The organism is Novosphingobium sediminis, assembly GCF_007991615.1.
Taxonomy (GTDB): Bacteria; Pseudomonadota; Alphaproteobacteria; order Sphingomonadales; family Sphingomonadaceae; genus Novosphingobium; species Novosphingobium sediminis.
On sequence record NZ_BJYR01000020.1, the window covers coordinates 1 to 55,176 of the forward strand.

The 55,176-nt window shown below is 64.0% G+C and carries 57 protein-coding genes and 1 pseudogene (1 of these 58 only partly in view); 36 read left to right on the plus strand and 22 right to left on the minus strand.

The window, feature by feature from the left end; translation table 11 throughout:
* Window positions 1-333 precede the first annotated feature (333 nt).
* A complete protein-coding gene (locus NSE01_RS15170) occupies window positions 334-2,976 on the minus strand; it encodes a helix-turn-helix transcriptional regulator (RefSeq protein WP_147160497.1) in 2,643 nt (880 codons plus the stop codon).
* 526 nt (window positions 2,977-3,502) lie between these two features.
* On the opposite strand from NSE01_RS15170, the gene NSE01_RS15175 reads away from it, so the two are divergent.
* The 13 genes from NSE01_RS15175 to NSE01_RS15235 all read left to right on the plus strand — a co-directional run bounded on the left by NSE01_RS15175 (window position 3,503) and on the right by NSE01_RS15235 (window position 18,708).
* Window positions 3,503-3,784, plus strand: a complete 282-nt coding sequence (locus NSE01_RS15175; protein ID WP_147160617.1) for a TrbC/VirB2 family protein — start codon at window positions 3,503-3,505, stop codon at window positions 3,782-3,784.
* Window positions 3,785-3,793: 9 nt separating this feature from the next.
* A complete protein-coding gene (locus NSE01_RS15180; protein ID WP_147160498.1) occupies window positions 3,794-4,078 on the plus strand; it encodes a VirB3 family type IV secretion system protein in 285 nt (94 codons plus the stop codon).
* Entirely contained in the window at window positions 4,057-6,444 is a 2,388-nt protein-coding gene (locus NSE01_RS15185; protein ID WP_147160499.1) for a VirB4 family type IV secretion/conjugal transfer ATPase, read from the plus strand. Before NSE01_RS15180 ends, NSE01_RS15185 begins: the two co-directional genes overlap by 22 nt.
* Window positions 6,441-7,676: a TrbL/VirB6 family protein gene (locus tag NSE01_RS15190; protein ID WP_147160500.1), complete on the plus strand. Its 1,236-nt coding sequence runs from the start codon at window positions 6,441-6,443 to the stop codon at window positions 7,674-7,676. The genes NSE01_RS15185 and NSE01_RS15190 overlap by 4 nt, the downstream gene beginning before the upstream one ends.
* On the plus strand, window positions 7,676-8,473 hold the full coding sequence (locus tag NSE01_RS15195) for a VirB8 family type IV secretion system protein (RefSeq protein WP_147160501.1): 798 nt from the start codon (window positions 7,676-7,678) through the stop codon (window positions 8,471-8,473). Before NSE01_RS15190 ends, NSE01_RS15195 begins: the two co-directional genes overlap by 1 nt.
* Window positions 8,470-9,198, plus strand: a complete 729-nt coding sequence (locus NSE01_RS15200) for a TrbG/VirB9 family P-type conjugative transfer protein (protein WP_147160502.1) — start codon at window positions 8,470-8,472, stop codon at window positions 9,196-9,198. The genes NSE01_RS15195 and NSE01_RS15200 overlap by 4 nt, the downstream gene beginning before the upstream one ends.
* Window positions 9,195-10,310 carry a TraB/TrbI/VirB10 family type IV secretion system protein gene (locus NSE01_RS21770; protein ID WP_246135235.1) on the plus strand — a complete coding sequence of 372 codons (1,116 nt, stop codon included), beginning with the start codon at window positions 9,195-9,197 and terminating at the stop codon, window positions 10,308-10,310. The genes NSE01_RS15200 and NSE01_RS21770 overlap by 4 nt, the downstream gene beginning before the upstream one ends.
* On the plus strand, window positions 10,310-11,305 hold the full coding sequence (gene virB11, locus NSE01_RS15210; RefSeq protein WP_147160503.1) for a P-type DNA transfer ATPase VirB11: 996 nt from the start codon (window positions 10,310-10,312) through the stop codon (window positions 11,303-11,305). The genes NSE01_RS21770 and virB11 overlap by 1 nt, the downstream gene beginning before the upstream one ends.
* A 492-nt stretch (window positions 11,306-11,797) precedes the next feature.
* Window positions 11,798-13,570 carry a multicopper oxidase family protein gene (locus tag NSE01_RS15215; RefSeq protein WP_147160504.1) on the plus strand — a complete coding sequence of 591 codons (1,773 nt, stop codon included), beginning with the start codon at window positions 11,798-11,800 and terminating at the stop codon, window positions 13,568-13,570.
* Between the two features lie 147 nt (window positions 13,571-13,717).
* Window positions 13,718-14,305: an SCO family protein gene (locus tag NSE01_RS15220; protein WP_170233857.1), complete on the plus strand. Its 588-nt coding sequence runs from the start codon at window positions 13,718-13,720 to the stop codon at window positions 14,303-14,305.
* A gap of 74 nt (window positions 14,306-14,379) precedes the next feature.
* On the plus strand, window positions 14,380-16,260 hold the full coding sequence (locus NSE01_RS15225; protein WP_147160506.1) for a hypothetical protein: 1,881 nt from the start codon (window positions 14,380-14,382) through the stop codon (window positions 16,258-16,260).
* 58 nt (window positions 16,261-16,318) lie between these two features.
* Entirely contained in the window at window positions 16,319-16,984 is a 666-nt protein-coding gene (locus NSE01_RS15230) for an SCO family protein (protein ID WP_147160507.1), read from the plus strand.
* On the plus strand, window positions 16,981-18,708 hold the full coding sequence (locus NSE01_RS15235) for a c-type cytochrome (RefSeq protein WP_147160508.1): 1,728 nt from the start codon (window positions 16,981-16,983) through the stop codon (window positions 18,706-18,708). The genes NSE01_RS15230 and NSE01_RS15235 overlap by 4 nt, the downstream gene beginning before the upstream one ends.
* Before the next feature lie 7 nt (window positions 18,709-18,715).
* On the opposite strand, the gene NSE01_RS15240 is transcribed toward NSE01_RS15235, so the two are convergent.
* The 9 genes from NSE01_RS15240 to NSE01_RS15280 all read right to left on the minus strand — a co-directional run bounded on the left by NSE01_RS15240 (window position 18,716) and on the right by NSE01_RS15280 (window position 24,313).
* On the minus strand, window positions 18,716-19,021 hold the full coding sequence (locus tag NSE01_RS15240) for a twin-arginine translocase TatA/TatE family subunit (RefSeq protein WP_170233858.1): 306 nt from the start codon (window positions 19,019-19,021) through the stop codon (window positions 18,716-18,718).
* Window positions 19,022-19,259: 238 nt separating this feature from the next.
* Window positions 19,260-19,451 (minus strand): anti-sigma factor family protein, encoded by a 192-nt coding sequence (locus NSE01_RS15245; RefSeq protein ID WP_246135236.1) that lies wholly within the window; start codon window positions 19,449-19,451, stop codon window positions 19,260-19,262.
* 2 nt (window positions 19,452-19,453) lie between these two features.
* The gene (locus tag NSE01_RS15250; RefSeq protein ID WP_147160510.1) at window positions 19,454-20,056 is read right to left on the minus strand and encodes a sigma-70 family RNA polymerase sigma factor; all 603 of its coding nucleotides are present in this window, start codon (window positions 20,054-20,056) and stop codon (window positions 19,454-19,456) included.
* A 114-nt stretch (window positions 20,057-20,170) separates the two neighbouring features.
* On the minus strand, window positions 20,171-20,839 hold the full coding sequence (locus NSE01_RS15255) for an NrsF family protein (RefSeq protein ID WP_147160511.1): 669 nt from the start codon (window positions 20,837-20,839) through the stop codon (window positions 20,171-20,173).
* Between the two features lie 3 nt (window positions 20,840-20,842).
* Window positions 20,843-21,367, minus strand: a complete 525-nt coding sequence (locus NSE01_RS15260) for a sigma-70 family RNA polymerase sigma factor (RefSeq protein WP_147160512.1) — start codon at window positions 21,365-21,367, stop codon at window positions 20,843-20,845.
* A 120-nt stretch (window positions 21,368-21,487) separates the two neighbouring features.
* Window positions 21,488-21,670, minus strand: coding sequence for a hypothetical protein (locus tag NSE01_RS15265; RefSeq protein WP_147160513.1), 183 nt, complete (start codon window positions 21,668-21,670; stop codon window positions 21,488-21,490).
* Window positions 21,671-21,912: 242 nt separating this feature from the next.
* Window positions 21,913-22,176: a hypothetical protein gene (locus NSE01_RS15270; RefSeq protein WP_147160514.1), complete on the minus strand. Its 264-nt coding sequence runs from the start codon at window positions 22,174-22,176 to the stop codon at window positions 21,913-21,915.
* Between the two features lie 350 nt (window positions 22,177-22,526).
* Window positions 22,527-22,817 (minus strand): hypothetical protein, encoded by a 291-nt coding sequence (locus NSE01_RS15275; protein WP_147160515.1) that lies wholly within the window; start codon window positions 22,815-22,817, stop codon window positions 22,527-22,529.
* Between the two features lie 185 nt (window positions 22,818-23,002).
* On the minus strand, window positions 23,003-24,313 hold the full coding sequence (locus NSE01_RS15280) for a tyrosine-type recombinase/integrase (RefSeq protein WP_147160516.1): 1,311 nt from the start codon (window positions 24,311-24,313) through the stop codon (window positions 23,003-23,005).
* A gap of 292 nt (window positions 24,314-24,605) precedes the next feature.
* On the opposite strand from NSE01_RS15280, the gene NSE01_RS21975 reads away from it, so the two are divergent.
* The gene (locus tag NSE01_RS21975; protein ID WP_371863224.1) at window positions 24,606-25,040 is read left to right on the plus strand and encodes an Arm DNA-binding domain-containing protein; all 435 of its coding nucleotides are present in this window, start codon (window positions 24,606-24,608) and stop codon (window positions 25,038-25,040) included.
* Here the strand turns inward: NSE01_RS21975 and NSE01_RS21775 are convergent.
* Window positions 24,934-25,731: pseudogene (locus NSE01_RS21775) on the minus strand (LysR family transcriptional regulator); the annotation flags it as partial. The gene NSE01_RS21975 and the pseudogene NSE01_RS21775 overlap by 107 nt on opposite strands.
* Here NSE01_RS21775 and NSE01_RS15290 point away from each other — a divergent pair.
* The 6 genes from NSE01_RS15290 (at window position 25,618) to NSE01_RS15315 (ending at window position 36,024) form a co-directional block, all read left to right on the plus strand.
* Window positions 25,618-26,679: a superoxide dismutase gene (locus NSE01_RS15290; protein WP_147160518.1), complete on the plus strand. Its 1,062-nt coding sequence runs from the start codon at window positions 25,618-25,620 to the stop codon at window positions 26,677-26,679. The pseudogene NSE01_RS21775 and the gene NSE01_RS15290 overlap by 114 nt on opposite strands.
* A gap of 101 nt (window positions 26,680-26,780) precedes the next feature.
* Entirely contained in the window at window positions 26,781-28,517 is a 1,737-nt protein-coding gene (locus tag NSE01_RS15295; RefSeq protein WP_170233860.1) for an SLC13 family permease, read from the plus strand.
* 5 nt (window positions 28,518-28,522) lie between these two features.
* The gene (locus tag NSE01_RS15300; protein WP_147160520.1) at window positions 28,523-29,806 is read left to right on the plus strand and encodes a cation:proton antiporter; all 1,284 of its coding nucleotides are present in this window, start codon (window positions 28,523-28,525) and stop codon (window positions 29,804-29,806) included.
* Window positions 29,803-31,425, plus strand: coding sequence for a DUF389 domain-containing protein (locus NSE01_RS15305; protein WP_147160521.1), 1,623 nt, complete (start codon window positions 29,803-29,805; stop codon window positions 31,423-31,425). Before NSE01_RS15300 ends, NSE01_RS15305 begins: the two co-directional genes overlap by 4 nt.
* The gene (locus tag NSE01_RS15310) at window positions 31,422-32,633 is read left to right on the plus strand and encodes an Aq_097 family APC-type transporter (RefSeq protein WP_147160522.1); all 1,212 of its coding nucleotides are present in this window, start codon (window positions 31,422-31,424) and stop codon (window positions 32,631-32,633) included. Before NSE01_RS15305 ends, NSE01_RS15310 begins: the two co-directional genes overlap by 4 nt.
* A gap of 298 nt (window positions 32,634-32,931) precedes the next feature.
* Window positions 32,932-36,024, plus strand: a complete 3,093-nt coding sequence (locus NSE01_RS15315; protein WP_147160523.1) for a CHAT domain-containing protein — start codon at window positions 32,932-32,934, stop codon at window positions 36,022-36,024.
* A 4-nt stretch (window positions 36,025-36,028) separates the two neighbouring features.
* Here the strand turns inward: NSE01_RS15315 and NSE01_RS15320 are convergent, their stop codons facing one another.
* Both NSE01_RS15320 and NSE01_RS15325 read right to left on the minus strand, forming a co-directional pair.
* Window positions 36,029-36,544 carry a hypothetical protein gene (locus tag NSE01_RS15320; protein WP_147160524.1) on the minus strand — a complete coding sequence of 172 codons (516 nt, stop codon included), beginning with the start codon at window positions 36,542-36,544 and terminating at the stop codon, window positions 36,029-36,031.
* The gene (locus NSE01_RS15325) at window positions 36,541-37,044 is read right to left on the minus strand and encodes an OmpA family protein (RefSeq protein WP_147160525.1); all 504 of its coding nucleotides are present in this window, start codon (window positions 37,042-37,044) and stop codon (window positions 36,541-36,543) included. Before NSE01_RS15325 ends, NSE01_RS15320 begins: the two co-directional genes overlap by 4 nt.
* A gap of 49 nt (window positions 37,045-37,093) precedes the next feature.
* Here NSE01_RS15325 and NSE01_RS15330 point away from each other — a divergent pair, with 49 nt between their 5' ends.
* The gene (locus NSE01_RS15330) at window positions 37,094-38,011 is read left to right on the plus strand and encodes a hypothetical protein (RefSeq protein WP_147160526.1); all 918 of its coding nucleotides are present in this window, start codon (window positions 37,094-37,096) and stop codon (window positions 38,009-38,011) included.
* A gap of 125 nt (window positions 38,012-38,136) precedes the next feature.
* Here the strand turns inward: NSE01_RS15330 and NSE01_RS15335 are convergent, their stop codons facing one another.
* Window positions 38,137-39,045, minus strand: a complete 909-nt coding sequence (locus NSE01_RS15335) for an OmpA family protein (RefSeq protein ID WP_218033283.1) — start codon at window positions 39,043-39,045, stop codon at window positions 38,137-38,139.
* A gap of 100 nt (window positions 39,046-39,145) precedes the next feature.
* Window positions 39,146-40,354, minus strand: coding sequence for a S8 family serine peptidase (locus NSE01_RS15340; protein ID WP_147160528.1), 1,209 nt, complete (start codon window positions 40,352-40,354; stop codon window positions 39,146-39,148).
* 83 nt (window positions 40,355-40,437) lie between these two features.
* Between NSE01_RS15340 and NSE01_RS15345 the strand changes: the two genes are divergently transcribed.
* The 5 genes from NSE01_RS15345 (at window position 40,438) to NSE01_RS15365 (ending at window position 43,477) form a co-directional block, all read left to right on the plus strand.
* Window positions 40,438-40,935: an RNA polymerase sigma factor gene (locus NSE01_RS15345; protein ID WP_147160620.1), complete on the plus strand. Its 498-nt coding sequence runs from the start codon at window positions 40,438-40,440 to the stop codon at window positions 40,933-40,935.
* Window positions 40,932-41,684 (plus strand): anti-sigma factor family protein, encoded by a 753-nt coding sequence (locus NSE01_RS15350; protein ID WP_147160529.1) that lies wholly within the window; start codon window positions 40,932-40,934, stop codon window positions 41,682-41,684. The genes NSE01_RS15345 and NSE01_RS15350 overlap by 4 nt, the downstream gene beginning before the upstream one ends.
* 297 nt (window positions 41,685-41,981) lie before the next feature.
* Window positions 41,982-42,449: a carboxymuconolactone decarboxylase family protein gene (locus NSE01_RS15355; RefSeq protein WP_147160530.1), complete on the plus strand. Its 468-nt coding sequence runs from the start codon at window positions 41,982-41,984 to the stop codon at window positions 42,447-42,449.
* A gap of 156 nt (window positions 42,450-42,605) precedes the next feature.
* Complete coding sequence (locus NSE01_RS15360; protein WP_147160531.1) at window positions 42,606-43,028, plus strand: organic hydroperoxide resistance protein; 423 nt, start codon at window positions 42,606-42,608, stop codon at window positions 43,026-43,028.
* Between the two features lie 26 nt (window positions 43,029-43,054).
* Window positions 43,055-43,477: a hypothetical protein gene (locus NSE01_RS15365; RefSeq protein ID WP_147160532.1), complete on the plus strand. Its 423-nt coding sequence runs from the start codon at window positions 43,055-43,057 to the stop codon at window positions 43,475-43,477.
* A 4-nt stretch (window positions 43,478-43,481) separates the two neighbouring features.
* Here NSE01_RS15365 and NSE01_RS15370 read toward each other — a convergent pair whose 3' ends face one another.
* Window positions 43,482-44,405, minus strand: a complete 924-nt coding sequence (locus NSE01_RS15370) for a LysR family transcriptional regulator (protein WP_147160533.1) — start codon at window positions 44,403-44,405, stop codon at window positions 43,482-43,484.
* Window positions 44,406-44,491: 86 nt separating this feature from the next.
* Between NSE01_RS15370 and NSE01_RS15375 the strand changes: the two genes are divergently transcribed.
* The 4 genes from NSE01_RS15375 to NSE01_RS15390 all read left to right on the plus strand — a co-directional run bounded on the left by NSE01_RS15375 (window position 44,492) and on the right by NSE01_RS15390 (window position 46,726).
* Entirely contained in the window at window positions 44,492-45,160 is a 669-nt protein-coding gene (locus NSE01_RS15375) for an FMN-dependent NADH-azoreductase (RefSeq protein WP_246135237.1), read from the plus strand.
* A gap of 23 nt (window positions 45,161-45,183) precedes the next feature.
* A complete protein-coding gene (locus tag NSE01_RS15380; protein WP_147160534.1) occupies window positions 45,184-45,411 on the plus strand; it encodes a hexameric tyrosine-coordinated heme protein in 228 nt (75 codons plus the stop codon).
* Window positions 45,412-45,567: 156 nt separating this feature from the next.
* Entirely contained in the window at window positions 45,568-45,807 is a 240-nt protein-coding gene (locus NSE01_RS15385; RefSeq protein WP_147160535.1) for a hypothetical protein, read from the plus strand.
* Between the two features lie 91 nt (window positions 45,808-45,898).
* The gene (locus NSE01_RS15390) at window positions 45,899-46,726 is read left to right on the plus strand and encodes a transporter (protein ID WP_170233861.1); all 828 of its coding nucleotides are present in this window, start codon (window positions 45,899-45,901) and stop codon (window positions 46,724-46,726) included.
* A gap of 3 nt (window positions 46,727-46,729) precedes the next feature.
* On the opposite strand, the gene NSE01_RS15395 is transcribed toward NSE01_RS15390, so the two are convergent.
* The gene (locus NSE01_RS15395; RefSeq protein ID WP_147160537.1) at window positions 46,730-47,158 is read right to left on the minus strand and encodes a hypothetical protein; all 429 of its coding nucleotides are present in this window, start codon (window positions 47,156-47,158) and stop codon (window positions 46,730-46,732) included.
* Between NSE01_RS15395 and NSE01_RS15400 the strand changes: the two genes are divergently transcribed.
* The 3 genes from NSE01_RS15400 (at window position 47,139) to NSE01_RS15405 (ending at window position 48,622) form a co-directional block, all read left to right on the plus strand.
* Window positions 47,139-47,615, plus strand: a complete 477-nt coding sequence (locus NSE01_RS15400; protein ID WP_147160538.1) for a hypothetical protein — start codon at window positions 47,139-47,141, stop codon at window positions 47,613-47,615. The two genes, NSE01_RS15395 and NSE01_RS15400, sit on opposite strands and share 20 nt — an antisense overlap.
* The gene (locus tag NSE01_RS21880; protein ID WP_281289518.1) at window positions 47,616-47,741 is read left to right on the plus strand and encodes a hypothetical protein; all 126 of its coding nucleotides are present in this window, start codon (window positions 47,616-47,618) and stop codon (window positions 47,739-47,741) included.
* 206 nt (window positions 47,742-47,947) lie between these two features.
* A complete protein-coding gene (locus tag NSE01_RS15405) occupies window positions 47,948-48,622 on the plus strand; it encodes a response regulator (RefSeq protein ID WP_147160539.1) in 675 nt (224 codons plus the stop codon).
* Here the strand turns inward: NSE01_RS15405 and NSE01_RS21885 are convergent.
* From NSE01_RS21885 to NSE01_RS21345, 4 genes are read right to left on the minus strand one after another with little or no spacing between them, the layout of a single operon-like run.
* Window positions 48,619-48,753 (minus strand): hypothetical protein, encoded by a 135-nt coding sequence (locus NSE01_RS21885; protein ID WP_281289519.1) that lies wholly within the window; start codon window positions 48,751-48,753, stop codon window positions 48,619-48,621. The two genes, NSE01_RS15405 and NSE01_RS21885, sit on opposite strands and share 4 nt — an antisense overlap.
* A gap of 23 nt (window positions 48,754-48,776) precedes the next feature.
* Entirely contained in the window at window positions 48,777-50,258 is a 1,482-nt protein-coding gene (locus NSE01_RS15410) for a hypothetical protein (protein ID WP_147160540.1), read from the minus strand.
* 52 nt (window positions 50,259-50,310) lie between these two features.
* The gene (locus NSE01_RS15415; protein ID WP_147160541.1) at window positions 50,311-51,966 is read right to left on the minus strand and encodes a secretin GspD/PilQ domain-containing protein; all 1,656 of its coding nucleotides are present in this window, start codon (window positions 51,964-51,966) and stop codon (window positions 50,311-50,313) included.
* Window positions 51,963-52,202: a hypothetical protein gene (locus NSE01_RS21345; protein WP_170233862.1), complete on the minus strand. Its 240-nt coding sequence runs from the start codon at window positions 52,200-52,202 to the stop codon at window positions 51,963-51,965. Before NSE01_RS21345 ends, NSE01_RS15415 begins: the two co-directional genes overlap by 4 nt.
* Window positions 52,203-52,256: 54 nt before the next feature.
* Between NSE01_RS21345 and NSE01_RS15420 the strand changes: the two genes are divergently transcribed.
* Window positions 52,257-53,687 carry a sensor histidine kinase gene (locus tag NSE01_RS15420; protein WP_170233863.1) on the plus strand — a complete coding sequence of 477 codons (1,431 nt, stop codon included), beginning with the start codon at window positions 52,257-52,259 and terminating at the stop codon, window positions 53,685-53,687.
* A gap of 21 nt (window positions 53,688-53,708) precedes the next feature.
* On the opposite strand, the gene NSE01_RS15425 is transcribed toward NSE01_RS15420, so the two are convergent.
* Window positions 53,709-54,113: a hypothetical protein gene (locus NSE01_RS15425; RefSeq protein WP_147160543.1), complete on the minus strand. Its 405-nt coding sequence runs from the start codon at window positions 54,111-54,113 to the stop codon at window positions 53,709-53,711.
* Window positions 54,114-54,686: 573 nt separating this feature from the next.
* Between NSE01_RS15425 and NSE01_RS15430 the strand changes: the two genes are divergently transcribed.
* The gene (locus NSE01_RS15430; RefSeq protein WP_147160544.1) at window positions 54,687-54,962 is read left to right on the plus strand and encodes an HU family DNA-binding protein; all 276 of its coding nucleotides are present in this window, start codon (window positions 54,687-54,689) and stop codon (window positions 54,960-54,962) included.
* A 99-nt stretch (window positions 54,963-55,061) separates the two neighbouring features.
* Window positions 55,062-55,176 carry the start of a hypothetical protein gene (locus NSE01_RS15435; protein ID WP_147160545.1) on the plus strand. The gene runs 152 nt beyond the window's last position, so the window shows 115 of its 267 coding nt (coding positions 1-115); the start codon lies at window positions 55,062-55,064; its stop codon lies beyond the right edge, outside the window.

Consider the following 55,176-nt stretch of genomic DNA (forward strand, 5'->3'; position numbering starts at 1 on the left):
ACAGTAAGTCTCGGAAACTTGTGTCTCCACTGACCAAGCTCACACAGCAATAACTCGAACGCCACTTGTGGGGCGTTCCGGACGTCCTCTGCGGCGCCATCGACGCCGGCGACAGCAAGCAGAAGGTCTTCGGTCTGCTGCTCGACACACGGCTGTCCGACGTGTGGGACAAGGTGTCTGAGGCAACGTATGTGACGGGGTACCCCCGTCCCTTGACGTTGATGTCGACGACACTCAGCCTACGGCCCAACGGCTGTGTCCGTACCTTCGTCGGAAAGGCTCGCCTCCGTGGCGGCTTGATCCGGACTGCGCTTAGGCAGGAGATGGACGTCGTCAATCAAGGATCTCGGGATTCGCTACTGCGTAGAGCACAGCTTGCACGCGGCTTTCGATTCCGATTTTGCCCAGGATGGCGGAAACATGATGCTCGACTGTCCGAAGTGAACGGCCGAGGCGTTCCGCTATTTCCCGGTTGCTCTCGCCGTCGACCATCATGCGCAGAATATCGACCTCGCGGCGCGTCAGCCCCAAGGGATGGCTGCGCGCAGCACGATAGGGACCGCGCTTTCGGCCCTGCGCAGGCAAGCGAATGCCGCGCTCTGCCGCAAGGCTGCCCGCAAGCGCAATGCCAGCCAGCGCACCCATCGCCTGCAGTTCCTGCAGTGCCTCAAGGAACTCGGCCTCAGCAGCCGTTCCGACCGTATAGAGCCGCGCAAGGCTGGCATTGAACCGGTAGCCCCCGCCAAGCCAGACAGCGGCCGCCGCCCCTCCCTCACCGGCAAACTCCTCGCTGACAGCGCCGTGAAGCGCAGCCCCTAAGTCCTGAGGTGTATGGCCAAGCCGAAACATCCAGAGCGCCGCAAGATTGCTGTTGTACGGATCCGCACTTTCGACCGCGAGTTGACCGCAAGTTTTGGCTAGCTCTGACGCCTTGTCCCGATGACCGTTCAGTGCAAGGTACTCGATCTCGCCCAGCAAAGCCTCCGCAAGACGGCGCTTTGAACCCATGCGCTGGGCAAGCTCTACGCATTCGCTGATGGCCTTGTGAGCTTCTGGTTCGCCTTTGCGCACTGCGGCCATTGCCTGCGCCAGGATCGCAGGGAACGCAAAAGCAGGCGGAGCCCCGATGCCTTCAAGCGCCCGGTCTGAAAGCCGGGAGGCTTCATCCAACTGCCCTGTATGGACGACAATCAACGCGCGCTGCCCAAGGAGCAGCGTCCGCCAACAATTCATCGTATCGCCGCTCAGCAGCGGATTGGGCCGCCCCAGCCAGTCGCTGGCCCGATCGAGATCCATAATCGAAAAAGCAATTCTGCATCCGGCACTCTGCACTCTGGCCGCAAGTTCATGCAGCGAATGTGCGCTCGCTTGTGCATAGCAGCGCTCCAGTTTCGACCATACGGTGCCGATCTCGTCCTGGCTTGCCGCAAGGACCGCTTCGATCAACTCGACTTCCAGCCGGACAGCGGTACCGCTGGCGTCCGCAAGCACGGCAAGGGCTCTTTCCAGATGTGCGCGCGCAAGCTCTGCTTCTGCCCGCTCCCCGGCGAGATCAGCGGCCAGACCATGCGCAGCCGCCAGTTCCGCATTGGGGCCTTTCATCTCGAGCAGACGGATGGCTTCAGAAACGCAGGTCGCGGCGGCTCCGCTTTCTCCCCGGTACGTAAGCAACCTTGCCAGCAGCAATTGGGCAGTACCGGCTGCGTGCAGATCGCCTAGCCCGTTCCAATGGCTGACGTTCTTCGCAACCTGCCCGATCATGGCATCGGTCAGCCCACCGGCAACGGCGGATCGACAAACCCAGAGCTCGGCAATTTGTGCGTGGAGTTCCGCATCCGCCGCAAGTGCATGGGGCAGTGCAGCGGCGAGATGGCCGACGCAGTCGCTCAGATTGCCCCTTGCCTCCGCAGCTCGTGCCGCGGCAATGGCACCTTGCGCAGCTGCCAGATCATCACCTGCTTCGTGCGCCAGACGGAACCACGATTCCGCCGGGCACACGCGTTCTCCGGCAGCTTTGAGTGGTTCAAGCAAGCGCTGTCGCACGGCCGCTTGGGTGAACTGAGGAATAAGTTCAAGGACCGCGAGGCGCATGACTTCGCGTTTGAATGCTCCACCTGCCGAGTTGGCGAGCAGGGCGCCGCTTGCCGGAATAAGCCGCGGATCAAGATCAAAGTTCTGCGACAGCCACACCGGCAGATCAGGGCCGTGGGGCGGCGGCACGAACGCCAGAAGTTCAATCCAGGTGCGTTCTGCTTCGTTAAGGCGCTGCAATCTGGTTGCAGCGAGGTTCTTGAACATCTCCGGCAGTCGATCACCATCTCGAAAGCCTTTGCGCAGCAATTCGTTGACAAACTGCGGGTTGCCATCGCTTAGCCGGTAGATCGGATCTGGCGGCAAACTCGCCTTTTCGCAGAGATCCGCAACCTCTGTGAAGGTAAGCGGCGGTATCTCAAATCGGATCGAGAGTTCGGCTGGCAACGCACCGAGCAGACTCACCAGAGGATGGTCAAGATCGACTTCCTCGGGGCGATAGCTGCAAACGATCAGGAGCGGTGCGGCGTTCAGCCTGCGCAGCACATAGCGCAGGACATCGAGTGTGCCAGGGTCAGCATGGTGAACATCCTCCAGCACAATGATTGTCCCGCGCGGTAGCTGCAGGATCGCTTGGCCAACCCGGCCAATCGGATCGATACTTTCGGTGGCCTGGGCGATCGCGCGTCCATGGGATTTGCCAAGCACCTCCGCGAGGTCCAGCCAGGGCCCGAGAGGACGGGGATTGTTGAGTTGTTCGCAAGCTGCGCGTGCCAGAGGCTGGCGCGCTGCTTCTGACCCGATGAAATCATCGATCAGCCGGGTCTTGCCCATGCCGGCTTCACCGGAGACGACCACCACATTACCAGACGACGCGGAACGCATGGCGTCCGCCATCCTGAGCAGCAGGGTGAGCGCTTCACTGCGTGCAACAATCGGCGTCACGACTTCACTGCCCCGGTCAATCCCCAAAACAGCGCTCTCCGGCGCTTTACACCCCAGTCAGAAATTCAGGCCAAATGCTCTTTGTTTGCTTGAGCCAGGTGTACGGTTACAGGGCCTGCAAAAAAAATTCCCATTCCGGGTCAATGCCTGCGATTGCGAAAAATAGGTGGGATCACCGATGTTTCAGGTTTGCACGCTCCATAGCCTGCGAGATCGAAGCGGTGGCAGGGAAGCGGGCTTCCGGGCGCATTTGTCGACAGGTTCGATTGTGCTGATGGAACGACCATTACCTACTTGCATACCGGACTACGGATCCTCTGGTGTCGCCAAAAAACAGAGTGCGGACAAAGTCGTCAAGTCTCCGGTAGCCGTGAAAGCCGCGTTTGCCGAACCGCACCACAGAACCAGTTCGATTGAGCAGCCGAGGGCTGTGCGCGGGGAAAGGGCCGTAGTGGTGTCTGGACAAAATTATCTGCGGCGGGGGCGGCATGCCCTGTCCCGGCTGGGGCATTTGGCTTTTGGCGCTCTGCTCACGCTGCTGCCGCAAGTGGCCATGGCTCAGCAGTATGCGGCAGACCCGAGTGGATCGGGTCCGATCGTTGGCGCTGTCCGCTGGTTGCAGAACACCCTTCTTGGAACCGTGGCGACGGTGGTGGCGGTTATCGCCGTCGCCTCTGTCGGCTTCATGATGCTCACCGGCCGAATGAACTGGCGTTATGGCGCGACGGTCATTCTGGGCTGCTTCATCCTGTTCGGGGCCGCCAGCATCGTCGCCGGCATCCAGACCGCCGCAAGCACGGGTTACTGAGCCCAGGCCATGGCGGTCCTCAGAAGTGAACCCCTGTTTGTCGCTCTCACGCGCCCACAGATGTTCGCTGGCGTCACTTATACGTTCTTTGTGCTCAACGGGGTGATCACGACCGAATTGTTCCTCCTATTCAAGACACCGTGGGTGCTTGTCGCGGCGCTGGTGATCCATGCGCTCGGAGCGCTGGCATGCTTGCGTGAACCGCGCTTCTTCGATCTTTGGCTGGTGCGGGTTTCGCGCTGTCCGCGCATTCGCAACCACCGGTACTGGCAATGCAATTCCTATCGGGCCTGACGGGCAGCGGACCTGCGTTCGAGCAGGAACAAAGTGCCGGGAGCAGGCTTCCGTACCAGCGCCATATCGACGACCGCACGATCGAGCTCCGCGATGGCTCGCTGATGCAAGTCATCAAGCTCGCCGGTCTGCAGTTCGAGACCAGCGACGCCGAAGACCTCAACTACCGTCAGGACCTGCGCGATGCGGCGCTGCGTGCCATCGGCAGCAGCAACTTCGCCGTCTACCACCATGTCCTGCGGCGCGAGGCAAAGGCCGTCTGCCATGGAACGTTCGAAGACGATTTCAGCCGACGTCTCGATGATGCCTGGCAGGACCGTCTGGCCGGGCGCCGTCTATTCGTGAACGAACTCTACCTCACGCTGATCCGAAGGCCATCCGGGCGCGGCGGCAACTGGTTCACCCGGCTTGCGGGGGTCGCCGAACGCACCGTAGCCGAGGCTGCGAGCGCACGTTTTGCAGCAGACTGCCGCGCGCTTGAAGCCGCGTCGGAACAATTGCTGGCCGCCCTCACACCCTATGGCGCGCGGGTCCTGCAAGTCTATGACGGCCCGGGCGGGCTGTGCTCCGAGCCACTCGAGTTTCTGGCGACGCTCTACAACGGCACAGTTCACCCGGTCAGACTGCCGCTCGGCGATCTTGGCGAATACCTGCCGGCGCGCCGGGTCAGTTTCGGCCGAGACACGATCGAACTAGGACCTGTGGCGGAGAAGCCGAGCAGCTTTGCTGCGATGGTCTCGATCAAGGATTACCCCGCGCAGACCATGCCGGGCATGCTCGACGATCTGCTGCGGCTGCCGTTTGAACTGGCTGTCAGCCAGAGCTTCGCGTTCGTCGACCGGCGCGACGGCCTTTCGCGCATGAACCTTGTCCTGCGCCGCATGCGGGCTTCCGACGATGAGGCAATCAGCCTGCGCGGCGAACTCGGCAGCGCGAAGGACGAACTTGCCGCCGGACGCGCAGCCTATGGCGAGCACCACCTCACCGTGATGGTATGCGGCGCCTCGCCCGCAGAAGTGAGTGCGGGCGTTGCCGAAGTGCAGGCCAGCCTGATCGATCTCGGCATGATCTCGGTTCGTGAAGACCTTGCTCTCGAACCTACCTTCTGGGCGCAGTTTCCAGGCAATTTCAAGTTCATCGCGCGCCGGGCCCTGATCGGATCCGGCAATTTCGCAAGCCTTGCCAGCGGGCACAATTTCCCCGCCGGACGCGCCGAGGGCAATCACTGGGGCGGCGCGGTTACCCTTTTCGAAACGACGGCGGCCGGCCCCTACAGCTTCAATTTCCACCACGGCGATCTTGGCAACTTCACGGTCATCGGCCCGTCCGGTTCGGGCAAGACCGTCATCGTCAACTTCCTGCTCGCGCAAGCCCGCCGGTTCCGGCCGCGCATCGTGTTTTTCGACAAGGACCGCGGTGCCGAGCTGTTCATCCGCGCCATCGGCGGTGTCTACGATGTGCTGCGCCCCGGCACGCCGAGCCGGCTCAACCCGCTGCAACTGGCCGATAGCCCGGCCAACCGCCGCTTCCTGATCGAATGGGTCACTCGCCTCGCTTGCAGCGAAGGGCAAACCCTTTCGAGTGCGGAACAGCAGCAGGTGAAGGAAGCGGTGGAGGCCAATTTCAAGGCCGCTCCGGCCTATCGGCGCCTGCGCATCTTCGTGCAGCTTTTCCGCGGTGCCACGCGTCCGCAACCGGCCGATCTCTATGCCCGCCTGCGGCCTTGGTGGGGCGACGGCGAGCATGCCTGGCTGTTCGACAATGCCGAAGACCATGTCGATCTATCGAGTGAAACCGTCGGCTTCGACATGACGCGGCTGCTCGACGACCCCGTCCTGCGCACGCCTGCCATGATGTACCTGTTCCATCAGGTCGATGTGCGGCTCGATGGTCAGCCCTCGATCATTGTGGTCGATGAAGGCTGGAAGGCTCTTGATGACGACGTTTTCGTCCAGCGCATCCGCGATTGGGAAAAGACGATCCGCAAGCGCAACGGCGTCATCGGCTTCGTTACGCAAAGCGCGGAGGATGCACTGAGCAGCAAGATCGCCTCGGCCATCGTCGAGCAGGCCGCTACGCAGATCTTCACGCCCAATCCGAAGGCGCAGGCGGAGGACTACATCAAGGGCTTCGGCCTTTCCCCGCACGAGTTCGAACTGGTGAAGCGCCTGCCCGACACCTCGCGCTGCTTCCTCGTCAAGCATGGCCTCGAAAGCGTCGTTGTCCGCCTCAATCTTGCAGGGGAAACCGAGCTCCTCACCATCCTTTCGGGGCGGGAAAGCTCGATCCGGCTCTTCGATGAAATCCGCGTCCGCACCGGGGACAGCCCGGCGGCCTGGATGGCCGAACTGCTGCGGGTGGCATGATGGCGTCCTGCCCGCCCTTCGATCCCACTGGTCCTTTCGTCAAAGGGCTGCTCGCCTACACGGACTGCGAGACCGCCAATCTGGCCGAGCAGGGCTACCGCCTGATCGGCGCGGGCACCGTTTTCGCGCAAGCACTCGATGGCTTGCTGATCGTGGCGGTTGCGCTGTTCGGATACCGCATGCTGATGGGCGAGACCCCGCACTTGCGCGATGGTGTGATGCAGGTCATCAAGATCGGCTTCGTGCTCGCGCTCGCGCAGCATTGGTCAAGCTATCAGCCTGCCGTCTACAATCTGGCGACCGGCGCGCCGCCGATGTTGGTCAGCCAGCTTTTCGGCGAGGCAAGCCGCAGCCAATCCGGCACACAAGGCCAACTGGTAGACCGCGTCGAAGCGGTTGATGCAGCGCTGGGTCTGATCCTGCATCCCGAACGCGATACGCGGACGTCAACGCTGCCTCGCCCGCCGATCGCAGGAGCGGCAGTGGTTGACCCGGCCAATCAGGCTGGACCCGAACTGGCACCCGAGACGCGCGATACGCTGACATCTGCAAACAACACGCTGCTGCTGACCATGGTGTCTGGCGCAATCGGTCTGCGGATCGCCATGGCCCTCCTCCTTGCGCTGGGGCCGCTGTTCATCGCGGGGCTGCTGTTCGGCGGGACAACGTCCCTGTTCTCGGGATGGGTGCGGGCTTTGCTTGGCACGATGCTGGGCCTCGTGTGCGTGCCGGTCGTAATGGCCTTCGAACTGGCACTGGTCGAACCGCAAGTCGCGGCCCTGAACCGCACCTTTGTGCTTGGCACGGCGTTCGGCGCGCTGCCGGACCGCTTGTGGATCATCACCACCGCGTTTGCCGCGAGCCTGATTCTTGCGCTCCTGCTGATAATCCGGGCTGCGGCAGGCCTACGCTTCGAGCGCTGGGGCAGGATGGTCAGCGAAATGATTGCACCCGGCGCGCAAAGCGGCCCCATCGTGCTGCCCCATCGTGATGATCGCCCGCACACCCCGGTTGCGCGCGATCACGCGCAGCGGGTCGCCGATGCGGCGGTGGCGGCTGAGCGCCGCGAGGCGCCGGCAGCCCGACACGGCTCCCGCACAACGGTGATCGAACGCGGGCAGGGCAGTCAGAGCTGGCAAGGGGCATCCGTCGCGGCCAGTGGCCCTGCGGCGCCCAGCCGGGCTACCGGCGGCCGTACCTCGGCCGCAGCCCAAAGGCGGGATGGAAGATAATGAAGAACGAAGTGTCATCCGATAAGGCCGCCGCGCGCAAGGCCTATTACGCGAGCGCAGAAAGCTGGGCAGCGGACCGGACGGAGCAGATGGCGCGCACGCTTCGCCTGACCCGCTTGCTGGCTGCGGGTGCCGCTGCGGTCGCCGTGATCGAGGCCATCGCGCTGATCGCGATCACTCCGCTCAAGACGGTTGTACCCTATACCATCATGGTCGACCGCACGACCGGCTTTGCGACCGTGCTCGACGAAAAGGCCGTGCCGAACATCAAGCCGGACAGCGCACTCACCCAATCGCTGCTGGCGCAATATGTCGTGGCGCGTGAGACGTTTGATGTCGCCGGCCTCCAGGGTCAGTACCGCAAGGTTGCGCTGTGGTCAGGCGAGCAGGCGCGGCGCGATTACCTCGGCCAGATGCAATCGGGCAATCCCGAAAGCCCGATCAACCGCTATCCGCGCGGGACGATTGTCGAGACGGTGATCGAAAGCGTGACCCCGATGGCAGACAACGCTGCGCTGGTGCGCTTCTACACGCAGCGGCGGGACCGCGGACAGGAACCCGGCGCACCCAGCTACTGGGTCTCGCTCGTGCGCTTCCGCTTCTCCGGAACGCCGATGGCGCTGAACGACCGGTTGATCAATCCGCTCGGCTTTCAGGTGGTCCACTATCGCCGCGATCAGGAAGCGCCGCCGCCGGTTTCGGCAGCAACGCAGGCGAGTGCGGATAACACCGCTTCCGGCGCAGCGTTGCCCTTGCCGGCTCCCAGTGCCAGCGCCGGAGGATCGGCCAGCCAATGAGGCGGAGCGCCTTCATTCAGCCCCGCGTGGCTGTGCTTGCGCTGGCGCTGGCCGCCTTTGCGGCGAGCGCGGCCAAGGCCGAAGTCGTGCCCTCACCGACCACTGGCGACGCTCATATCCAGACGGCCCCATACGACCCGCAGGAGGTCGTCGTCCTCCATGTCGCCCCCGGTTTTGCGACCACCGTGATCTTCTCGGCGGACGAGCGGATCGAAACTGTAACCGTGGGCGAAAGCAGCGGCTGGCAAGTACAGGTCAACAAGCGGGCCGATCAACTGGTGGTCAAGCCCTTGGGCTCGCAGCCGAGCACCAATCTCACCGTCATCTCGGATCAGCGCACCTACAATTTCCTGCTGACGACCGTGCCGCCCGATTTCGGCGTTGCGCCCTATCTTGTGCGCATGACGTATCCTGGACCCGTGCAGACAGCCGGGCAGGACGCCAAGCCTCCGGTCCCGCCTTCAGTCTACCGCCTGTCCGGTGCGCGTGACCTGCGGCCGACGGCGATGTCGGACGACGGGCAGTTTACGTCGATCATCTGGCCCGCGACTGCCCCCATGCCGGCGGTCTACGCCGAGGACGAGCCTGGCAAGCTGGCCTTGGTCAATGGCGTCGTGCGCGAGGGCGTGTTCGTGATCGAAGGCATCCACACGCGGCTGGTCTTCGTCCGCGGGGCACTGCGGAGTGTGGCGCAGCGGATCGAGCAGGCCGAGGCAAGCCGATGAGCGGTTCAGGCCCTCCCACAGACTCCGGCGAAGAGACCGGCCCCGGCCTCAAGGTCGAGCTTCCGCGCAGCGGACTACCCGCATGGCTGCTGCTGCCGGCCGGCCTTGCCCTCGCGCTCGGACTGTTTGCTCTGCTGGAGAGCCGGCGGGAAGCGCGCATGTCCGATAGCATCGAGCGGGGGCCGAGCACGGCGATGATCGAGGCACCGCCGCCGCTGGCGCTTCCGCCCGCGCCACCTGAGCGGGCAGCTGCTCCTGCCCCGGCAGCGTCCGGCACGCTTGCTCCGCCGCCATCGATCCAGAGCCGGATCGCGGTGCCCCCGCCGCCCTATCTGATGCCGCCCCAGCAGGTCTACCGGCCGATCCAGCCACCGGCGGACGACGTCTACGCACCGCCCCGCTACAGCAAGACGCCCGCCGTCACCGGCGTTTCGAACGGCGCGGCAGCGATGGTCGTCGATCTCACCGCCGGCAAGGGCGCCAGCGTCAACGGCGGAGCGGGTGATACCGCCGCTGCAAGCGACGATGACGCCGTGAGAGCCACGATTATCCGCAACCGCGCCTCGGTCGTCCAGCAGGGCGTGGTCATCGCGGCGGTGCTCGAAACCCCGCTCAACTCGGACCGCCCCGGCCTTGCCCGCGCCATCGTTTCGCAAGACGTGCGCGGCTTTGACGGGACGCGGGTGCTCATTCCCAAGGGCAGCCGCCTCATCGGCGAGTTCAAGGCCGAGACCGGACCGAACCTGCGCCGCATCCTCGTGACCTGGTCGCGGTTGATCCGCCCGGATGGCGTAGCGATCCGCATCGCTTCCCCCTCTGCGGACCGGCTGGGCGGCTCAGGCGTGCCGGGGTCGGTCAACACCCACTTCTTCGCGCGCTTTTCCGGGGCCGTGCTGCAATCCGCGCTGACCGTTGGGGTGAACCTCGCCTCGCAACTGCCGCGCAATGGCAGCAACGTTTACATCGGCGTACCGGGACAGATCAGCCAGATCGGTCAGGACCTCCTGCCCGACACCAAGCGTTCGCCCACGGTCAAGGTCAAGGCGGGGGCAGAGATCGCGATCTTCGTCGCGCACGATCTCGATTTCGGCGGCACGCCGGCGGTGCGCTGATGCTGCAGGACGAGACCTCCGGCGAACTCCAGTATCTCGAGGCCTTCCTCGCCCCCCTCCTGCCGGTGCTGGCGCGCCGCGATGTCACCGACGTCTTCATCAACCGGCCCGGCGAGATCTGGGTCGAAACACTGGATGGAACGGTCCAGCGCCACGAAGCCCATTCACTCGATGAAGCTGGGCTGTGGCAGCTTGCCCGCCAGATCGCGAACATCTCGCATCAGGGGATCAGCCGGGAGCACCCGCTGCTGGGCGCCATGCTGCCCGATGGCACCCGCGTCCAGATCGTTGCCCCGCCCGCGACACGCGGGGCTATGGCCATGGCCTTCCGCAAGCATGTCGTCGCAGACATCGGCCTTGCCGAGTATCTTGCCGCAGGTGCCTTCGCGCGCACGCGCTTTCATGCCGAATCGGATGAGGCACTCTCGCGACTGCACCCCGCAGGTGAGCATCCCGAAGACATGGCTGCGTTCCTTGCCGAGGCGGTGCGCGGGAAACGCAATATCCTGATCTCAGGCGGGACGTCTTCGGGCAAGACAACCCTGCTCAATGCGCTTGTTCGGGAAATACCCGAGACAGAGCGGCTCATTTTGATCGAAGATACGCCCGAAGTCCGCTTGCGCCATCCCAACGCGGTAGGACTGCTGGCGACCAAGGGCGATCAGGGTGAGGCCCGCGTCTCACCGGACGATTTGCTGCAAGCATCGCTGCGCATGCGCCCCGACCGGATCATCGTCGGCGAACTGCGCGGTGGGGAGGCCTATACGTTCCTGCGCGCGGTCAACACCGGCCATCCCGGCTCCCTGACAACAATCCACGCCGACAGCCCGGAACGGGCCATCGAGCAGCTAGCGCTGATCGTGCTGCAATCGGGCACACAACTCACGCGGCAGGATATCGTCCACTATGTCCGCTCGGTGATCGATCTGGTGATCCAGCTGGATCGCCGGAATGGAGCGCGGGGCATTTCGCGCATCATGAGCACGCGGGGCTGAGGGAGGTGCCCCACCGGTCCCATGATGGGACGCGTTGATTATCGAACCATTTCTAAAAAATAGGTGCTTCCTCTGATGTTTTGATGAGAGGCTGGATTACCTTTTGGCGCAGGTAGGGGACAGGATCTGCACTCAAACAGCACACGCAGATTTTTGCCTGAAAAAGACAAGGATCGCACGGATCCAATACGCAGGATTTAGGTCAAGTGCATCGTCGGGGTCGCGCAAAGGCTCTGGCCAATAATGTCTTCACTGCACTGACGACGATTTCTTCTGGTCGCCAAAATTTGAGCTGAGTTGCAGATGGGCACGTCGATATCGACTGTCCGGAATGCTCTCGATTTGTTCGCTTGAGACGCAAGGTTGCATGAACTGCGCGTTTCTCGAGGAGCCGTGTTGCGCTTACCGCGCTTCACGGAGCGATGATTTGCGCCCGGCGCGGGTGCGGTTTCGCGGCTTCGGAAACGCCATTCGGACAGGGGAAGACCACGTATGGTTGATAGACGCGACACGTTGAAACTGGGGCTGGCAGCTGCCGCAACCGGTGTGGGAGCCGCAGCCGCCAAGGCGCAGTCGGTGCCGCAATCGGGGCTCCTGTTTCCGGACACCTACCGGCAGGGCATCGTGCGCAATCCCAGCCCCCCAGCAACGCCGTTTGTCGCCCCGCTCAGGGTGATCCCGCGCGCGCAGCCGATCCCGATGAGCTCGCTCGTGCCGCCGCCCGATCCGCGTTCGCACCAGCGCTACAACGAATTTCGCCCGCAGAAGTTCTATCAGCAGGTGCTGTCCGAGTTCAAATGGCAGTACCACCCTGAAGGCGTCTATGCTGGCGGCTCGTGGTCATGGGGCTTCAACGGGATGACCCCGGGCGAGACCTTTGCCGCCCGCTATGGCGAGCCGATCCTGATCCGCCGCCTCAACAACCTGCCGCCAGTGGGCACCGGCAATATTACCTGGGCGCTGCCGTCCTCGTCGATCCACCATCATAACGGGCACCAGGCCTCCGAGAGCGACGGTATCCCGCAGGATTTCACCTACCCCGGTGAATTCTGGGACCACCACTACCCGCTGTTCCCCGCCGGTTTCGACAAGCGCGAGACGATGGGGACGCTGTGGTACCACGACCACCGCCTCGATTTCACGGCAACGAATGTCTACGCCGGGCTCAGCGGCTTCTATCTGTTGTTCGACGAGTTCGATTCCGACAACGAGCGTGATCGCAATCCTCGCGCCTCGCGCCTGCCCAGCGGCAAGTACGACGTTCCGCTCATCCTTCACGACGTGCGCTTCGACCAGAATGGCCAGCCGGCCTGGGATTTCACCGGCCCGCACACGACGCCGGTGCCGACCACCCGCCAGTATGACTCGATCCCGAACCCGGCGAACGTGGCTTACGAACCCGGCTCGACCTACACCAACCACGGCATGCTGGGCGACAAGTTCACCGTCAACCGGATCATCCAGCCCTACTTCAAGGTGGAGCGCCGCAAGTACCGCTTCCGCATCCTGAACGGCGGACCTTCGCGTCTGTACAAGCTCTACCTGACCACGGCCACGTCCAGTGCCGAGAAGTTCGTCGTCATCTCGAACGACGGCAACCTGCTGCCGGCGCCGATCGAGACGGACAACATCAACGTGTGGGTGGCCAACCGCCACGACATCATCGTCGACTTCTCGAAATATCCGGCCGGCACGCAGATTTACCTCACCAACCGCCTCGAGATGCGCGAGGACGGCGCGGGGCCGCAGGGCCGCATGCTCGATCAGGGTGATCAGATCATGCGGTTCGACGTGGTGGGCGGCAAGGTCGAAGACCCCAGCCGCATTCCCGACCGGATGCGCGAGCTGCCGCCGATCAACATGAGCGAAGTGCGCCGCCGCCGGACGTTCAAGTTCGACTACGACAATGGTCTGTGGACCGTGAACGGGCGGCTCATGGATCCGGACCGGGTCGATGCGAAGATCGAGAAGGGTTCCGCCGAAATCTGGACCTTCCAGAACAACGGCCAGCAGTGGGCGCACCCCATCCACACCCACTTCGAGGAATTTCAGATCCTCTCGATCAACGGCAAACCGCTTCCCGCCAATAGCGTGCTGCGATCGCGCAAGGACGTCGTCGAACTCGAGCCGATGACAGAAGTGACCTTCTTCGGCCGATGGCGCGATTTCACCGGCAAGCACGTCATGCACTGTCACAACGTCGTCCACGAGGATCACGCGATGATGATCCGCTGGGACATCGTCGAGCCCGGCATGGGTGATTGATCGGACCAGTTCGAGAACGAGCCAGTGTGAGAACCGGCCAATGTGCCATTCCAGGTTCAAGAGGGTATTATGACTGATCGAAGGACAATTGTGAGCGCCGGTCTCGGGGACGATGCTTCCCGCGGACTGGAAGGAACGGACGCCGCGATGTCGGCTGCTGCGATGATGGCCGCCAACAACAGCGCCATTCCCGACGTGATGGTGGTGACGCATGAAGGCCGCATGGCGCGGTTCTTTTCAGAGCTGATCAGCGACCAGGTCGTGATGATCAACTTCATGTCGATCAAGAACGAAGCCAAGTTGCCGATCTCGAAGCGGATGGCAGCCATTGCAGCGCTGCTCGGCCCGCGACTTGGCCGGGATGTGCAGATCATCTCGATCACCGGCGATCCAGTGTCCGATACGCCGGAAAGGCTGGCCGCCTTCCATCAGTCGCTCGGCGCCTATGTGGGGTGGACCTTCGTGACGACGCCGATCGAATCCGCCGATGCTCTGGCCCAGCGGTTCTATCGCCACGGCCGTAACGTAGCGCTCGGCGGGCGCACGGACATTGTCCAGTACGGCAATGCCAAGGTCGGGCTGTGGGGCACTTTCCCTTGGGATGTACACCCGCAGGACGCTGCAACCCGCGTTACGTGGGTCATGCCGGGTGAACCCTCGGAGGGAGCGCCGCGCCGCGCAGGGCCTCGTCCGCTCGGCTCGGATGGGCAACGCTGGAACAACCGGATCGCCTGAGCGCGCCGGGGCAGGCGCCGACCGTCCGCACCTGCCCAAGAGCCTCCGCGACCTAGAATTGATGGAGTTTTGCGATGCAAGGATACTTCAAACGCACAGCGCTGGCCGTTTCGGCGACAGCCTTTCTGCTCGGCACCAGCGGCCTGGCCTGGGCTTCGACTCCCCTGCCTGCTGGCCTCCCGCCGTGCCTCAGCGGCCCTCCGGGACAAGTCTGGCAGCTTGGCGATCCCTATGACGGCTATCCGATGCCGCGCCCCGGCACCCCTGGTGGCGGTCCGCCCCAGCAGCAGGTAACTTCACCCGACGGCAAGACCACCACTGTGCAGACCGGGCACAGCCTGTTCCCGGAATCGGATCCGTGGGACAACCCGACCAACCTGCTGCCGACGGTCTACCACGACGTCTATGACTCGTTGTGCCATCTGGTGCCGAACACGCTGTCGTCATCGCCGGAGCACCCCTACAATCTCCACGACGAGCCGACGGTTACCGACATCGACAAGTCGTCGCCCTACACGGACCTCGAAGCGATCCTCGCCAGCTTCCATCAGGCCGGCAACGACGACAAGGGCCGTTTTGACAACAACGGGAAGTCCAATGGGCCACTGCGCATCGATCCAGCGCAGGTGCAGCGCGCGATCGACATTCTCGAAGGCAATCCGATTCCCAACCGCGTATACAGCGGCATGCCTGTCCTGCACTACAACGGGCCGGACAAGCAGAAGACGGTCGATCCCGTTACCAAGAACGTCAACGTCCACGTCATCTACTATCGTTCGCACATCGAGGCGGATACCTCGCTGCTCGACACGATGGGTGTGCTCGATGACACCTGGACCATCACCTACACGGTGGACTCGCTCGACAAGGGTTCGGACGACTTCTCGCCCTCGACGATGACCTTCGACGATCCCAATGCGTTCGGCGGCTTGGCTTCGGGTGCGAACTCGATGAAGCCGCTGATCATGCAGGACCTCACCTTCTTCCCGCAGAAGGAAGGCAAGCGTTACGTCTACCACCTCAAGCAGTCGCCCGGCCGCTTCTTCAATGGCATCTATACGTGGGGCTGGCGCGTCCATCCCGGCCGCGTGCAGTTCATGGAAAACCAGAACAAGGCCGCGCTCGGGCACAACCTGCTCCAGTGGGAACAGCTCTCGTTCGGCGAACATCCGATGGCGAGCCGCGCCAACCAGCTCGCCGCGATCGGCAAGATCAGCAATCTGGCGCCTGAGAAGCGGATGTGGAACGCCTTCAACGCGCTGCGTGACGGGCACTACACCTCCGGTCCCGCCGCTGCAGCCCTCGTCAGCGAAATCGAAGCCGCCTTCGACGACTGGGATCACCGCGGCCGCCTGCCGCGTGGGGTCCAGCCCGATCCCAACGCCGACATCACGCTGTTCTATGCGAACAACACGATCTACGCGCACGTGAAGGGCTACACCGACCCCAACGCGCACATGGAATACACCCAATGGGTGACACGTTCGAAGGGTAACAAGGCGGTCATCAAGATCATCAACGGTGACTACTTTGATCGCGGCTACATGAGCGTCGACTTCGGCGGCATGCGCGGGTGGGAAAACACCTTCCAGAACACCGTGCCCGTTGGCGGCGATGGTGCCTGGTTCACGTTCGGGCGCGAACACTGGTTCCCGAACGTCTTCCCGGTGCTGATCCCGGCAGCAACGCCGGGCAACACCACGGCGCCGGTCCAGGTTTCCCCCCAGGCGCTGATGCGGCGTCCGGGCAGGGAGTTCCGCGAAACCGAACTGGATCCCGATGGCGACAGCCTGAAGAAGTACAAGCGGCCGCTGCCTTCGCTGCCTTCGGCCAACGGGGACACCCTCTCCGAGCATACGATCGTGCTGAACTGGAACTTCGATCCCAGCCGCCGGCTGCGGTTCTACCAGTTCGATCCGCTGCACCACGACGTGGCGGTGTTCTCGATGCACTGATAACAAACGGAGGCGTCCGTCACGATCCCGTGGCGGACGCCCTTGTTCGGACAAGTTCATGCGCGAAGTGCCAACAAGCCCAAGCCGACAAGTCCGGCGCAAGTCCGGTCTTCTGATCGCCTTGACGGCAGCCTGCCTCACCGCCGGAGCGAGCGCACAAGTCAGCGCGCCGCCTCAGTTGACCCGCTCCTATCAGGACTATGTCGCCCCGCCCGTTTCGCTGGTGCGCACGGATGGCAAGACCATCTCGTTTGCCGATCTCGTCGATGGATCGCGGCCAGTGGTGCTGGAATTCTTCTACACCTCGTGCAGCACGATCTGCGGGATGCAAGCCTCCACCCTCGCACTCGCGCGGAAGGGTTTCGGCAGCAACGCGATTACCATATCGGTCACCATTGATCCCGAATACGACACGCCGACGCGGCTCCAACAGTTCGGCAGCAATTTCAATGCCGGGGGCAGCTGGTATCTGCTGACCGGCAAACGAGCGGACATCCAGCGCGTGCTGACAGCGTTCGATGCGCGGCCATTCGGCGACAACAAGATGCTTCACCGTCCACTCGTTTTCATCCGTCCGGCCAAGGGGCGGCAGTGGCTGAGGCTCGACGGACTGGCCAATGCCCCGCAGATCATCAGCGCCTTCAAATCAGCAGCGCAGAACCCGCCGCCGCCGTCCTCGACTGTCAGCATCCTGCACGAGACCTTCAACAGGCTGGTTGGATGACAGTACGAACGGAAGGTCGTTCCATTAAGGTCATGATGGCGTTCAGGCAGGCCTTGCGTCTCGCGGCCCTGCTCTTGATGCTGGCCTTTGGAGCCTCACCGTCTCAGGCACGTGAACTGTCTCCCGAGGAGCTTGGTGAGCGGCTCTACACGCAAGGCATCGGCACCAGTGGCAAACCGGTGGCGGCAATCGACATATCCGGGCAGCGCGTGTTCGCACCGCAGTTCCACTGCGTGTCATGCCACCGCCGCAGCGGCTATGGTTCGCGCGAAGGCGGGGTCTTCATCCCGCCGATTGCCGCTCCGGTGCTCTACCAGCCGCTGACGCCCAGCCGCACCCGCGCCTTCAACAGCATGTACTTCCAGCAGCAGGCGACGGCTTCGGAGGGACGCCTTTACAACGGGCGGACCCGGCCAGCCTACGACAAGGCAAGCCTCGCGAAACTGCTGCGCAAGGGGATCGATCCCGTTGGCGCACCGGTCCCAGCGGCCATGCCGAAATTCGATCTCAATGACAGGGATGTCGCCGCGCTCGATGCCTATTTGCGCACGCTGTCGGCCAAACCGGACCCCGGCGTCGATGACACCTCGATCCACTTCGCGATCATCGTGTCCGACCGGACTGCTCCGCTCACTCGCAAGATGCTGATCGATACCAGCAACGCCTTTGCGACCCGGTACAACAGCAACATAACCAGCGAGCGATCACGCCCCGGGTTCTCGCCCTACTACCGCTCCGATTTCGTGAATTTCTGGCGCAAGTGGGTGATCGATGTCTGGGAACTGAAGGGCCCCGAAAGCACATGGCCGGACCAGCTTGAGACCTTCTACAACGCGCAGCCCGCATTCGCAGTAATCGGCGGTGCGCTGGGCCCAGCACCGTGGCAGGGGGTGAGCGACTTCTGCGATGCGAAGCACATGCCTTGCCTGTTCCCCGATACCGATCTTCCTGCTGCCGAGGCCGCGAGCGGCGGATACACGATCTACAGCCACGGCGGCCTGCCGCTGGAAGCGCGCGGCATTGCGGCGTACCTGAAGCGCTCGGAAAATACCCAGCGCAAGGTGCTGCAGCTCGCCGGGCCTGATGCGCAGGGCACCATCCCCGCGCAGGAACTTGTCACTGCGGCGGGAACCATTGCGGCCCTGCGCACTGAGACTGTGCCAGCAGGAGGCTGGACGGCTGCCATCATCCGCGCTGCGGCAGAGCTCGGCAAAGACGACGTGCTGGTTCTCTGGCCCGGCGCTGCGGGCGGCGCGGCGGTGGCAGCACTTGCGGCCAACCCGCCGGCGCAGGGCCTTGTCATCCTGCCATCAGCCGCGCAGGACGAGGTGGTCAGGACCCTCACTCCGCTCCCCATGGCGGACAGGGTGAGGCTCCTGCATCCGCGTGAATTGCCCAGCGTGGTCAACCCACACTCCTACCGGGTCCGCGCCTGGCTCTATGCTCGCCGCGTGGCGGTCGATCCGCCTGAGGATCAGTTCCAAGTCTACTATGGCCTGAGCGTCCTCGAAAAGGCGGTCATGGAAATCCAGGGAGACTACTCGCGCGAGTACCTGATCGAGGAAATCGAGATGATCGCCGAAAGCAATCTCAACCCCGGCGTCTATCCCTCGCTCACGCTCGGCCCCGGTCAACGCATAGCCTCGCGCGGAACCTATGTCGTGAAGCTCGATGCCAAGGAGATGGGCGGCATCGCGCCCGACGGGGACTGGATCGTTCCCTGACGGAAACCTACTCGGCGGGCATGTGCGTCGGAGGAGCGCTCTCGGAATGCGGCGGCAAGCTGGCGCTCTGCTCCTTTGCCTGCCGTTCCATCTCGGCATAGTGCGCGAGCACCTGATCCTGGCCTGCTGACCAGTTCTTCTCGAGTTCCTTGATCTCCGCCTCGCGGATCATGCTATCGACACCGGCATGGAAGGCACGCGACAGCCGCCGCATGCGGCCGATCCAGTATCCAGCCAGCCGCAGGGCACGCGGCAGTTCCTTCGGTCCGATCGCCACGATGGCAACCACGGCCGTCAGAACAATCTCATCCATGCCGAGGTCAAACATGGCCCACCCCGCGCACGGTGATCGCATCGGATGCGGCGACCAACCAAAGCTGCATCGAAGGGCCTTGCATATATCGGGCCTCCTCTCGGACCACGCTCAGAATAGACCTCACGCCGCCAAATTCGACCGTGTTTCCCGACAGATTTCGGCCAGTCTGCTCGGCATCCCCGTCAATTGGATTTCCGCGACGCCTTGAAGTCAGCTTTGGCCTGCTTCTTGTTGCCTACTCATCCGAAGAGCTCTGTTGAGCCCCAAATGCCTTGGCTGCACCCGAAATCTGCTCAAGCTGGCGCTCGAAATTAGTGCAGCCGCTACACATGCTGGCGTGGAAGCGGATCTTCATCCGTTCCGAAAAGGTCAGTTTGCGCTCGCGGCCCTGCGACATCAGGAACGTGGCATCATGGCAGTTCAGCATGATCAGGCTCCTTCCTGGAACCAGTTGATCTGCAGGCATGCGCGCAAGGCAAGGCGAGCACGGTGCAGGATGACATGGACGTTGGTGGTTGTCAGGCCAAGCTCGGCACAGATCTCCTCGGTGCCCAGTTCCACAACTTCGCGCATCATGAACACGCGCCCCTGCTGCGGTGGCAAGCGGTTGAGGCAGGCATCGAAGACCGCAAGAAACTGCGTTGTGTGCAGATCGGCCTCGGGGTCGCTCCAGCGCGCCGGACGGGCTGCATCGTGCCACATACCGCGCTGATCGAACACCGCAGGCAGGGGGCCTTCCTGATCGGGCGCTGCCATCTGGCTCGCGGCAAGCGGCAGGCGCTGCCGCTTGCGCAGGATATCCGCGACCTTGTTCTTCAGGATCGCGATGATCCACGTCTTCAAGGCAGCTTCGCCGCGAAAATCGGCGGAATTGCGCAAAGCACCCGCGAGTGCTTCCTGCACCGCATCCTCCGCCTCGTCATCGCTGCCCAGTTGCAGCCGGGCAAACCGCAGCATGTCGTCGCGCATTTGCGCGAGGAATGCCGGGGTTGCACCGGCAACATCACCTTCGACGCGGGCAGGCTGGTCCATTCAATCATCCCTCGTCTGGCGCACCTTGCCCGCGCTGTAGCTGGAGACAAGAAACGGTACGAGATAATTGAGACACAAGCGCGGCCAGTCCGCACCGGCACCATGCCAGATCGGTTACCAACGGATCAGTGGCGGGACTACCAGCCGCGCGATCAGCGCCGACAACGCCACGGCTCCGCTATGCCACAAGCCGATATGGACCACATCGTTGCTTGGACAATGGAGGGAATACGCGAACATCCCGAGGCTGCCTGCCGCAACGCCCGAGAGCAGGGCCGCATAGTGTGGCCGCACTGGTGCGCCCCGGCGTAGCCACATGATGAGCGCGGTCAGCGTCAGGCTTCCCCAGAGCACGCCAGAGCCAAGGCAGTTGATGCCGCTGCGCATATCCATGGGAGATAGGCCAATCGCTCCCCTGCCTAGCCCCATGACAAGCGCGGATACCGGAAGCAGGGCGGTCATGGCCATGGCCCAGTTTGATCCGCCGTAGTCGCTGCCGACATGCGGACGGCTCATGCGCACCACGTTTGCAGCGGCTGACAGGCCCAGCAAGAGAAACAGGCCGCTTTCAAGGACGAGATGGGGGGCTAGCCGTCCTGCCGGGATATCCGGGCGAAGTCCCAACATCAGGCCAACACCGGTTGCGCTGGCCAGCAAGGCACCGAACACGAGGCAAAGTCCGACAGCCAACCTGAGCGGTTTGACGGGTTCGAGATCGTTGACGAGCCGGTTGATCAGTTCGTCGGCTGTCGTCGATGCGAACCGGGCTGATTTGCGATCCATCGCTCAAGCCCGCTCGATCATCGCGGAAAGCTTCTTCAGTCCACGGTGAATGTTGATCTTGACGAGCGCTTCGCTCTGGCCACTGGCACAGGCCGCTTCGGCAATCGAAAGCCCCTCGATCTTGACCAGTTCGATGGCCTGCGCCTGGGGCGCCGGCAATTGGGCAAACAGGCTGTTGAGGCTGATGCGCGCCATCATGGCGGATTCATCGTTGTGCGAGATCACGTCCGTGCCTCCGCTATGCTTGCGGGCGCGATAGACCTGACGCAGATGGCCCGCCCAGCGATAACGCGCGATTGCGGCCAACCAGGGCACAAAGGCTCGGGTAGAGTCATAAGTTGCCAGCTTCTGATGCAGTGCAAACAATGTTTCCTGCACAAGATCATCCAGATCATGGCGTGCTATGCGCCGTCCCAGATAGGACTTCATCCAGCGCTGACACTCGTGAAGCAGCGCGGCGTAGGCCTCCTTGTCACCGCGTTGAGCCATGATTGCGAGCTGTGCGAGCGAGGTTTCGTCAGGCGTCATGACGACTGCCCTCCACTCGCAAGGAAGACGGGCAACTCTGCCGCCGCCAACGGCCTTTTGCACTTGCCCGGGCCCGAAGGCACGCGCCGGAAGAGAGGGAGACACCGCATACCGGTCACCTCAATCCTGATCGATCCCCTGCCAGGTGCCGAGCACGATCAGAATGCCCGGCACAGACCAGCAGTCGGTGGGCATGCGGGATTTCTTACAGCCAGATTGGAGACGAGCTGAAAAAAAGTTGAGCGAGGCAAATAAGCCGGATGCATGGCCATTCTGCTGCCAAGGTGGCACTTCATTCCGCATCAAGCGTCTGCCGCATGTCTCCGCAGCCGCATTTCGCAACCGGCGCGGCCCTCATTCACCCCGGCGGTCACATGCCGCAATCGAGCTGTCAGAGATGTTGGATTGACCGGGCGGAGCAGTGGCGCGCGCGTCTATCGAGCGGATATGTCCAGCGCAATCCATCGCCAAGCGGGCAGTCTAACGGGGAGTCTTCTTGGGAATTACCCCGCTCACGTGAACAAATATCAAGAAAATCAGAGGAACTAGGTGGAGAGGCTTTCCGCTGTGAACGGCCCCGCCACGCGGACGCGGGCCCTGTCGTTATAAGATTGATCGTAGAGGTCTTCGGTATCGGCGCTGTTGGCGATGCTTTTCAGCGTGCTGTGCGGCACGCGTTTATAGACGAAGCCTTGCCGCAACCGCCCGTACGTTGGCGTGATGGCAGCCTCGGAGCGGGTGAGTTCAGCTTCCTTGTGCTGGTCTTCGGTGCTGTCTGCCTGCAGATACCACGGAGAACGCGCACGCATGTTGCGCGCCCACGCCAGCGCGGCGCGGCTTGTAACGATGGTGGCCCTGCGGTGGCCCCATTGTTCGGCGACATAAGCCGTGGTGCTCGATCCGCCGGTGGGATCGAGTACGAGATCGTCGGGGCGGTGGTCATCAGGATGCAGCGTTCGATCGCTTTCACTGATGTCTGCACAGGGTAGACTTTGTCCTCAGTGAAGCGGCCAGTTTGAGCATGCCAGGAATGCCGTGGTCTGGCGCCTTCGCTCACGTTTCGACGCTGCATGCTTTGATCGTACCTAAGTCGGCGATCTAAGAAGGGCAGCGCGAACGCGGATTTTTCAGTGAAAAGAAGTTCAAAGTGTTTGCAAATTCAAATGACGAAGCGTGCCTTGCCTCTAAGCGGATCAGGAATAATGTTGGCTGTCCATGCGCCATCATGATCACGCTGCATACGGACCGTATTTCCGCCCCAACTGACCGCGATGATGTCGTCACTGTACTCCCACACGCTCGGATCGCTCCACAAGGCAAATTCGGTCGCAACGATCATTAGGTCGCCAATGTGCAGGCATTGCCGACCGTCGGGAGTAGTGCCGTGCCTGGGTTTGTGACCCGTCAGTTCCTTGATGCGCGCAATCGATTCGGGATGTGCTTCACCCACAATGACCTCCTGAAAGACGTTCCGACGCGGCAGCGCTGATCGGGGTGACGTTACTTGTGATGCCTGAAAGTGACGGTGCGGCGAAACGCCCCCATGCTTCCATGAGGGTGCGACGCATAGCCTGCAAAATCAGTGCACGCCTACAGACCTCGCAATGTCGCGAATGTCGCAATTGTCGCTGGTGTTCAGGCTTCCGCGCGAATGGGCGTTACGGTTGAACCAGTCGCCAGAGGCGTAGCGCAATACTCGGCCCAAGCATCCATCAATTTGACGCGGCGGGGCAATAGCGAGGCACGGGCATAGGATGCCTCTGCTTTGTCCGGCAGTTGGTGCGCCATGGCATGTTCGATCACTTCACGCGGGAACGTCGATCGCTCGCCAGCCCAATCGCGGAAGGTGGAGCGGAAGCCGTGCGAGGTAATCAAGCGCCCGCCTTCCTTGCGATCGATCCAGCCGGTGCGGCCCTCGGCTTGCTCTGTCTTGTGCATTCGGCGGATAAGCATCGACATAGCCATGCCTGAAAGCGCGTCACCATCATGAGCAGGAAACAGCGGGGCATCGGCGCGGCCCGCGGTATTGAGCGGCAGAACGGCTTCCAGAATGGCTAAAGCACGCTTGGAGAGGGGCACAGAGTGTTCCTTGCCTGCTTTCATGCGGCTGGCGGGAACGGTCCAGACAGCCCCGGCAAGATCAATCTCGGACCACGTCGCGCCGATTACTTCACCCGTGCGCGCGGCGGTCAGGATTGCGAACTCCAGCGCCCGTGCCGCCAGTGCTTCGCGAGCGCGAAGGTCTGCCATAAATGCGGGCAGCTCACCATAGGCAAGCGCTGCATGGTGGCCTCGGTTCAATTTGCCGGGCTTTGGCAGAATATGGTCCAAATGCCCGCGCCAGAGCGCCGGGTTCTCGCCGAAGCGCATCCCTTGCACCTTTGCGGCTGACAGCACGTTTTCAATGCGGCCCCGCACGCGGCTAGCGGTTTCCGGCTTATCGCTCCAGATCGGTTCCAGCACCTTCAAAACGTGATCGGTGCGAATAAGCGAAACGGGCAAGTCGCCAATGATCGGATAGACGTATGTGGCCAGCGTGTTGCGCCATTGCTGGCGGTGCTTTTCATTGCGCCAGCCACCTTCTTTGCGGTCGATGAACGCCTCGGCCACGTCGCGAAAGGTCCGGCGCGTCAGAGCTTCGGCCTGCCCTTCCGCAGCCGCCTTGCGGGCTTTGGTGCGCTTGCCCTCCAGCGCCTCGCCCTTCGCTGCCTGTGTGGACAGTTCGCGGGCCATAGCGCGCGCATCGGCCAAAGCGATCGCACCAGCACCAGCCGCCGGGCCTAAGCCGATGTCGCGCGCCTTGCCGCCAGCTGTGGAACGGAACAGCCAAGAGCGCGCCCCGCCATCCTGCACTCGCAGATAAAGTCCGCCGCCATCGGCATGGCGACCGGGGCAAGCGTTCCGAACGGTGATGGGGGTTAGAGCATTGTGAAACTTGCGAGGCATGGCGGACAGTCCTTGTTGCCCATAACGATGCCCACGATAATAGCGCGGTTGCCCATAAACAAGAAGGGAGCAATACGAACGCCTGCGAACTCAATCCCCCTAAAGATCCTGCATATACGTGGGTTATCGGGTCAACGCCGAACGTCTCTGAAGGGAAGTTAGGCGGACTTCGTCTCCGCCACCGGCTCGTCCACAGATGTCCATGAACGTCTGCTGATGCGCTGGTAAGGCACCAGAATTCCACGGTATTTTTCCGCCACGGTTCGTCAACATCTGTCACCGGGTCGGAACAATGGGCCACTCGGCGGTGGGATATGTGGTGGGACGCTCCATCCCTCTGAAGAATACCCAGATCCTGTCCGCAGCACCCGGCATGCATGGCGATGGCAATGGTCTCTATCTTAACGTGACCCGCAAGGGAGCCAAGAGCTGGATCTTTCGATACCAGCTTAACGGCAAGCGCTGCGAGGTGGGGCTTGGTTGCCCTTCTAAACTGAGATCATCCGCGGCAGATTCTCAGCCGAGAGCGGACATCATGCTTTTCGCGTCACACCGCGCGCAGCGACTACAGAGTGGCCACGTCATTGTGCCGCCCCCTCCATCATACTGCGTGCCAGTGCAATCATGCCGTCCACGAGGCTATCCTCCATCGCCGTGCTCCAGCAGACGTAGGGTGAAAAAGCCAAGGCAGGCATATCCTCGACCGGCTCGAGCTGACCGGAACTGAGATGGGATTCCGCCAGCCGTTCGGGCACGAAACCGCTCGAACCTGTCCGGGCAAGCCAGTCCAGCGAAAGGACGCCCAGATCGAGCGTCAGACCCGGAGCGGGCAGATCGCCAAGCCGCCCCCGCAATTCGTCGTTGACGGCCTCCCCCCACTCGGTCCTCACGAAATTCTCCGTCCAGTCGACCGCAGGATTGGCCGTCACCAGAATTAGCCGATCCTCGGCCAGTTGCTCCATCCTCCGGCCCCGCGCCAATTGGGGCTCGTAGAGAAACGCGATGTCTAGTTCGGCGTCATCGAGCGCGCGGTTGAGCTGAGCCGGAGCTGCCGCAACCGCGTGAAACGCGATATCGCGATGTGAATCTCTCATGGCATCCAGCCACGGCATCAGCAGCCTTGGCCATAGGGCATGCTGCCCACCGACCCGCACCAGTTGGGTAAATCGGGATGGCAAGGCCGTCTGCTCGCAGCCATGCTGCCAGGCCCGCTGCATCTTCAGAGCCGGATCGAGGAAGCGCCTGCCTGCGGCAGTTAGCCGGCACCCCCGCTTGTCGCGTTCGAACAGGCGAACACGCAAGACATGTTCAAGCTGCTTGATGCGCTCGGTGACAGCGGACGGACTTGCGTGAACGCGGTGCGAAGCCTCGGAAAAGCTCCCCGCAGAGGCCGCTGCGAGAAAGGTTCGAATGGTCACGATATCCATGAATTCGGAATATCGGAATTTAAAGTTCTGACAATCAGGTTTCCCGAAATCCTATCAATGTGGGAGACCAATCCTGCAATCGCCGCACAGGGCGGCTGGACCAAGATCATGGGCCAGTTCGCACGGCTTCTGCGGCGCTCCAGCAAGGCGCGCAAGGCCTTGCGAAGCAGGCCGCCGCTCCCCGGGTTCCCGACTGCGGCACCTGCGAGAAAGCTCATCGAGGAAAGGATCACCATGGACAAGTCGTCGGCACGGAACGCGGGGCAAGCAGCCCCGTCACCAAGGCTGGATGGAAACCGCCAAGGCAGCATTCTTCCGGCAGAACTCGCGTTCGCTCGCGATGCGCTGCAGCCGCATGTCTCTGCGGAGACCATGCATTACCACTTTGACAAGCACTACCTTGGCTATGTCAGCAAGACCAATGCGCTGATCAAGGGCACGGATCTGGCCGGAGCGACACTCGAGGACATCGTCCGGCAGGCTGCGTGGAAGCGCCGGCGATCCTTGTTGGTCAATGCAGCGCAAACCTGGAACCATGCCTTCTTCTGGGCATCGCTGAGCCCGGAAGGCAAAACCGGGCCTGACGCCATCCTTGCTTCGGCCTTGGAGAAAGCGTTCGGCAGTCTGGACAGCTTCCGGCAGAAGTTCATCGACAAGGGATTGGCTCATGTAGGCTCCGGCTGGCTCTGGCTGGTCTGCGACAAGCATCGCGGGCTGATGCTGGTCACCACCGACAAGGCCATACCGGTCTGGCTGGGGACAGACCGGGTTCCGCTACTGGTGTGCGACTTGTGGGAACACGCCTACTATCTGGACTGGAAGAATGACCGGGCGGCGTGGCTTGGTGCCTTCATCGAGAACTGCACCAACTGGGATCATGCAGGAAGGCAGCTTGCAGCACTGATCAAGGGTCAGGCCACCTGGACATATCCCGGGTGATGCCGGGCCAACGCTGCAGCAATCGCAAGCACCCGGTTGGTCTTGCCTAAGTCTGCCGAGGGTTTAGACCTTTCAATGCGATGGCAGGCACTGGCTCTGTGATGGCGATTTCAGCCATTTTTGCGGTCGGCCTTGTCGGCTTTGCGACTGACAAGGTGCGTCATGATCTTGTCGCGCTACTCATGCTTTCGACTTGCTTGGCGCTTGGCCTTGTCCGCGCCGATCGCGCATTCGCCGGGTTTTCCGATCCAGTCGTCATCACCGTTGGCGCCATTATGATCATCAGCGCTGCGATTGCTCGCTCAGGCGTACTCGCATACGCGCTGCGCCCGTTTCAGCGCTGGATGAAGGCGGAAACAGGCATCGCCGTGGTTTACGCGATCCTGTGCGGCACCGCATCTGCGTTCATGAACAATGTCGGAGCCCTGGCACTGCTGCTGCCGGCCGCGCTGGCGACTTGCCGGACCGCCAAGGTCTCGCCCAGTCGCATTCTCATGCCGATGGCGTTTGCTTCGCTGCTCGGCGGGCTTGTCACGCTGATCGGTACGCCGCCGAATGTTATTCTGGCGGAGATGCGCAGTGGCTATGGCAAACCGGCGTTCGGCATGTTCGATTTTGCCCTTGTTGGCCTTCCTCTCGCGCTCGCCGGTCTCGTCCTAACCCTGCTTCTGGTCCGCTTTCTGCCCATGCGCGCCTCCAGTGAAAGCGAACCGCTCAAGTTCCGCGTTGCCGATTATCTGTTCGAGTTACGCGTCCCGGCAAATGCCGCGAAGTCTCTCACGGTTGAATCGCTCGCATCGATCGGATCAGGTGATGACCGGCTTGCAGTCCATGCGATTGATCGCGGCGGCATTCTGGTCACGGCCCCACGCCTCAGCAGGTTGTTGCTGCCGGGCGATGTCATCCAGGTGGAGGGCCGCGCACCGGTCGTCGAGACGGCGCTGGAACGGCTCGGGCTCGAATTGGCATCCGATGCGGAAGATGATCTGCTGGGCGATGCCTTCTTCGAATTCGTCGTGACCGAGCAGAGCCTGCTCGTGTCGCAGGACTCATCGTTTGCCCTGCTGGCTGCACATGGTGCTGCGCTTGTCGCGCTCAGCCGCAGGGGCAAGAGTATCGCGGCGGGACTTTCGGCGATGCGGCTGCATGCCGGTGATGTGATTTTACTCCAGATCGAGCCAAGCCGGACCGCCGAACTGGCGCAAACCTTCAGCCTCCTCCCGCTTGCCGAGCGTCCGCTAAGGCTGCGCGTTTCTGCAAGGGATTGGTTGCCGGTCGGTGCTCTGGTCAGCGCGATCATTGCCGCATCGACCGGCGCTTCCGGTCTCGCCGCTGCGCTTGTGCTCGCAGTCACCGCACTTGGCCTTGCCGGAAGGCTCCGGGGGCATGTCTATCAGGACATCGACTGGTCGATCATCATCCTGCTGGCGGCGATCATACCAGTGGCGCAGGCCTTTGCGGCCAGCGGGGCTGACGACGCCGTGGCAGGTGCCATCAGTATGGTTGGCAAGGGTCAGCCGTCCTGGGTGCCTGTCGGCCTTGCGCTTGGCTTGACGATGGCTGTCACTCCGTTCCTCAATAACGCTGCCGCGGTGCTCATCATGGGACCAATCGCCGCGCGCACCGGGCTGGCAACGGATGTCCCTGTGGATGCCATGCTGATGGCGGTCGCGATCGGCGCTTCGTGTGATTTCTTGACGCCGATCGGCCATCAGTCGAACACCCTTGTCTGGGGGCCCGGCGGTTACCGCTTTTCTGATTACGCCCGCGTGGGCGCACCGTTGACGCTGCTCGTGCTGGTGCTGGGTACGGCGCTGATTACGGCAATCTGGGGATAGGATCGATGGACGCTTCTGGTTTGGCTCCGTTTGACGTGGCCGCAATTCTGATCCTGCTTGCCGCCGCGCTTGGTTATGCCAACCACCGGTTTCTAAAGCTCCCGTCAGCCGTTGGTTTGACCCTCATGGGGGCGATTTCCTCGCTCGCGATCATCGGGATCGGCGCGGCCTTCCCGGCCTGGGGCCTGAGACCGATGGTCGAGCAGTTCCTCGCCGGGATCGATTTTCATGCCACCCTGATGGAGGGCATGCTCTCATTCCTGCTGTTTGCCGGTGCGCTTCACGTCGACTGGACGCAAATGCAGGCAAATCGCCTGCTGGTCTTCTCGCTGGCGACGTTCGGCGTCCTGCTTTCAACCGCGCTCATCGGCGCAGGCACTTGGTGGCTTGCAGGCATGGCAGGCGTGCCTGTACCGCTCTCCTGGGCGCTCGTGTTCGGCGCCTTGATTAGTCCGACCGACCCGGTGGCGGTGATGGCGATCCTCAAGCGCGCCGCAGTGCCGCCGTCGCTGCAGGCAACTGTGGCGGGCGAAAGCCTCTTCAACGACGGCGTCGGTGTTGTCATCTTCGGCATCCTCATTGCGATTGCGACGGGGGCCGAACAGTTCAGTCTGGTCCATGCGGCCAGTGATTTTGCGCGGGAGGCTGGGGGCGGTGTTGCCTTCGGTCTCGTGACCGGCTGGATCGCCTGCCGCGCTATGGAGACAATCGACGACTACAGCGTCGAGGTGATGATCAGTCTTGCGCTGGTCATGGCCGGATACAGCTTCGCGCACGCGCTTCATGTCAGCGGTCCGGTCGCCATGGCGGTGGCCGGCCTGTTCATCGGCAATGCCGGAATGGCCCGCGCCATGAGCGACACGACCGCCGACTATCTGGTCAAGTTCTGGGAGTTGATCGACGAGGTCCTGAACGCCGTCCTGTTCCTGTTGATCGGCCTCGAAGTGATCCTGATCTCGGGGCAGATGCGGCTGATGGTGTTTGGTCTCGCCGTCATTCCGCTCGGCCTGTTGGCGCGCTGGCTCTCGGTCAGCATTCCATTGCGGCTCCTGCGAAGCGGGATCGATCTCGGGCATCTGGCAACGCCGACACTGGTCTGGGGCGGGCTGCGCGGCGGCATTTCCATCGCCCTTGCGCTCTCCTTGCCGGCAACCGCCGCCCGCACTCCGCTGATCGCGGCGACGTTCATGGTCGTGCTGTTCTCCGTCATCATACAGGGCGGGAGCATCGGCGGTCTTATCAACCGGCTAGGGCAGAAGTCCGCGGCGCCCGGGGAGGACGCGGCATGAGCAGCGACACGCCTTCTCCGGCATCTCTGTTTGCCAAGCTGCGGGGCGGTGTTTCGCGCTCCATCGCGATGTTCGGCGCTCAGGTGACTCGGACGGGACTGTTTCCCGACCTTACCGGGGAAGCGGGCAAGGCCTTGCGCCAATCGGTGCGCGAGGATGGCCAGATCACCAAGTCCTACATGCTGATGTGCGGCCTTTCCGCAGGTATCGCCACGCTCGGGCTCTTGCAGTCGTCGACTGCGGTGGTCATCGGCGCGATGCTGATTTCGCCGCTGATGGGGCCGATTGCGTCCATGGGCTTCGGGTTCGCCTCGCTGGACGGGCGCCAGATCCGCGAGGCGGCAAAGGTCATCGCGATCGGCGCCGCCATCGGCATCCTGACCGGTATCCTGCTGACCTGGCTCAGCCCGATCCGCAATGCCACGTCCGAGATCGTGGCCCGCACCGAGCCGACCCTGCTGGACCTCGTCGTTGCCGTCTTCTCCGGCATCGCCGGAGCCTACGCGACGGTCCAGCAAAAGGGGGCGACCGCGATCGGTGTCGCCATTGCCACTGCGCTCATGCCGCCGCTGGCGACGGTGGGTTATGGGCTTGGTGTCGCCAATCCGCGCTTTGCTCTTGGCGCCTTCCTGCTGTTCCTGACCAATCTTGCAGCGATTGCGTTTTCCTTCGCCCTGATCGCCCGATTGAGTGGGGCTGCGAGGCCCCTGGCAAAGGTCGAGAACGCCCCGCGCTTCATTCTGGCAGGCCTCGCTGCGTTTTCCGTTCTCGCTGCGCCGCTTGGCCTAACGCTGTACCGCGTCACCGCCGAAGCGAGGGCGCAGGCAACCGTGCGCCGCATGCTTGCGGATGAACTGAGCCTCAAGCCGCTGAACGTCGCCCAGTTGCAGGTGCGGTGGCCGCTGCGAGGTACGCCCTCCATCGACGCCGTGGTGATTGTTCCGCAATACACGAACGATGCAGATCGCCGGCTGATGGCCAACCTTGAGGAGAGGTGGGGCATCAAGCCCACCATCAACCTGCAGCAGGTGGTTGCGGCAGACCTGCAGTCCCAGACGCAGGCGCTGGTCGATGCGGCGGTGGAAACATCTGCGGCCGGGATTGCACGCGACGTGCCTCCACTGGTCGCCATTCGCGAGGCAATCGGCCTGCCAACGCAGGCGCTTTGGGTCAATCGCACGGAGCGCACGGTTCAACTGGTTCCTTTCGCCGCCGAGGGCTGGCAGCTGGGCGACTATCGCGGCGCCGAACAAGCAGCGGCCAAGGTGGCGGAGGGCTGGAACGTGCGGATTGTTCCCCCGGTCCAGCCGACGCTGGCCATTGCCCTCGACCTCAAGGACGGTGCTCCGCAAGGCAATGAGGCGCTCACTGACGCCGTCTGGGCGATTCAGCGCTGGGGCGTTCAGGGCATCTCCGTCGCCGGGTATATGCAGGGGGCCCGAACGGACGCGGCAAACGCAGCGGCACTGGCCTCTGCGCAGTTTGCCGTGTCGGAACTCGCCAACGCCGGTGTCCGGGGCAGCGCGAGGGTGCTGACGGATGATCGCTTGCAACGTGGTCTCCCGGGGCCTGCAGGGGTCGTGTTCAGCATCGTCAAACCGCCGGAACGCAAGCAGTGATCTCGCTCATTGCAGTCTTCACCGCTCTAACCATCTGGGCCGCGCTGACATTCGGGTCGTTCGCGAGATCGGATACCTGGCGCGCAACAGTCACTCCGCTGGCCTCGATCATCGGTTCTGGCTTTCTGGTCTGCGGCCCATTGCTGGCGAAGGAGTTCGGCTCAGGGGCGATTTTCGCGATGGGCGCCCTGCTGGCGCTGGCCTATGCCGTCGGCGCGGTCATACGTTTCAACATCGTGCATGTCGAAAACCACGCGCGCAGCCTTCGCTTGCACGACCCGTTTGCCTGGGCGATGCGCGCCGGGCAGGTCATGCTCGCCATCGCTTACGCGGTATCGGTCGCCTATTATCTGAAATTGCTGGCAGAATTTGCGATAAAGCCGTTTGCGATCGAAGCGGCATCCCACGCTCTCATTGCGAACCTGATCGTGACGGCCATCATTGTCGTGATGACGCTGCTGACATTTTCGGGCGACATCAAGAAGATCGAACACGCCGCGCATTCGAGTGTCTCGATCAAGCTGGGTCTGATTGCGGGGCTCCTCGCAGGACTGGCCGTCTGGTGGGCTTCGGGCGCAGCCCCCGCATCGACCTTGCCGCCAGCGCGCATCACCTGGTCGAGTATTCCGCTGCTGCTGGGCCTGCTGATTACCGTGCAGGGCTTTGAAACGTCCCGCTACCTTGGTGATGCTTACGATCAGCAGATGCGGGCACGGACGATGCGGCTCGCGCAATGGATTTCCTCGGCAATCTATCTCGCGTTTCTGGCCCTTCTGACACCGGTTCTCGCCCGCGCTGCCGAAAGCGAGGGCGTCACGGGCATTCTCGATATCATGACGTTCGTTGCCTCCCTTCTCGGCCTCTTTGTCTTGGGTGCTGCGGTGACCAGTCAGCTCAGCGCGGCCATCGCCGATTCCATCGGTTCCGGCGGGCTGATGATCGAGGTTTCGCAGCGGCGTCTCAACGTCCGCTCTGCCTTTGCGGCGGCCAGCGTGTTGTCTCTGGCGGTCGTCTGGCTGACGGACCCGTTTCAGGTGATTGCGCTCTCATCACGGGCGTTCGCTGCATTCTACGCTGTGCAGGCGCTGCTCGCCTTCTGGGTATCGCGCCGCACCGGGGCAGGCGGAATGGTCGCCAGAATCGGCTTTGCTGTTGTTGGTGCGATCTGCATCATCGCGACCTTGGCGGGGGCTCCCGCTGAGAGTTGACGGCGGTCGCCGCGCCCAGGCATCCACAATTGCCCCGACGAATGTCCTCCTTTCGGCGAACTGAATGATTTTCATCACATAGCTCTGGCCTCAAAGCTATCGACCTGATCGATCCGGGTTGTTGCTGCGTGCTGCAGCGGTCATCGGGGCGGTATTGGTCAGCTTGATCGCAATAGCCTGCGCTTTGTTAGTAGATGACTCGGACACTAAGGGTGTGCCATCGTTCCATCGAATTCTCCTGACGCGCTCAGGCTGTCGACGTCCGTTCTGGTAGGGAGATTCGATCAAAGGGGGGGGAATGGCTGCATTTAGAAGCTGCTGGGCAGGCGCTGCTTTTATCGCATTTGCTGCCGCTTTGCAGCCGCTGCCCGCCCTCGCCGCGCCGGACAGCCCAACCGCCAAGACCGCTGTCAGCACCTCGTACCGTCCTCTGGTCGAGAAGCTCGAGGCGGCAAAGGACGAAGGCAAGGCAGCACTCGTTGCCGCCTTGCTCCCGATTGTCGAAGTCCTCGTGCTTCACTCCGAGAATGCCCCGCGCGAGGATGAGGACTATGCCCTGCCCGTGCTGGAAAGCGCCTACGCGCTGATCGGCGATTTCGCGGGCGAACGGAAGATCATCGACCGGAGAGCCGAGCTCGCGACAGCGCGTGAAGGCGCCCAGAGCTACGCCGCATCGCATATCGCGGTCGATGTGGCCGATCTGCTGCGGCGCGAAGGACGTCCGGCGGAAGGCGAAGCGCACTTGCGCCGCGCGGTGGCGGCCAGCACCGATCCGGAGATCAAGATGAGCCTCCAGTCGGACCTCGCAAGCTATCTTGAAGACGCACAGCACCTCGGCGATGCAGTCGAGGCATACCGGACACTGCTCGACATGCAATTGCAGCGATCGGGTCCGGACGCCGACGATGTGTTCAAGATCGTCGAAACCTTGAGCTGGAATCTTGGCCAGATCGGCCGCCATGCCGAAGCGTTGGCGCTGCTCCAGACCACCATACCGCGCGCCGAAGCGGTCTGGCGGGCGACCGGCGCCGACGAGACGCACAACGGCACCATGGATAGCCTGATGGCTGGTCTGCGCTATGCCAATCTGCTCGAACGCCAGGCTGATCACCTTGGCGCACAAGGCAAATTCGGCCCTTCGGACTTCTATTTCGAAGAAGCCAACAAGCTGCGGACACGGTACTTCGACGCGCCGACCCACATTGTGGCGCAGACCTATAACAACATGGCATTCCGCCAGAATTTCGAGGGTCGTTACGCGCTTGCCGAGAAGAATGCCTACACCGCCCTCGAAATCTACGAGGGGGTCATGGGCCAGGCGGACATCTCAGAGGATCTGACTTACGCCAAGTACAAATACAACCTTGCCGCCGCCCTGCTCGGTCAGGGCCACGCGCAGGAGGCCTTGCCGCTGCTGCGCTTCGGAGTCCCGATCCAGCGCAGGCTGGGGCCCGATCATCCTGATCTGGTCATCCTGCTGACAACGCTCTCGCGCGCGATCGTGGCTGCTGAAGGCGATCTTGACGAGGCACTTTCGCTTGCCCGCGAAGCCACCGCCATTGCCCACAAGCACCGCGATGCGCGGCTGACAGGGGGCTATTCCGACAGCGCGCCCGATGCCACCTCCGCCGCGCTCACGCGCGCGCTAGCCGGGGATGCGACCACGCGTGATCCCATGTCGATGGCCTATGGCGCGCTGATGGAGGCAACCTCGGCCGCGATGAAGGCTGGTGGCCGGGCCGATACCGCCGAACTGCGCGCCGAAATGTTCGCCGCAGCACAAGACCTTGAACAGTCTTCCGCCGGTCAGGCCATGGCGCAGGCGGCGGCCCGTTCGGCGGCAGGCGATGGTCCGCTCGGCACGCTGATCACACGCAAGCAGCAGCTTGCGGACCGCGCCCGCGCGCTGAATCTTGCGGTTACCGCCGCGACGCTTGGCAAGGATACTATTGGCCTCGACGAAAAACGCGCCGCGCTGGCACAAGTAACCAAGGACCTTGCCGCTGCGGATGCCGAGATCAAGTCCGCCTTCCCCGACTTCGAAGCGCTCGTCTCGCCTTCCGCACTGACGATGGCCGACATTCAGGGGCGGCTCGCCGCCGACGAGGCGCTGGTCCTGATCGTGCCGAATGGTCCCGATTACTACACGTTCGCGATTGCGCCCGATCATGCGCAAGTCCGCGTGATCGCGCGGGCACGGGACGGCGTGGCGAAACTGGTCGGGCGGATCCGCTGCCGGCTCGACGAAGCCGGCTGCACCTCCCCGGCGGATATGGACCCGACTTACGACGAACCCGGTGAGTTAAAGGGTATCGACGCCTACTTCCCCCGCTTCGATCGCGAGGCAGCGAACCTGCTCTACATCAATCTGGTCGAGCCGTTGGAACCGACACTCGCCAAGGCCAAGCGTGTGTTCGTGACGGTCGGGGGGCCGCTTGGCGGGCTGCCGCTTTCGGTCCTGGTTACGAAGTTCGATCCTGAAAAGGACAAGTCTGAGGCGGGCGATGTCGAAACGCTGAAGCAATCGGCATGGCTTGGCGACAAGTATGGCTTCATCACCCTGCCTGCGGTTTCAGCGCTGCGCATCGCCCGCCCGCCGCGCAAAGGTGAAGGCGGCAAGGCTGGCAATTTTCTCGGCTATGGCGCGCCGAGCCTGCAGGGGACCGCGGGAGCGGCGCGCAGTGTCGAACAGGGCGGGCGGCGCACGCTGCGCAGCGGCGGGATACAGGGCATCACCACCGCCTCGCCCGATGCGCTGCGCAAGCTTTCCCCGCTGCCGGGCACCGAGATCGAATTGAAACGCATGGCAACGGCGCTCAAGGCACCGCCCAGTGGCCTCCATCTGGGAGCCGCGGCCACCGAGGCTGCGCTCAAGCAGGATCCCGGCCTTGCCAGCGCGAGCATCATCGCCTTTGCGACGCATGGCCTGCTACCGCAGGAAGTGGGCCGCGCCGCCGAACCCGGCCTTGTCTTCACGCCCCCGGCTGCGGCGAGCGTGGAGGATGATGGCCTGCTCACGGCGAGCGAGGCTTCACGCCTGTCGCTGAAGGCGGATTGGCTGATCCTGTCCGCGTGCAACACCGCCGCATCGGATGGCACGCCCGGTTCGCAAAGCCTGTCCGGCCTTGCCCGCGCCTTCCTGCACGCTGGTGCCAAGGCCTTGCTGGCAAGCCACTGGCGCGTGTCCGACGAAGTGACTGCCGTGCTGACCGTCGAGACCATGCGCTTTGCGCGGTCCGGGTTGCCCAAGGCCGAAGCCCTGCGGCAGGCGATGATCGCCGTGCGGACGGGCAAGCGGCCGGACGGATCTGCGGTGTCCGGTTGGCAGGAATATTGGGCGCATCCGGCAGCGTGGAGCCCGTTCGTACTGGTGGCCGCGGACGGACAGTAGCGCACTAACCGAAGCGCGACTGCCGTTCGAGCTTGAACGCATATCCTGCGAGCAGGATGCCCGAACCGATGGCGGCGAAGCGCAGTGGTACGATCAGCAGGCCAAATGGCACGAGCAAATCCTGCATGAACGCCATGATGGCCACCACGCTGATACCCGTGAAGCCCAGCGCGGCATTGCGGGTCGAGCGCCGCCCAGCCGGATCAGGCGGGTCGTAGGGATCGAGGTGGCGCGGCGCGATGTCGAGCAGGTAGAGCCACTGGGCAGCTGCGGCGACTGCCATGAGAAGCACCGCGCCGTCCCAGCGCAAGGCCAGCGCGGCCCCGGCCCAGCCATTGAGGACGGCGCCCCAGGTAAGCCAGCGCCGCCGCCGCGTCTGCGCCCTCGCTTCGGCCGGTTCGGCAGGGGATAACGCGCCCAGGATGGTGTCGATCAGGCCGCCCGTGGCTGCCGCCCGCATGGCGAGGAAGGCTGTGATGAAATAGAACAAGCCGGCTGCCTGCAGCGCCAGAACCGTCATGGACACGGTTCCTGAACGACCAGCCCGCCACCGTCCACCGGCATGCCCCCGATGGGCCGGTCACGCAGTGTCGCCGGAGCAAACTCGACGCGCTCGTTGGCCTCATCCTGCCCGGAGACCATCGGCTTGTTCTGCCCGTGGGTCACGTAGATCAACCGCTTGCAGTTCGCACCGTGAGCCGCGAACCATGCGGCGAGCTGCCGCGCTCGCGCTTGGCCGAGTTCGAGATTGGCGTCGCCACTGCCCAGCATGGATGCATTGGTCTCGACGCGCAGGAGGGTGATGTAGGATTTCTCGGCGAGGAACTGCATGACTTGCGAAAGTCCCGCATCGCTGTCTTCGGTCAACTCGGCGCTCTCCGCCTTGAACCGCACGGGAGAGGGCAGCACAAGTATGCCCGATTCGATGCGAACCGCAGTCTGCGCGCGCGCTGGCGAACTGGCACATGCCAGCAGCGCGACAAGTCCGAACGCAATGCGCGCAATGTCACGCAAGGTCATCTGGTCGCCCCCCCTTCTCTCCGTGCGCCCGCGCTGTTAGCGTTGGCGCATGACCGGTCTCTTCTACAAATGCCTGCTTGGCCCTGCGCTGTCGACAGGCTTGCTGCTGCCCCAACCCGCAACGGCGAAAATGCCCGTACCGCCGGCCGAGGTGGTGCAGGCGGTTGCGGCGGATCTGCGGGAAGCGGGGCTTTCGCCCCGGGCGATAGATCGTGCACGCGGCCTGTACCGGCCGGTCTCGCTCACTGGCGGTGCCATGCCCGACTGGCTGGTGGACATGAACGCCGCGCCCAGCGGCATGCTGTGCGGCACGGGCGGCTGCCCGATCGAGGTTTGGGTCCAGCAAGGCGGACATTACCGGCGGGCCCTGTCGCTGCAGGTGTTGGGCTACGCGGTCGAGCCGAATGGATACGTCTCGCTCAAGCTGCACGGTGTGCTTTGCGGACGGACCGGATCGGATGACTGCAACTACCGCTTCGGCTGGCAGCCAGCGCAGGGGGGCGAGGGATGGTTTCTTCCGATGATGCCGTCAGATGTTCCCGGCTATACCGGGCCAGTGGTACAGGCGCTCGCACCGGCGGCGCACATGCTCCCTGCGCTTGCGGCGCAGGAAGCAGCCTACGCAGCATGGTGCGAGAAACGCGCAGGCGGCACGCCCGACACTTCGGATGCGGCAGCACTCCTGCCCGATCTGACCGGGGATGCCCGACCCGAGGCGTTGTTCGACGCCAATCGCGCGCTCTGCACCGTCATCGACCGGGAGGGAGCGGAACAGCAAGCCCCCTGTCCCGAACCCGCGATCTGCCACTCGGTGATCTATACCTCAACCAGCACCGGTTGGCGGGCCGAACCGGCGCAAAAGCCGTTCGAATACTGGATCAAGTGGCAGTCTGGCCGGCCACGCATGGCAATTGCCGAAGCTGATTGCGGAATGTGCAAGATTCGCGAACTTGATCTCGCACCTTGAAAGGTAAGCGCATCCAGTACGATCGTCGTCGCCTCGGTACCGCGCTTGCAATATTCGCAGTAGCCCCCCGGAGGTAGTTCTCTACTCCGAGGGGCGCTGCTTCAAATCATGGGATGTGACGCACGTCAGGCGGTGACGGGAGTGAGGACAATCTCGACGCGGCGGTTGGCGGCACGGCCCGTGATGGTTGCATTGCTGGCTATCGGCTCGGTCTTTCCGAAGCCCTGCACGTGCAGCCGGGCGGGTGCCACGCTGCGCGAGAAGAGATAGTCCGCCACGGCGTCAGCGCGCCGCTCCGAGAGCGCCTGATTATAGTCGTAGGAGCCGATCGCGTCAGTGTGGCCGTTCACGTCGACGTAGGTCGCCGGATACTTCGCCAGCGTGCGCGAGACGGCATTGAGCACGCCGTAGAACCGGGGCTGGATATCGTACTTGTCGAAGGCGAAATTCACGTCGCTCGGCAGTTCGAGGATGATCTGTGCACCGCGCTTCTGCACGGTGACCCCCGTGCCGCGCAAATCGTCCTGCAGCACCGTGTACTGCTGGTCCACATAGGCAGGAACGTCGGAGATATAGACCGGTTCGATCCCGGCATCGATAATCGCGCCGCGCCGGACGACAAGATCGGGGACGGCAACTGCGGTGACCGCCGGTACGGCAAGCCCAGGCACCGCGACGGCGACCGGTGCAGTCACGATTCGCGACGTGACGCCGGTGGTGGAAACCGCCGGCACCGCAATCTTTGCCGTGCTTGCGACATTGGTCACGGCGCGCACATCGACGGGTGCGGTCAGGGTACGCGTGCGGACCCGACGGTTGACCACCGCCTGGGCGTTGCCGTTCGCGGAAATGCCGCGCTCGATGCGTGAGACGCCGATGTCACCAGCGCCGTTGATCATGGTGCCCGGCATCGAGACCATGCCGCCGAGGCTGCCGCTCAATCCGCCACCAAGCAGCTGCGCATGGGCGGGGGTTGCACCAAGCGAGACGGCAAGGGCCAACGAAGCGCCAGCGGAAAGCAGAAACTTGTCCATCGAGAACCTCCTTCTGGTTGGGGCCGCAGCGGGAGCCAGCGGCCGGTTCTGAAGGAGGAACGACGCCCGGTTCGAACTTGATCCATGCCAGCGAAAAAATTCATGATCCGCTGCGGCAGGCTCCGCAAAGGATGCCGCGCCCGGTCTTTCTGCCGGCGCGCACGGCTTCGGCATCGGTAAGGCTAAGCACCTGCTGCGGCTTGGCGGTCGCCGCGCGGTGGGCTGCGATGCGCGCCGCAGCAAGGGGCGCAGCGAAGGAGGTGCCGCGCAGGGAAACCCGCCGCCCGTCCAACCCGATCGCAGTGATATCCGCACCCGGCGCCGCGTAATCGAGATGTGAGGCCTTGCCCGCCTCTAACAGCACCCGGCCGCGCCCGTCCACGCCCGTAACGGCAATGACATTGGGGTAGGAGGCAGGGTAGGCGGGCGGAGCCGCTGCGCCATCGTTGCCGACCGCCGCCACCACGACCATCCCGCCAGCCTGCGCCGCTGCCACCGCCCGTGCCACAAGCGGATTGGGCGGACCAATCAGGCTGATCGAGACGACCGGCACGCGCTGCTGAGCCATCCAGCCCAGCGCGCGGGCGAGCGAGAGCGCGTTGCCGCCCGCGAGGTCTGTCCCATAGACATCGGCGACGTAAAGCTTCGCGGTGCCCGCCGCGACCAGCAGAGAGCGGATCGCCTGCGCATGTGCATTGGGGTGCGGGGCACCGGCGGCAAATCCCACTTGAGCAGCAACCGTCCCCCCGCCGACCACCCCGCCGTCTATCACGCCGATCGTCCCACCTCGCGGCAGGCCGGCGAGGAGGGGCTGCGAACTGCCGCTCTGCGCCCGGCTGCCGCTCTGGAAATGCAGTTGGTCGGCGGTGACTTCGGCCTGTGGCAGCAGCTTGCGCAATGCGCGCTCGGCCTTTGCCAAAGGCAGCCTCGGCGGCACCGCCAGACGCGCGTAACCGATATTGATGCCCTCGATGCGTTGCTGCTCGATGAGGGCAAAGCCGCCACGCTGGGCTGCGGCGAGATCATCCGGCCTGGGATCGATGACCAGCAATTCGCCCCTCCGAGCAGGCTGTCCGGCGCTGTCGAATTCGGTCTCATCAGGGTGCTGCGCGACAAACTTCGTCAGCCGGTCGAGCCGCTCGGCCGCCAGCACGTCGATGCTGCGCACCACCTCATCGGCCGGCGCCAGCGCGGTTTGTACGCGCGAGATGACCGGATCGACCAGCGCGCCAACCGGGGGCAGCGTGATCTGGGCGTGCAGGCCACCGGGCAGTGCCAGCATCAGGGCTATGAAGGCTCGCTTGACCATGTGGTTGTCCATTGCCGAAAAAATTGCGAACTATGGATGAAACGACGCTGAATGGTCGTTCCATCCATGGCAAGGCTCAGGACATGATTGCCCGGCAATTTGCGGATGACCTCGTGGCGCTTCTGCCCAAGATGCGGCGCTTCGCCCGAGGGCTGGCCCGCGACGCGGCGGATGGCGATGACCTGTGCCAGGCAACGATCGAACGGGCGCTGAGGTCTGCCGCGCAGTGGCAGGAAGGCACGCGGCTCGATGCTTGGGTGTATCGGATCATGCGCAATATCTGGATCGACGAAAACCGCGCGCGGGCCCGCCGCGGCCCGGTCCTGCCGCCGGATGACGCCGCGTTCGACATTGCCGATGCGAGCGCACAGGGGATCGAGGCGAATGTCGAACTCGGCAATGTGAGCCGGGCGGTCGCCAAACTGCCGGACGACCAGCGCGAGGCCGTGCTGCTCGTGCTGGTGGAAGGGTTTGCATACAAGGAAGCGGCAGAGATAATCGGCTGCCCGCAAGGCACGCTGACTTCGCGCCTGGTGCGGGGCCGCGAAGCGCTGATGCGCTATCTGGGAGAAAAACCATGACCATCAGCGATGAGGAACTGGCCGCCTTCTGCGATGGCGAGTGCGATGCGGCGGCACGTGCCCGGATCGAGCAGGCGGCGCAGGCTGACCCTGTTCTGGCCGAGCGGATCCGTGCCGAGCGCGCACTGGTCAATGAGCTTCGCGATAGCTTCGAGAGCCTGCTGAAGGAACCGGTTCCGCCGCATTGGGAGACCCTTATCCGCGCCGAAGTCGAACCTGTTGCCGAAGTGGCGGCAGCTCCGGTGATCGACCTCGCCGCCGTCCGCGCCCAGCGCAGCCAGACCCCTGGCCCCGCGCGCAAGCAGATCTGGCGCAGTGCCTGGATTGGCGGCGCGATGGCAGCATCGCTGGTCATGGGCCTGTTTATCGGCGGTCAGCGCAACGGCGCGTTCCCGTTCGCGGCAGAGAACGGCGCGCTGGTCGCGAGAGGCGAACTTGCCAACGCTCTCGACAGCCAACTGGCCTCGGCGCCATCCGGCAAGGCGCTGCGCATGCTGGCGACATTTCGCAATGCCGATGGTGCGCTGTGCCGCGCCTTCAGCGGTGAAATCGCCTCGGGCATCGCCTGTCACGGCAGCGGCGGATGGCAGCTACGCCACGTGCTGCCCGGAACTCCTGCTCAAACCGCGCAGTATCGGCAGGCTGGCTCGGCTGATGCTGAGTTGATGGCCTTGGCGCAGCAGATGGCTGCAGGTGATCCGCTTGACGCGGCGCAGGAAGCGCAAGCCCGGAAGGACGGGTGGCGCTAGGCTTTGGCGAGGGAGTGCGACAATTGAGGTCCGGACAAGCTCTACCCTTCGGCCAATAGGCACGAAACGTACCCACTGTCTCGCTTCGTATCATTTGGGCCAACCGGCGGCCACGTCAACGAACAGCGGCGCGATCGCGGCATCGCCGAGTTGCGCGGCGACTGGGATTACCCGCGCGACAGGCACAAGAGATGTGGCGAGCTGGTTCTAATGTCCGCGGCTGCGGCAGCCTATCCAGCCTTTCACTGCCGCTGCGAATGTTTCGCAGCCAGTATGCCAAGTGAAGGAACCGCCGCCATGTCTGCTCGTCTCGATTATGCAGCCGCAAGCCCCGCCGGGGTCAAGGCACTCGGCCATGTCTATGGCCACATCCTCCAATCCGAGCTCGACGCGGGTCTCGTCGATCTCGTCTATCTGCGGATCAGCCAGATCAACGGCTGCGCCTTTTGCATCGACATGCACACGCGCGACCTCGGCAAGCGCGGCGTTGCGCCCGAAAAGCTCGCGCTGCTGTCCGTGTGGCGTGAGGCGGAAGGCTTGTTCACTCTCGAAGAACGCGCCGCGCTTGCCTGGGCCGAAAGCGTCACGCTTGTCGCTGATACCGGCGTGCCGGACGCTGATTTTACGGCAGCAAGCGCCGTGTTCAGCGGAAAAACACTGACCGACCTCACCATCGCGATCGGCCTGATGAACACCTACAACCGGCTCGGCATCGCATTCCGCGCGGTCCCCGGCGCAGTGGCCGCGCTGGCTGCCGCCGCCTGAGCGATTGGCGTGTTTTCGCCACCACTCTGATGCCGCGGCGGCCGATTATCGCCGCCACGCTCCCCGCCTAGATCAATGTCAGTCCGCATCGGGGAGGTGTTCTTCCCCCTCCTGACCTCCCTGATGCGGGCACCCTCCAGACCAAGGACAAGCCCCATGAAAACGCTTTACCAGACCCAGGCCACTGCAATCGGCGGCCGCACCGGCTCAGCCGCGAGTGCCGACGGCGTGCTGCGCGTCCAATTGGCAACCCCTCGCGAACTGGGCGGTGACGGCGCCACCGGCACCAACCCCGAACAGCTCTTTGCCGCTGGCTATGCCGCCTGCTTCCTTTCGGCCATCCGGTTCGTCGCCGCGCAGGCGAAGACGGCCATTCCCGCCGACGCAAATGTCACGGCAACGGTCGGCATCGGCCCAAATGACAAGGGCCCCGGCTTCGCGCTCGCTATTGCGCTGGCGGTCGATCTGCCCGGGCTCGACCGCGCAACGGCGGAGCGCCTTGTCGACGCCGCGCACCAGGCCTGCCCCTACTCCAACGCCACGCGCAGCAATGTCGATGTCCGCATCACCATTGCCTGAAGGCACACCCCCATAGGAGAACCACGATGTACGCGCTCCATGAAGGATTTGAATCGCTCGCTGGCCACAATCAGCCGCCCGAACCGTTGCCGATGATGGGAGAAGCCGCCGCGCCAGATATCCCGCGCGAGGTCGGCGTGATGATCCTTGGCGCCTATGGCGCGATCATCTCCGCCTTTCTGCTGCTGTTCACGCGGGGGCTCGATGCGACGATGATGGTCGTCATCAGCGGGCTCTATTTCGCGATCTACCTCGCCGTGCCCACGGCCTTCTTCAACACCGAGGGGCGCTCGGGCCAGCTCAGTCTGCGCACTTTCCTTGCGGATGGCCTCGAGACATGGACCGGCCACGTCGATGGACGGGGCGCGCTGATCCAGATCCTCTCGATCCCGGTCACCATCGCCGTGGCGGTGACCGCTATCGGAACAGCAGCGCGGATCATGCTCTGATGCCTTACGCCTCGATCCCCTGCGCCCAGGATTTCGTCGCGAAATGCTGGCGCAGGAATTCGAGCAACACCCGCACCCGCGCCGGCCGTGCCCGGCCCGGCGGCGTCACCACATGGAGCGGCGCCGGGCGCACCGGCCAGTCCTTGAGCACTTCCTCGAGCCGGCCGTCCGCAAGCTCTTCAGCGACATAGGCTTCCGGCAGCGCGGTGATGCCAAGTCCCGCGATCAGTGCCGGCACTGCCGCAACACCATTGTTGACGTGTACCGGCCCATCGACATGCACGGTAAGATCGCCGTGTTCGGCATGGCGGAAATGCCAGGCCTCCGCTCCGGCGATGTGGGTGAAGACCACGGCGGGAAACCGCGCGAGATCGGCGGGATGCTCGGGCCGGCCATGCTTTTCAAAGTAGGCCGGAGCGGCCACCACCGGCACGCGGAACGCAAATAGCTTGCTGATCCGCAGCGAGGAATCCGGCTCCGGCCCCACCCGCAGCACCAGATCGACGCCTTCGGTGATGAGGTCGATCCGCCGGTCGGTCAGTTCGAAATCGATCTCGATCTCCGGATAGCGCGCCATGAACTGCGGGAGCAGCCCGGCGAGTTGCTGCACACCAAATGCGGTGGTGCTGGCGAGCCGGATCAGGCCGCGCGGGATTGCGGCTTCCTCAAGGATCTCCGCTTCCACCGCCGCGCCGTCCGCCAGGATCCGCGCTGCCCGCTCCAGCGACAGTCGCCCACTTTCGGTCAGCGACAGCGAACGCGTCGTGCGATGCAGCAGCGTTGTCCGCATTCGTTCCTCGAGCCGCGTCACCGCCTTTGAGACTGTCGTCTTGGCCAGCCCCAGTTCCTCTGCAGCATGGCTGAAACTGCCCCGCTCGGCAACTTTGGCGAAGATCGCCCAGGCTTCGAAATCGGGCATGTGCGGCATGGCGGAAGGCTCCCTGCGCAGCGATTGTCCCCAACGTACTCCATTCCAAGGCGCGCGGGAATTGCGCTGTTTCCGGAAACAATCAGGTGCCGCGCCAGTCGCTAATCGGCGGCCCCGATCTGGCCTACTTCGTTGTCACACCAACAGAACCCGGAGTGACGATCATGAATATCCTGCACATCGATTCCAGCATCTTCGGCGATAATTCCGCCACGAAGCACCTCTCGGCGCAGGTCATGGCGCGGCTTGGGGCGGCGTATCCCGGCGCCAACATCATGACCCGCGATCTGGGAGCAGATCCGCTGCCGCACCTCACCGGCGCAGATGTCGCCGCGCGCGGCACCGTGGCCGATCCCGTGCTGGCCGAGTTCAAGGCTGCCAACATCATCGTGATCTGTTCGCCGATGTACAACTTCGGCATTTCCAGCCAGCTCAAGGCATGGATCGACCGGATCGGCGTGGCGGGAGAGACGTTCCGCTACACGGCGGAAGGCCCCGCCGGTCTGATGCAGGGCAAGCAGGTGATCGTGCTGACGGCGCGCGGCAGCGATTTCAGCGCGCCCGCCTTCGCAGCGATGGATCACCAGGAACCGCACCTGCGCACGTTCTTCGCCTTCATCGGCGTTGACGACGTAACCTTCATCCACGCTCAGGGCCTTGCCTTGTCGCCGGACGCACGCGGCCCGGCCATCGCCAAGGCCGAAGCGCAGATCGCTGCGCTCGATCTCCCCTCCATTCACCGCATCGCCGCCTGAGCGGCACAATCTGGAGAAGAGCAATGACCACCTGGCTTGAAACCCTGATCACCGCGAGCCCCGAAGACGGTTTCGCCCTTGCGATGAAGCTATCGCGCATGGCGGTGAAGATGACCCAACCCTCGGATGAGGTGCGCAAGAAACTGCGCCCGATCTACGAGCAGGACGCCAACGCGCTGATCGCCAGTTCGCAGGTTGTAGCGACCAATTTTCAGACGGTCGCCACAGCAAACAACTATTGGCGGGCGTGAATTGGCCGCGCGGGACGACATGCCTATCCTGACTGGCGACGCTTGTCCGGAAAGGTTTCCGGAAAGCCCTTCGGCCAATACGCCATCTGCGAGCAGCAGTCGCTGAGGGTCGCTTCGCAGCAATGGTGTGACAGCCGCGTCGATCCAGCGGGACGCATGACAGAAGTTCGCGGCACATCGTTTGCCGCCCCTCTGGTGAGCCGCCGGATCGCGGACCGGTTGCATGCTCCCGACCCTGCAGCGGCCCAGCGGGCGATCCGCGCGCTGTCCGCGGGCGCTTACGGCCATGGCCTGATCGGGTTCCAGCAACGCATCGGCGCGGCTCGCGGGCACTTCGCCGCGCATCTTGCCCTGCGCCGGGATGGAAAACAGCCGCTCGGACGTCAGCCCTCGTGAAGGCCAGCGCCCCACAGATGTGGCCGCTGGTCGGGAACAACCAGGGAGACGTTTCTTGCACATGCTACGATCCGCAGTTGCAACCGCTGCGATGGCGGTCAGCTTGGTCCTCGCGCCATCGGCGCTGGCGGAAACCCCAGGCGAACCATCGGCCGCCGCAAGCGAAGGGCAAGCCGCCGTGCAGGCCCCGAACAACACGCTTGGCCACACGGGCGGACTTTTCGCTGATTCCAGCTTCGAGCTGGCGACCGGAGCTGATTATTCAGCCGGCCACTATGGTGCGAGCGCTGACACCACGGTGTGGAGCATCCCGCTCGATCTCAAGGCACAGATCGGCCGGGTGCGGGTGCAGGCATCGCTGCCTTACGAGTTCATCAGCGGCCCCGGCCAGTTGGTGGGGGGCGTGATCGTCTCGAGCCCAGGCTCGGCCATCACGTCTCGCTCGGGCATCGGCGATCTCAATCTCTCGGCTGCCGCCCTGCTCGCACGCGAGGGGTTGATTCTGCCTGCCATCGAAGTGGGCGGCAGCGTCAAGCTGCCTACGGCGAAGACGTCAATCGGCACCGGTAAGACGGACTATTCGGTCAACGCGAGCTTCTACAAGTCGGTGACTCCTGCGGTCATGCTGTTCGGCTCGGTGGGATACTCGTGGCTGGGAAGCCCGGCGGCCTATCGGCTGCGCAAGGGCGTAACCGCATCGGGCGGTCTCAACTTGCGGCCAACCGCCAGCCAGAACTACGGCGTCAGCGTGGCCTACCGCGAACCGGTGGCTGACGGGCTGCAGGGGCAGGCGGTTGTCTCGCCCTACATGACCTACCGCTTCAGCAAGCGTTTCGGCCTGACGCTCTACGGCCTCGCCGGACTCAACGATGCCAGCCCGCGCATCGGCGCGGGCCTGCGGCTGACGCTGTTCCGCTGACTTTCACGCGCGCCGGGGCGGCGCGGCGTTCGTTCTGATGGGGGCAAACCACCAGAGGAGAAAGAGCATGGTACATTCGATGATCAAGACCTGCACGGCGGCCATCGCGCTGCTCACGGCCACCAGCGCCTTTGCTGCCCCCCCGGCCGGGGTTCCGCATGGCCCGCCGGCAGGGCTTCCGCTCGGCTTGCCGACCAGCCTGCCGGTCGGCGCGTCGCACATTCCGGTCTTGCCGCCGGTTGTTCCCCCCGCCGCTGCGATGAACCATAGGCCGCAGGGCATGCCCCAAGGCAGGCCAAACCTCCTGCCGAGTTCGGTTTCGGTCGGCGCCAATGTCAGCGCGTCCGCATCGAGCAGGGCGGCGGCATCGACCGGGACTTCGGCATCGGCCGGCGCTTCGGGCAGAGGGCAGATGAACGTGGATGCGGGCATTGGCGAGGCGGCCTCGCTGCTGGGCAAGCTCAATGCCGCGCACGCATCGGCGTCTGGTCTCGCTCATGCGTCATCGCAGTCGGTCGTCGGCGCGCTTTCGCTCTACAAGACGGCCACCGTCGCGGCGGAAAGGAGCATCGCTTCGTTCGGCAAGGCGATCGCCAGTGATCGGGCGGCGATCATGGCGGATACCAGGGCCGTGACCGATGCACAGCAGCAGTTGGCCGCAGCGACAACCGCAAACGATGCGGCGGCGATTGCCGATGCCAAGTCGGCGCTGGCTACTGCTCAGGGACAGCTCGCCGCTGACCAGAGCCAGCTGACGTCGGATCAGTCTGGTCTGACGGCAGCGCAGCAGGCCGAAGCCGATGCGCGCACGACGCTGGCGTCCTCCACCAACACCACGCTTTCGCCAGAGGTGGTGACGAAACTGAATGCGCTTCTGAAGATCCAGTAAGTGCCGGTAAGCCATCTGTGCCTCACACTGACCGACGAAATGCGCGGTCTTGGGATGGCCAAGATTGCCGATGTCATGCCGCCAGATGTTGCGATCCGCTCGGTTGATCACGTTCTGATATCCTGAGCACAGCACCAGCCCGCAGCCGACCCCGGTTGGCTGCGGGCACTCTCGCCCGCTTTTGCCGGGATCAGACCTTCCCCCAGCATTTCATCAGCTGGGATTGGAGCCGGGCAGCGAACCGCCGCCGGTTGAGAACCTGCCGTGCTTCGTGCTGGAGCAGACGGGAGGTTTGTACTACCCTCCCGCGTGTCGGGGGATAGGGGACGATCTTGGCGGCATTGGCATGCGATGATCATCCGCTGGTGCGTTCCGCACTGGCGCTGGTGCTGGAAGACATTGTCGGCGGGCCGGTGCTCACCGCGCAAGACTACGCCGGGGCATGGAGCCACGCCGAGGAGCGGGGCGATATCGAAATCGCTGTGGTTGATCTGCATATGCCGGGCATCGGCGGACTTGAGGGCATAGCCGGCTTGCGCGAGCGCGCGCCCGGTGCCCGGATCGTGGTGCTGACCGGTTCGGACAGCGACGATGATCTGCTCGCCGTTCTGGCGCTGGGGGTCGATGGGTTTGTGCCCAAGTCGGTCGAGCCTGGCGTGGTCGAGGCGGCAATCAGGCTGGTTATGGCCGGTGGGCGCTATCTGCCTGCGCGGGTGGCAGATCTTGCCGCACAAGGCCTCACCGCCCCGCCGGCAAGTGCAGCACGTGCTGCAACTGGCCGGGCCGCAATCATACCATCGATCCAGGCCCCGCTCGGGCGGCTTAGCAGCCGCCAGCGCGATGTGCTGGACCAGATGGCACGTGGCCGGGCGAACAAGGAAATCGCGCAGTTGCTGGGGCTATCCCCAGCCACGGTGAAGACGCACGTGGCGCACATCATCGCCGTGGTCGGGGCCAGCAACCGTACTGAAGCCGCGACCCGCGCGCGCGAACTGGGGCTGATCTAGAGCCCTAGCCCCCGGTGTTGGCCCAGACCGCGCATATGTCGGGACGCGGCAGCGTTGGCGCCGGAGCCCATCGCGGACGTGAGGACAAGTGCGGCAGCAGTGGCGAGCGTGAAGGCAGCGGTCGGTTTCATGGTGCGGACTCCTTTGCGTGAATTCACGGACGGTTCGGTAGGCCGACTTGCGGCGGAACGAGCGGTGCAGGAGCCGTGCGCGCGGGCAGCGTGAACAGCACGGTCTGCGCGTATGGCGCGATGAAGACCGGCAGTCCCTGCGCCTGCGGGGCGATCGACAAGGCGAAGCGGGATCCAACGCAGCCGGCATTTTCAGTTGCGGTCAGCGCGAGGGTGCCGATCGGTGCGGTAACGGTCGCCGAGCCGCTAGCGGCGGTGAAGCAATTGCCCGGCGCGCCGAGGCTGATCGGCTGGACGCGCCACGCAATGGCCTCTCCCCCCGCGCGCAAAGCAGCGAGAAAATCGAAGCGGACATCGATCCGCGAGCTTACGCGGGCACCGCTGAACGGGACGCCTTGAATGGTGCGGATGCCGTTGCCGGGATCGGAGCGCAGCACCAGCACGAGGCGGCCCGTGCGGGGCACCGGGCTGCTCAGCGTGATCGTCCGCTCACCCACGAAGGTCGCGGCGGTTTCACGCGTCATCGCGATGGTCTGGACTTGCGCATCGGGCACGGGGAGCGGCGCCGGGCCGACCAGCCCGCTCGTCGTGCCGGTGTAGCGTGGCGGTAGCACGCTGCGGTTGTAACCGGGGTAGCGATAGTCCGCTCCGCCGTGAAAGCCGCCGACATCGCCGTGCTCCGCTGTGCCGAAGACTTCGAAAATGGCAGGGCGGACAAGGCACGCGAGTTCGGCAGCACCGCGCGCACGCGGCAGGACCAGCGTGAGCGTGGACCGCGTGACGGAATTGGGGCCGCTGAGTTCGGCGCTGCCACCGAAATCATCGATGCATTCACCGATGCCTGAGGGATAATCCGGCGTACGGCTGAGTGCGGTGGTGCCGGCAATGCCGCCGAAGGACTGGGCTCCGCCGCCACCGGGGGGACAGATGTTCGGCCCGCAGCCGACGCCCCCGCCCGTGGAGATCAGCGGGCTTGCCGGAGTGGACCCGCCGGCACCGGTGGAAGTGGCCGCGCTGCCTGAGGCGCGGCGCATGGTGGCATCGCTCCATGTATCACCGCTGATTGAGGCATTGATGATGCGCAGCGGGAACGTTTCGGTGCCAATGGCAAGGCTGCCGGTCACGGCGGGCACGCTCGGCTGTGTCACGATCCGCACGACCACCGAACCGATCGCTCCGCAGCCGCGCACGGCATTGTCCGCGCCCGAAACCTTGCGCGAGATGGTTGCGGTGAGGCCGGACAGGCCCGAAGCCGCGATGGACGGGCTGAGATCGATGCCTTGGCCGTAGATCTCGATCTCGTTCGAAAATCCCGCCGGGACTTCGAACGGGCGACCATCGGAGGCGCGCAGATCAGGATTGCTGGTGTGCGGCGCCCCGCATTGCACGCCGGGCGGGATTGCGGCGCCATTGGCGGTTTCCCAGCGCGCGAACGCCGGGGTGCTGAAGGCGGTGGTGCCGAGCAGGGCGGTGCAGGCGAGGACGGCAAGCGAAGAATGCTTCATGGCAAGGCTCCTGAGCGAAGATGGACGGATTGGTGTGCGATGCAGGTGCAACTCAGTGACCACCGGGGCCAAGCAGATCGCCCAGCATGCGCTCGCTGATGGTCCCCGGATCGGGCCATGCCAGCGGGGAATCCCCCGGTGCCATGCGGGTAAACAGACGCATGCGCGAAAGGCGCGCGGCGGCATCGACGCCGTTCGAGCTGGGATCGATGACCTGCGTCCAAAGCTTGACCAGCCGGTCCACCGCCTCGGCCCGCGCCCAGGGACGACCGGGCAGCGCCGCCGGGCGCGCCGGGGTGACGAGGATCAGCACAGAATCGCGCCGCGAATTCTTGCCCCGCTCGTTGAACAGCGATCCCGCCAGTGGGATGTCGCCCAGCACCGGCGTCTTGGAGAACGTCGCATCGTCCACGCTTTCGGAGAGGCCTGAGAGCACCAGCGTCTCGCCGAAGCGGATTTCGGCGGTGGCGGCAACGCGCTGGCGGAAGGTGGTAAGCGCTTCGTTGAACGTGCCAGCGGCATCGGAGGTGAGAAATGAGCGCCCGGTCTCGATGCGGACGCGGGCGCCCTCCTCCGTGATCTCGATCGGCGTGACCTTGAGCTCGATACCGATGTCGATCTGTTCGAGCTGGGCCGCGTTGACCCCGTTGACCGCGACCTTGAGCGTGCGGCCGACAAAGAACTCGCTGATTTCACCGCGATAGGCGGTGAGGCTCGGGCGGGCGACGACCTGATAGTACTGGCCCCCGCGGTTGAACATGTTGATGTTGTACGTGAGTTGGGGAATCGAGATGGTTTCGGTGATCACCCGGGTGTTGCTATCGCTGCGGATTTCGCCGGTTACGATCTGGCGGGTGTCGTTGCGCGAGGTGCCGTATTGCAGGCGCAGCCCATCGAGCAGGTTCATGCCGATGCGCTCGCGCGCGCTGTTCTGCGCCAGCACGATGGCGACATCGACCGAGATCTGCGAGGGCGCGGGCGCAGCCGCTGGTTCGGACATCGCCGGGGCCTGATCGACCGCAGCGGTCTGCGCCAGCTGCCGCAATCGAGGCGAGACTTCGGCCGCGCTGGCCGGATCGAGCGCAGCGAGCGCGGCAAGCGCCTGTGCGCCCCGCCCGGCCTCGCCCGCCCCGGCCTCTGCCAGTGCGGCAAGGCGCAAGGCGGCAGCCTTGGCAGCAGGTTCTGCGGCAAGATCTGCTGCGCGTGCAGCGGCAGCAGCGGCGAGCGGCGCATCACCGCTGCGATAGGCCGAGGCAGCGAGTGCCAGCATCGCATCGGGATGATCGGGCCGGACCATTACGGCCTGGGCAAATCGCCGTGTTGCTTCGGCAAACCGGCCACGATCGAACGCCGCGCGCCCCGCAAGCGCGGCCGCCCAGAAGCTGCTAGGCTCAGCCTTGAGCGCGAGGTCATAGCCCGCGAGCGCAAGTTCGGTCGCTTCGGGATCGGTGCTGCCAGTGCGCTGGTAGGCGAGCGCCAGCAGGGTCTGGCTGGAAGGATCGCGCGGTGCGCGCGCGGTAAGTTCGGAGAAGGCGGCAATCGCCGGGCGAAGTTCGCCAGCGGCGAGCGCGGCAAGGCCTCGGCTGCGCAGGGTCGCCTCGTCGAGCGGGGCAACCGGGGGTGCCGCAACCGCAACCCGTGTGCCAGCGGCGCTGCAACCACTGAGCATCATGGCGCAGCCGAGCATGAAGGGCAGCCGGCAGTTCATGCGCGCGCACCTTCGACCCGCACGCAGACGTCGGCGTTTCGCGCGCCATCGATGCGATAGATCGCGCGTGGATCGGCGCATGTGGTTGGTAGGTACCCCGGTGCGCGAAGCTGTCCCCGGCTATCCAGCGCTGCACCGCAGACATCTCGGCCGGGCTGGACGATCAGCCGGTCATGGCTCGGTTCGGGACAGACCGGAGCCACAAGCAGCGCGGCGATGAAGGTGAGATGGTGCATCGCGGTGGTTCCCGGCTGATCAGAACATGGGCAACTTGGCGCCCGGCTGCGAGCATGGCTTCGCCCATATGGCCGAGCCGGATGGCCGAGCCGGATGAGCGCTTGGCAAGTGGCGCGCGGCCCGCAATGATGCCGCAGGTGAGCGCCCCCACCGATCCCGCCGAGCATGTCCGTGTCCGCGCGGCGGAATCCCGGATCGAATTTGCCGTGGCCGGCGCCTTCACCATCCTGATCGCTGGCACGCTGGCCTACGTTCACCTGCTGTTTGTGGACATCATGCCGCCCGCGCGGCTGTGGACGTGGACCAGTCTGTTCATCGCCGCGATCGCAGCGATGGTGGCGGTGCCGCTTGCCGTGCTGGTTCGCCGACCGGACGACGCCGAGATCATGGCGATCTGGTCACCGGCGGGCAAAGTCGTCGCGATCCTGTTCGATGTCGCCGTGGCATCCAGCGTCTGGCTGCTCCTGCCCTATGCCTCTGAGCCGCTGCGGCTGCTGATGGTGGTGTTTTATGCCGCCTGTGTTTCGGGGCAGGTCATTTCGACTGCGGAATCGCTCGGCACGATCACGTTCGGCGTAGTCTCGATCTTCGGATCCGCGGCTCTGTTCTTCGTGATGGCACCTGGTCCCTATTCGGCGGGGCTCGCCGTGTTCCTCGTCGCGTTCGGGGCGCTGATGATCGGGGTCGCGGCAACGCTCAAGGTCGCCATCCGGTCGGCCATTGCGGCGCGCCTGTCGGCCGAGGCGATTTCAGGCGATCTCGCCGCTGCGCTCGCCGCGGCGACCGAAGCGCGGCAGGCCAAGACGCGTTTCATCGCAGCGGCGACCCATGATCTGCGTCAACCGCTCCAAGCGGCGGCGCTGTTCTTCAACCGCATTGCCGACCGCCAGTCCGCCACGGGCGATACCGCGGTGGTCAACGCTCGGCTCGCCTTTGCCGAAGCGGCGGGGCTGCTCGAACAGCTGCTCGAGCACTTGCGGCTCGATGGCGGCATGATCCGGCCTGAAGTGCAGTTCACGGCGCTTGATGCGATCATCCCGCGCGTCTGTAGTGAAGTCGCCGAGATCGCGGTGGTGAGCGGGTTCCGCATCGAACAGATGGGCAGCAGGCTCGTGGTTGCCGCCGATCCGGCGCTGCTCGTGCGCATTGTCCGCAACCTCCTCCACAATGCCATGCGCCATTCGCGCGGCAGCCGCATCCTCGTGGGTGGACGGCGGCGGGGCGACCGAGTGCGCATCTATGTGGTGGACGATGGCCGGGGCATATCGACAGCGTTGGCTGCAAACCTGTTTGATGAGGTGAAGCCGGACTGCGCTGATCCGGTCGGTCAGAGCGGCGTCGGGCTCGGCCTGCCCTCCTCACGCCGCATGGCCGAACTCATGGGCGGCAGCGTGGAACTCGATCCGGCGTGGCGGCACGGCGCTGCGTTTTATTGCGAGCTGCCCTTGGTCCGACAATCCGATCGCGCGGATCGGCATTGCTGAACTGCGCCGACCATGAGCCGTTCAGAGATTGAACGCGTTTCCGGGCGCTATCGTGGCGGTAAACTCCACGAGACCGTCCTTGCGGCGGACGCTGACCTTTTCGCCATCACGGATCATCTGGACGCATCCGCTCGATGCGACGTCGCCCGTCTCGAAGCAGAAGAGATTGTCGTACTCGCGGAAGCGCCAGTTGATCGCAAACGCCCCACCCTTGGGCATCACCCCCTTGAGAACGCCGCCCTCTGCAACATAGAACGCGTTCCTGCCTTCGGGACTGTCGAAGGCAAACGAACTTCCGACGAGATCGCGTTTCATCTCTTCAACAGACATCTGCTTGCCGAGCTGGGCATCAACATAAAGTGGCTGGACCGGGTCCGCTTCGACCGATTGCGCGGCGGCAGCGAGAAAAATGAGCGTGGTGATCAAAGCGTCTCTCCCATGGGCTTGGTCACGGGATTCGGACGGTGGCTGCCGAGGGTTACAAGTATGCGAGGGCGTGCCGCACGTATTTATTCCTGTGTAAAACGAGGCGAATGGCAGAGCGCGGCGGTAAAATCCGGACGACCCGATCTGCTTGGGCACATGGCCTTAAGCACCCGGAGCGCTCGCTCCAATTCTCGCTTTCTGCGAAATCCGCTTTCGAGGACTCCGCCACCGATCTTCAGTATTCGATGGCAACGCAACGCAAGTTCCCTCCGAGCGGATTGCGACACACATGCGGGTTACGACGCAATTTTGGCCATGCTCAATCGCTGTACTTGATCAATACAGGGCTGTATCTCGCCTCCTGCGCGGTGCTTCGGGAAATCACTCCATTGCGGAGCCAAGGCCGCGCTGGCCAGCCACCGATATGCGGCGGTCAGGCCCCGCTCGCCGTGTCGTCCAGACAGCGCGGCTCGTCAGATTCCCCCAGATTCCAGCGTTTTCTCGATGCGCTAGGCTGGACGCAGGGCGCTGCCCAAGCTAACCGGCGCGTCCAACCGTTGGAGATTTGGGATCATGAATACTGCTGAACTCGCCGAAACCGTTGCTGCCAGCGCGGGCCTCACCAAGGCCGATGCCAAGAAGCTGGTCGACACCGTGTTCGCGGCGATCGCCGATGCAGCTGCCAAGGGCGAAGAAGTTTCGCTGAGCGCATTCGGGAAGTTCAAGGTCAAGGAAAGCCCGGCCCGCGAAGGCCGCAACCCCTCGACCGGCGCCACCATCCAGATCGCCGCTTCGCGCAAGCTGACCTTCGCTGCCGCGAAGTCGGTCAAGGACAAGCTGAACGGCTGATCCGTCACGCGCCCACGCAAGTGCGCAGATGATGCCAGAACGGCACGCGGGGGAACTCCTCTCGCGTGCCGTTCGTGCTTTCAGGGAAGGAACAGGCCAGTGGGCTTCGATGATCTGATGCAGCGCTACTTCGGGACAGCTGAACTGAGCGGACTGAGCGGTGCCGAGCTCGTGGCCGGGTCAGAGCGGCTTGCCGTGGACTTCGGGCTGGAAA

Excerpts from the sequence above, each read along its gene's own strand:
- NSE01_RS15180 (WP_147160498.1), top strand. The coding sequence starts at position 3,794 with ATGGCGGTCCTCAGAAGTGAACCCCTGTTTGTCGCTCTCACGCGCCCA.
- NSE01_RS15185 (WP_147160499.1), top strand. The coding sequence starts at position 4,057 with ATGCAATTCCTATCGGGCCTGACGGGCAGCGGACCTGCGTTCGAGCAG.
- NSE01_RS15190 (WP_147160500.1), top strand. The coding sequence starts at position 6,441 with ATGATGGCGTCCTGCCCGCCCTTCGATCCCACTGGTCCTTTCGTCAAA.
- NSE01_RS15195 (WP_147160501.1), top strand. The coding sequence starts at position 7,676 with ATGAAGAACGAAGTGTCATCCGATAAGGCCGCCGCGCGCAAGGCCTAT.
- NSE01_RS15200 (WP_147160502.1), top strand. The coding sequence starts at position 8,470 with ATGAGGCGGAGCGCCTTCATTCAGCCCCGCGTGGCTGTGCTTGCGCTG.
- NSE01_RS21770 (WP_246135235.1), top strand. The coding sequence starts at position 9,195 with ATGAGCGGTTCAGGCCCTCCCACAGACTCCGGCGAAGAGACCGGCCCC.
- virB11 (WP_147160503.1), top strand. The coding sequence starts at position 10,310 with ATGCTGCAGGACGAGACCTCCGGCGAACTCCAGTATCTCGAGGCCTTC.
- NSE01_RS15215 (WP_147160504.1), top strand. The coding sequence starts at position 11,798 with ATGGTTGATAGACGCGACACGTTGAAACTGGGGCTGGCAGCTGCCGCA.
- NSE01_RS15220 (WP_170233857.1), top strand. The coding sequence starts at position 13,718 with ATGTCGGCTGCTGCGATGATGGCCGCCAACAACAGCGCCATTCCCGAC.
- NSE01_RS15225 (WP_147160506.1), top strand. The coding sequence starts at position 14,380 with ATGCAAGGATACTTCAAACGCACAGCGCTGGCCGTTTCGGCGACAGCC.
- NSE01_RS15230 (WP_147160507.1), top strand. The coding sequence starts at position 16,319 with ATGCGCGAAGTGCCAACAAGCCCAAGCCGACAAGTCCGGCGCAAGTCC.
- NSE01_RS15235 (WP_147160508.1), top strand. The coding sequence starts at position 16,981 with ATGACAGTACGAACGGAAGGTCGTTCCATTAAGGTCATGATGGCGTTC.
- NSE01_RS15240 (WP_170233858.1), bottom strand. The coding sequence starts at position 19,021 with ATGGATGAGATTGTTCTGACGGCCGTGGTTGCCATCGTGGCGATCGGA.
- NSE01_RS15245 (WP_246135236.1), bottom strand. The coding sequence starts at position 19,451 with ATGCTGAACTGCCATGATGCCACGTTCCTGATGTCGCAGGGCCGCGAG.
- NSE01_RS15250 (WP_147160510.1), bottom strand. The coding sequence starts at position 20,056 with ATGGACCAGCCTGCCCGCGTCGAAGGTGATGTTGCCGGTGCAACCCCG.
- NSE01_RS15255 (WP_147160511.1), bottom strand. The coding sequence starts at position 20,839 with ATGGATCGCAAATCAGCCCGGTTCGCATCGACGACAGCCGACGAACTG.
- NSE01_RS15260 (WP_147160512.1), bottom strand. The coding sequence starts at position 21,367 with ATGACGCCTGACGAAACCTCGCTCGCACAGCTCGCAATCATGGCTCAA.
- NSE01_RS15265 (WP_147160513.1), bottom strand. The coding sequence starts at position 21,670 with ATGCGGAATGAAGTGCCACCTTGGCAGCAGAATGGCCATGCATCCGGC.
- NSE01_RS15270 (WP_147160514.1), bottom strand. The coding sequence starts at position 22,176 with ATGCGTGCGCGTTCTCCGTGGTATCTGCAGGCAGACAGCACCGAAGAC.
- NSE01_RS15280 (WP_147160516.1), bottom strand. The coding sequence starts at position 24,313 with ATGCCTCGCAAGTTTCACAATGCTCTAACCCCCATCACCGTTCGGAAC.
- NSE01_RS21975 (WP_371863224.1), top strand. The coding sequence starts at position 24,606 with ATGGGCCACTCGGCGGTGGGATATGTGGTGGGACGCTCCATCCCTCTG.
- NSE01_RS15290 (WP_147160518.1), top strand. The coding sequence starts at position 25,618 with ATGTTCAAGCTGCTTGATGCGCTCGGTGACAGCGGACGGACTTGCGTG.
- NSE01_RS15295 (WP_170233860.1), top strand. The coding sequence starts at position 26,781 with ATGGCGATTTCAGCCATTTTTGCGGTCGGCCTTGTCGGCTTTGCGACT.
- NSE01_RS15300 (WP_147160520.1), top strand. The coding sequence starts at position 28,523 with ATGGACGCTTCTGGTTTGGCTCCGTTTGACGTGGCCGCAATTCTGATC.
- NSE01_RS15305 (WP_147160521.1), top strand. The coding sequence starts at position 29,803 with ATGAGCAGCGACACGCCTTCTCCGGCATCTCTGTTTGCCAAGCTGCGG.
- NSE01_RS15315 (WP_147160523.1), top strand. The coding sequence starts at position 32,932 with ATGGCTGCATTTAGAAGCTGCTGGGCAGGCGCTGCTTTTATCGCATTT.
- NSE01_RS15320 (WP_147160524.1), bottom strand. The coding sequence starts at position 36,544 with ATGACGGTTCTGGCGCTGCAGGCAGCCGGCTTGTTCTATTTCATCACA.
- NSE01_RS15325 (WP_147160525.1), bottom strand. The coding sequence starts at position 37,044 with ATGACCTTGCGTGACATTGCGCGCATTGCGTTCGGACTTGTCGCGCTG.
- NSE01_RS15330 (WP_147160526.1), top strand. The coding sequence starts at position 37,094 with ATGACCGGTCTCTTCTACAAATGCCTGCTTGGCCCTGCGCTGTCGACA.
- NSE01_RS15335 (WP_218033283.1), bottom strand. The coding sequence starts at position 39,045 with ATGGACAAGTTTCTGCTTTCCGCTGGCGCTTCGTTGGCCCTTGCCGTC.
- NSE01_RS15340 (WP_147160528.1), bottom strand. The coding sequence starts at position 40,354 with ATGGTCAAGCGAGCCTTCATAGCCCTGATGCTGGCACTGCCCGGTGGC.
- NSE01_RS15345 (WP_147160620.1), top strand. The coding sequence starts at position 40,438 with ATGATTGCCCGGCAATTTGCGGATGACCTCGTGGCGCTTCTGCCCAAG.
- NSE01_RS15350 (WP_147160529.1), top strand. The coding sequence starts at position 40,932 with ATGACCATCAGCGATGAGGAACTGGCCGCCTTCTGCGATGGCGAGTGC.
- NSE01_RS15355 (WP_147160530.1), top strand. The coding sequence starts at position 41,982 with ATGTCTGCTCGTCTCGATTATGCAGCCGCAAGCCCCGCCGGGGTCAAG.
- NSE01_RS15360 (WP_147160531.1), top strand. The coding sequence starts at position 42,606 with ATGAAAACGCTTTACCAGACCCAGGCCACTGCAATCGGCGGCCGCACC.
- NSE01_RS15365 (WP_147160532.1), top strand. The coding sequence starts at position 43,055 with ATGTACGCGCTCCATGAAGGATTTGAATCGCTCGCTGGCCACAATCAG.
- NSE01_RS15370 (WP_147160533.1), bottom strand. The coding sequence starts at position 44,405 with ATGCCGCACATGCCCGATTTCGAAGCCTGGGCGATCTTCGCCAAAGTT.
- NSE01_RS15380 (WP_147160534.1), top strand. The coding sequence starts at position 45,184 with ATGACCACCTGGCTTGAAACCCTGATCACCGCGAGCCCCGAAGACGGT.
- NSE01_RS15385 (WP_147160535.1), top strand. The coding sequence starts at position 45,568 with ATGACAGAAGTTCGCGGCACATCGTTTGCCGCCCCTCTGGTGAGCCGC.
- NSE01_RS15390 (WP_170233861.1), top strand. The coding sequence starts at position 45,899 with ATGGCGGTCAGCTTGGTCCTCGCGCCATCGGCGCTGGCGGAAACCCCA.
- NSE01_RS15400 (WP_147160538.1), top strand. The coding sequence starts at position 47,139 with ATGAACGTGGATGCGGGCATTGGCGAGGCGGCCTCGCTGCTGGGCAAG.
- NSE01_RS15395 (WP_147160537.1), bottom strand. The coding sequence starts at position 47,158 with ATGCCCGCATCCACGTTCATCTGCCCTCTGCCCGAAGCGCCGGCCGAT.
- NSE01_RS21885 (WP_281289519.1), bottom strand. The coding sequence starts at position 48,753 with ATGAAACCGACCGCTGCCTTCACGCTCGCCACTGCTGCCGCACTTGTC.
- NSE01_RS15410 (WP_147160540.1), bottom strand. The coding sequence starts at position 50,258 with ATGAAGCATTCTTCGCTTGCCGTCCTCGCCTGCACCGCCCTGCTCGGC.
- NSE01_RS15415 (WP_147160541.1), bottom strand. The coding sequence starts at position 51,966 with ATGAACTGCCGGCTGCCCTTCATGCTCGGCTGCGCCATGATGCTCAGT.
- NSE01_RS21345 (WP_170233862.1), bottom strand. The coding sequence starts at position 52,202 with ATGCACCATCTCACCTTCATCGCCGCGCTGCTTGTGGCTCCGGTCTGT.
- NSE01_RS15420 (WP_170233863.1), top strand. The coding sequence starts at position 52,257 with ATGGCTTCGCCCATATGGCCGAGCCGGATGGCCGAGCCGGATGAGCGC.
- NSE01_RS15430 (WP_147160544.1), top strand. The coding sequence starts at position 54,687 with ATGAATACTGCTGAACTCGCCGAAACCGTTGCTGCCAGCGCGGGCCTC.